General features: G+C 71.6%; 50 protein-coding genes (1 of these 50 cut by a window edge). 12 read left to right on the top strand and 38 right to left on the bottom strand.

All coding sequences use genetic code 11. The features are described from left to right. Positions 1-76 precede the first annotated feature (76 nt). Entirely contained in the window at positions 77-1531 is a 1455-nt protein-coding gene (locus tag ACZ45Z_RS14550) for a gamma-aminobutyraldehyde dehydrogenase (protein WP_468361563.1), read from the bottom strand. Between the two features lie 179 nt (positions 1532-1710). Between ACZ45Z_RS14550 and ACZ45Z_RS14545 the strand changes: the two genes are divergently transcribed. The 4 genes from ACZ45Z_RS14545 (at position 1711) to ACZ45Z_RS14530 (ending at position 5691) form a co-directional block, all read left to right on the top strand. Next, complete coding sequence (locus tag ACZ45Z_RS14545; protein ID WP_069571649.1) at positions 1711-2184, top strand: Lrp/AsnC family transcriptional regulator; 474 nt, start codon at positions 1711-1713, stop codon at positions 2182-2184. Positions 2185-2186: 2 nt separating this feature from the next. Beyond that, positions 2187-3548, top strand: a complete 1362-nt coding sequence (locus tag ACZ45Z_RS14540) for an aspartate aminotransferase family protein (protein ID WP_468361559.1) — start codon at positions 2187-2189, stop codon at positions 3546-3548. Positions 3549-3802: 254 nt separating this feature from the next. Then, positions 3803-4546: an ABC transporter ATP-binding protein gene (locus ACZ45Z_RS14535; RefSeq protein ID WP_468361556.1), complete on the top strand. Its 744-nt coding sequence runs from the start codon at positions 3803-3805 to the stop codon at positions 4544-4546. Next, the gene (locus tag ACZ45Z_RS14530) at positions 4528-5691 is read left to right on the top strand and encodes a hypothetical protein (protein WP_468361554.1); all 1164 of its coding nucleotides are present in this window, start codon (positions 4528-4530) and stop codon (positions 5689-5691) included. Before ACZ45Z_RS14535 ends, ACZ45Z_RS14530 begins: the two co-directional genes overlap by 19 nt. An 804-nt stretch (positions 5692-6495) precedes the next feature. Here the strand turns inward: ACZ45Z_RS14530 and ACZ45Z_RS14525 are convergent. Then, on the bottom strand, positions 6496-7011 hold the full coding sequence (locus ACZ45Z_RS14525; protein WP_468361552.1) for a RidA family protein: 516 nt from the start codon (positions 7009-7011) through the stop codon (positions 6496-6498). 119 nt (positions 7012-7130) lie between these two features. Here ACZ45Z_RS14525 and ACZ45Z_RS14520 point away from each other — a divergent pair, with 119 nt between their 5' ends. The 3 genes from ACZ45Z_RS14520 (at position 7131) to ACZ45Z_RS14510 (ending at position 9992) form a co-directional block, all read left to right on the top strand. Next, on the top strand, positions 7131-7538 hold the full coding sequence (locus ACZ45Z_RS14520; protein WP_468361548.1) for a MarR family winged helix-turn-helix transcriptional regulator: 408 nt from the start codon (positions 7131-7133) through the stop codon (positions 7536-7538). Positions 7539-7548: 10 nt separating this feature from the next. After that, complete coding sequence (locus tag ACZ45Z_RS14515; RefSeq protein WP_468361545.1) at positions 7549-8739, top strand: LOG family protein; 1191 nt, start codon at positions 7549-7551, stop codon at positions 8737-8739. Between the two features lie 227 nt (positions 8740-8966). After that, on the top strand, positions 8967-9992 hold the full coding sequence (locus tag ACZ45Z_RS14510) for a DMT family protein (RefSeq protein ID WP_468361542.1): 1026 nt from the start codon (positions 8967-8969) through the stop codon (positions 9990-9992). Between the two features lie 23 nt (positions 9993-10015). Here the strand turns inward: ACZ45Z_RS14510 and ACZ45Z_RS14505 are convergent, their stop codons facing one another. The 9 genes from ACZ45Z_RS14505 to rpsB form a co-directional block, all read right to left on the bottom strand. Further along, positions 10016-11119, bottom strand: coding sequence for an ABC transporter ATP-binding protein (locus ACZ45Z_RS14505; protein ID WP_468361539.1), 1104 nt, complete (start codon positions 11117-11119; stop codon positions 10016-10018). Beyond that, on the bottom strand, positions 11120-12778 hold the full coding sequence (locus ACZ45Z_RS14500) for an ABC transporter permease (RefSeq protein WP_468361661.1): 1659 nt from the start codon (positions 12776-12778) through the stop codon (positions 11120-11122). Between the two features lie 53 nt (positions 12779-12831). After that, positions 12832-13908 (bottom strand): thiamine ABC transporter substrate-binding protein, encoded by a 1077-nt coding sequence (locus ACZ45Z_RS14495; protein ID WP_468361536.1) that lies wholly within the window; start codon positions 13906-13908, stop codon positions 12832-12834. 267 nt (positions 13909-14175) lie between these two features. Further along, entirely contained in the window at positions 14176-15288 is a 1113-nt protein-coding gene (gene rlmN / locus ACZ45Z_RS14490; protein ID WP_468361533.1) for a dual-specificity RNA methyltransferase RlmN, read from the bottom strand. Positions 15289-15458: 170 nt separating this feature from the next. Next, on the bottom strand, positions 15459-16637 hold the full coding sequence (locus ACZ45Z_RS14485) for a phosphatidate cytidylyltransferase (protein ID WP_468361530.1): 1179 nt from the start codon (positions 16635-16637) through the stop codon (positions 15459-15461). Further along, positions 16637-17194 carry a ribosome recycling factor gene (gene frr / locus ACZ45Z_RS14480; RefSeq protein ID WP_468361527.1) on the bottom strand — a complete coding sequence of 186 codons (558 nt, stop codon included), beginning with the start codon at positions 17192-17194 and terminating at the stop codon, positions 16637-16639. The genes ACZ45Z_RS14485 and frr overlap by 1 nt, the downstream gene beginning before the upstream one ends. Positions 17195-17369: 175 nt before the next feature. Next, on the bottom strand, positions 17370-18140 hold the full coding sequence (pyrH, locus tag ACZ45Z_RS14475; RefSeq protein WP_468361524.1) for a UMP kinase: 771 nt from the start codon (positions 18138-18140) through the stop codon (positions 17370-17372). Between the two features lie 162 nt (positions 18141-18302). Then, on the bottom strand, positions 18303-19139 hold the full coding sequence (tsf, locus tag ACZ45Z_RS14470) for a translation elongation factor Ts (protein WP_468361521.1): 837 nt from the start codon (positions 19137-19139) through the stop codon (positions 18303-18305). A 107-nt stretch (positions 19140-19246) separates the two neighbouring features. Then, positions 19247-20167, bottom strand: a complete 921-nt coding sequence (gene rpsB, locus ACZ45Z_RS14465) for a 30S ribosomal protein S2 (RefSeq protein ID WP_468361518.1) — start codon at positions 20165-20167, stop codon at positions 19247-19249. 507 nt (positions 20168-20674) lie between these two features. Between rpsB and ACZ45Z_RS14460 the strand changes: the two genes are divergently transcribed. Then, positions 20675-21502: a murein hydrolase activator EnvC family protein gene (locus ACZ45Z_RS14460; RefSeq protein WP_468361658.1), complete on the top strand. Its 828-nt coding sequence runs from the start codon at positions 20675-20677 to the stop codon at positions 21500-21502. A 105-nt stretch (positions 21503-21607) separates the two neighbouring features. Here ACZ45Z_RS14460 and ACZ45Z_RS14455 read toward each other — a convergent pair whose 3' ends face one another. The 17 genes from ACZ45Z_RS14455 to ACZ45Z_RS14375 all read right to left on the bottom strand — a co-directional run bounded on the left by ACZ45Z_RS14455 (position 21608) and on the right by ACZ45Z_RS14375 (position 35605). Continuing rightward, positions 21608-22147, bottom strand: a complete 540-nt coding sequence (locus tag ACZ45Z_RS14455; RefSeq protein WP_468361655.1) for a TetR/AcrR family transcriptional regulator — start codon at positions 22145-22147, stop codon at positions 21608-21610. A 105-nt stretch (positions 22148-22252) separates the two neighbouring features. Continuing rightward, complete coding sequence (gene whiG, locus ACZ45Z_RS14450; protein ID WP_468361515.1) at positions 22253-23086, bottom strand: RNA polymerase sigma factor WhiG; 834 nt, start codon at positions 23084-23086, stop codon at positions 22253-22255. Positions 23087-23445: 359 nt separating this feature from the next. After that, entirely contained in the window at positions 23446-24708 is a 1263-nt protein-coding gene (gene dprA, locus ACZ45Z_RS14445) for a DNA-processing protein DprA (protein WP_468361512.1), read from the bottom strand. Between the two features lie 295 nt (positions 24709-25003). Continuing rightward, positions 25004-26812 carry a YifB family Mg chelatase-like AAA ATPase gene (locus tag ACZ45Z_RS14440; protein ID WP_468361509.1) on the bottom strand — a complete coding sequence of 603 codons (1809 nt, stop codon included), beginning with the start codon at positions 26810-26812 and terminating at the stop codon, positions 25004-25006. Then, complete coding sequence (locus ACZ45Z_RS14435; RefSeq protein WP_468361506.1) at positions 26812-27231, bottom strand: YraN family protein; 420 nt, start codon at positions 27229-27231, stop codon at positions 26812-26814. Before ACZ45Z_RS14435 ends, ACZ45Z_RS14440 begins: the two co-directional genes overlap by 1 nt. Before the next feature lie 514 nt (positions 27232-27745). Next, the gene (locus ACZ45Z_RS14430) at positions 27746-28054 is read right to left on the bottom strand and encodes a DUF2469 domain-containing protein (protein ID WP_003980220.1); all 309 of its coding nucleotides are present in this window, start codon (positions 28052-28054) and stop codon (positions 27746-27748) included. 38 nt (positions 28055-28092) lie between these two features. Continuing rightward, the gene (locus ACZ45Z_RS14425) at positions 28093-28623 is read right to left on the bottom strand and encodes an NUDIX hydrolase (protein WP_468361503.1); all 531 of its coding nucleotides are present in this window, start codon (positions 28621-28623) and stop codon (positions 28093-28095) included. Further along, positions 28616-29344 carry a signal peptidase I gene (gene lepB, locus ACZ45Z_RS14420; protein WP_468361501.1) on the bottom strand — a complete coding sequence of 243 codons (729 nt, stop codon included), beginning with the start codon at positions 29342-29344 and terminating at the stop codon, positions 28616-28618. Before lepB (ACZ45Z_RS14420) ends, ACZ45Z_RS14425 begins: the two co-directional genes overlap by 8 nt. Before the next feature lie 54 nt (positions 29345-29398). Next, on the bottom strand, positions 29399-30172 hold the full coding sequence (gene lepB, locus ACZ45Z_RS14415; RefSeq protein ID WP_468361498.1) for a signal peptidase I: 774 nt from the start codon (positions 30170-30172) through the stop codon (positions 29399-29401). Between the two features lie 91 nt (positions 30173-30263). Next, complete coding sequence (lepB, locus tag ACZ45Z_RS14410) at positions 30264-31328, bottom strand: signal peptidase I (protein WP_468361495.1); 1065 nt, start codon at positions 31326-31328, stop codon at positions 30264-30266. Beyond that, on the bottom strand, positions 31321-32085 hold the full coding sequence (gene lepB / locus ACZ45Z_RS14405) for a signal peptidase I (RefSeq protein ID WP_468361493.1): 765 nt from the start codon (positions 32083-32085) through the stop codon (positions 31321-31323). Before lepB (ACZ45Z_RS14405) ends, lepB (ACZ45Z_RS14410) begins: the two co-directional genes overlap by 8 nt. Before the next feature lie 96 nt (positions 32086-32181). Beyond that, positions 32182-32529: a 50S ribosomal protein L19 gene (gene rplS / locus ACZ45Z_RS14400; protein ID WP_468361490.1), complete on the bottom strand. Its 348-nt coding sequence runs from the start codon at positions 32527-32529 to the stop codon at positions 32182-32184. A gap of 132 nt (positions 32530-32661) precedes the next feature. Beyond that, on the bottom strand, positions 32662-33471 hold the full coding sequence (trmD, locus tag ACZ45Z_RS14395) for a tRNA (guanosine(37)-N1)-methyltransferase TrmD (RefSeq protein WP_468361487.1): 810 nt from the start codon (positions 33469-33471) through the stop codon (positions 32662-32664). After that, positions 33471-34016 (bottom strand): ribosome maturation factor RimM, encoded by a 546-nt coding sequence (gene rimM, locus ACZ45Z_RS14390; RefSeq protein WP_468361484.1) that lies wholly within the window; start codon positions 34014-34016, stop codon positions 33471-33473. Before rimM ends, trmD begins: the two co-directional genes overlap by 1 nt. 159 nt (positions 34017-34175) lie before the next feature. Beyond that, on the bottom strand, positions 34176-34415 hold the full coding sequence (locus ACZ45Z_RS14385; protein WP_003980229.1) for an RNA-binding protein: 240 nt from the start codon (positions 34413-34415) through the stop codon (positions 34176-34178). Positions 34416-34417: 2 nt separating this feature from the next. Beyond that, positions 34418-34858: a 30S ribosomal protein S16 gene (gene rpsP / locus ACZ45Z_RS14380; protein WP_030080385.1), complete on the bottom strand. Its 441-nt coding sequence runs from the start codon at positions 34856-34858 to the stop codon at positions 34418-34420. A gap of 156 nt (positions 34859-35014) precedes the next feature. After that, a complete protein-coding gene (locus tag ACZ45Z_RS14375) occupies positions 35015-35605 on the bottom strand; it encodes a hypothetical protein (protein ID WP_468361479.1) in 591 nt (196 codons plus the stop codon). Positions 35606-36182: 577 nt separating this feature from the next. On the opposite strand from ACZ45Z_RS14375, the gene ACZ45Z_RS14370 reads away from it, so the two are divergent. Then, entirely contained in the window at positions 36183-37037 is an 855-nt protein-coding gene (locus ACZ45Z_RS14370; RefSeq protein ID WP_468361476.1) for a methyltransferase domain-containing protein, read from the top strand. 127 nt (positions 37038-37164) lie between these two features. Here the strand turns inward: ACZ45Z_RS14370 and ffh are convergent, their stop codons facing one another. From ffh to nsdA, 5 genes are all read right to left on the bottom strand, one after another. Beyond that, the gene (ffh, locus tag ACZ45Z_RS14365) at positions 37165-38715 is read right to left on the bottom strand and encodes a signal recognition particle protein (protein WP_468361473.1); all 1551 of its coding nucleotides are present in this window, start codon (positions 38713-38715) and stop codon (positions 37165-37167) included. Positions 38716-38831: 116 nt separating this feature from the next. Continuing rightward, positions 38832-41342: a [protein-PII] uridylyltransferase gene (locus ACZ45Z_RS14360; protein WP_468361470.1), complete on the bottom strand. Its 2511-nt coding sequence runs from the start codon at positions 41340-41342 to the stop codon at positions 38832-38834. 209 nt (positions 41343-41551) lie between these two features. Continuing rightward, complete coding sequence (locus ACZ45Z_RS14355; RefSeq protein WP_468361467.1) at positions 41552-41890, bottom strand: P-II family nitrogen regulator; 339 nt, start codon at positions 41888-41890, stop codon at positions 41552-41554. Beyond that, complete coding sequence (locus ACZ45Z_RS14350) at positions 41887-43239, bottom strand: ammonium transporter (RefSeq protein WP_468361464.1); 1353 nt, start codon at positions 43237-43239, stop codon at positions 41887-41889. The genes ACZ45Z_RS14355 and ACZ45Z_RS14350 overlap by 4 nt, the downstream gene beginning before the upstream one ends. 311 nt (positions 43240-43550) lie before the next feature. After that, positions 43551-45062, bottom strand: coding sequence for a transcriptional repressor NsdA (gene nsdA / locus ACZ45Z_RS14345; protein WP_468361461.1), 1512 nt, complete (start codon positions 45060-45062; stop codon positions 43551-43553). A gap of 466 nt (positions 45063-45528) precedes the next feature. Here nsdA and ACZ45Z_RS14340 point away from each other — a divergent pair, with 466 nt between their 5' ends. After that, on the top strand, positions 45529-46197 hold the full coding sequence (locus ACZ45Z_RS14340; RefSeq protein ID WP_468361458.1) for a bifunctional DNA primase/polymerase: 669 nt from the start codon (positions 45529-45531) through the stop codon (positions 46195-46197). Positions 46198-46409: 212 nt separating this feature from the next. Here the strand turns inward: ACZ45Z_RS14340 and ftsY are convergent, their stop codons facing one another. Then, positions 46410-47636, bottom strand: coding sequence for a signal recognition particle-docking protein FtsY (gene ftsY / locus ACZ45Z_RS14335; protein ID WP_468361455.1), 1227 nt, complete (start codon positions 47634-47636; stop codon positions 46410-46412). Between the two features lie 412 nt (positions 47637-48048). Here ftsY and ACZ45Z_RS14330 point away from each other — a divergent pair, with 412 nt between their 5' ends. Beyond that, entirely contained in the window at positions 48049-49518 is a 1470-nt protein-coding gene (locus tag ACZ45Z_RS14330) for a purine-cytosine permease family protein (RefSeq protein WP_468361452.1), read from the top strand. A gap of 118 nt (positions 49519-49636) precedes the next feature. After that, entirely contained in the window at positions 49637-50626 is a 990-nt protein-coding gene (locus tag ACZ45Z_RS14325; RefSeq protein ID WP_468361449.1) for an LLM class flavin-dependent oxidoreductase, read from the top strand. Between the two features lie 83 nt (positions 50627-50709). On the opposite strand, the gene ACZ45Z_RS14320 is transcribed toward ACZ45Z_RS14325, so the two are convergent. The 4 genes from ACZ45Z_RS14320 to ACZ45Z_RS14305 form a co-directional block, all read right to left on the bottom strand. Then, the gene (locus ACZ45Z_RS14320) at positions 50710-52128 is read right to left on the bottom strand and encodes a sugar porter family MFS transporter (RefSeq protein WP_468361446.1); all 1419 of its coding nucleotides are present in this window, start codon (positions 52126-52128) and stop codon (positions 50710-50712) included. Between the two features lie 245 nt (positions 52129-52373). Further along, on the bottom strand, positions 52374-56636 hold the full coding sequence (locus ACZ45Z_RS14315) for an AAA family ATPase (protein ID WP_468361443.1): 4263 nt from the start codon (positions 56634-56636) through the stop codon (positions 52374-52376). A gap of 324 nt (positions 56637-56960) precedes the next feature. Continuing rightward, entirely contained in the window at positions 56961-57164 is a 204-nt protein-coding gene (locus ACZ45Z_RS14310; protein ID WP_468361440.1) for a hypothetical protein, read from the bottom strand. 379 nt (positions 57165-57543) lie between these two features. After that, a protein-coding gene (locus ACZ45Z_RS14305) for an acylphosphatase (RefSeq protein WP_468361437.1) crosses the window boundary here: on the bottom strand, positions 57544-57671 show its 3' end. 154 nt of this gene lie beyond the right edge of the window; only the last 128 of its 282 coding nucleotides appear in the window; its start codon lies beyond the right edge, outside the window; its stop codon occupies positions 57544-57546.

Raw genomic sequence — 57671 nt, 5'->3', positions numbered from 1 at the left:
GATCGTCAATTGCCGGGCCTCCGCCCGCGACGGTGTGTCGAGCGGTCCGCGCCGCCCGGTGAGGGCCGGTGCCGGCTCAGCCGCCCAGCGAGGTCATCACGTGCTTGATGCGGGTGTAGTCGTCGAAGCCGTAGGCCGAGAGGTCCTTGCCGTAACCGGACTTCTTGAACCCGCCGTGCGGCATCTCGGCGACCAGCGGGATGTGGGTGTTGATCCACACACAGCCGAAGTCCAGGCTCTTGGACATCCGCATCGCCCGGGCGTGGTCCTTGGTCCACACCGAGGACGCCAGCGCGTACTCGACGCCGTTGGCCCACTCCAGCGCCTGCGCCTCGTCGCGGAAGGACTGGACGGTGATGACCGGACCGAAGACCTCCTGCTGGATGATCTCGTCGTCCTGCTTCAGGCCCGAGACGACGGTCGGGGCGAAGAAGTAGCCCTTGTCGCCGACCTGGTGGCCGCCGGCCTCGATCTTGGCGTGCGCGGGCAGCCGGTCGATGAAGCCCTTGACCTGGACGAGCTGGTTGGCGTTGTTCAGCGGGCCGTACAGCACGTCCTCGTCGTCGACCGCGCCGGTCTTGGTCTCCGCGGCGGCCTTGGCCAGCGCGGCGACGAACTCGTCGTGGATGGAGTCCTGGACGAGCACCCGGGTGGCGGCGGTGCAGTCCTGGCCGGCGTTGAAGTAGCCGGCGACGGTGATGTCCTCGACGGCCTTGGGGATGTCGGTGTCCTCGAAGACGACGACCGGTGCCTTGCCGCCCAGCTCCAGGTGGACCCGCTTGAGGTCCTTGGAGGCCGATTCGGCGACCTGCATGCCGGCGCGGACCGAGCCGGTGATCGAGGCCATGGCGGGGACCTTGTGCTCGACCATCAGGCGGCCGGTCTCGCGGTCACCGCAGATGACGTTGAACACGCCTCGCGGGTGGCCCAGTTCGTCCAGCACGCTGCCGATGATGTCGGCGATCAGCACCGTCGAGGCGGGTGTGGTGTCGGAGGGCTTGATGACGACGGTGTTGCCCGCGGCCAGCGCCGGGGCGAACTTCCATACGGCCATCATCATCGGGTAGTTCCACGGCGCGACCTGGGCGCAGACGCCGACCGGCTCGCGCCGGATGATGGAGGTGAAGCCCTCCATGTACTCGCCGGCCGAGCGGCCTTCCAGCATCCGGGCGGCACCCGCGAAGAAGCGGATCTGGTCCACCATCGGCGGGATTTCCTCGGAGCGTACGAGCGCGACGGGCTTGCCGCAGTTCTCGGACTCGGCGGCGATCAGCTCCTCCGCCCGCTCCTCGAAGCGGTCGGCGATCTTCAGGAGCACCTTCTGGCGCTCGGCCGGGATGAGGTCACGCCAGGTGGGGAAGGCCGCCTCGGCGGCCGCCATGGCCGCGTCCACGTCCGCGGCGGCGGACAGAGGGGCGGTGGCGTACGCGTCACCCGTCGCCGGGTTGACCACCTCCGTGGTCCGCCCGTCGGCGGCGTCCCGGAACTCCCCGTCGATGTAGTTGCGCAGACGACGCAGTGCGGTGGTCACTGTGCGCCCCCTTCAGTCAGATGTCCGGTGGTTGAGACACCCACCCTAGCCATGGATGCGACGTTTTCAACACACCCGCCACCCCAGAACAACGAAATCAGTGAAATTCAGATCGGGGCACAACTGATTTCATCGGTTTGGGGTTGCCATACAGACGAGGCTCGTGCACAGTGAGGGATGTGGCCACTCGTGACAGAAACGGCACTCCGTCGATCGACTCCGTCTCCCTGGCGATCATCGAGCAGCTCCAGGAGGACGGGCGCCGTCCGTACGCCGCGATCGGCAAGGCCGTGGGCCTGTCCGAGGCGGCGGTACGCCAGCGCGTACAGAAACTGCTCGACCAAGGCGTGATGCAGATCGTCGCCGTCACCGACCCCCTCACGGTCGGCTTCCGACGGCAGGCAATGGTCGGCATCAACGTCGAGGGCGACCTCGACCCCGTGGCCGACGCCCTGACCACCATGGAGGAGGTCGAGTACGTCGTCATGACCGCAGGCTCCTTCGATCTCATCATCGAGATCGTCTGCGAGGACGACGACCACCTCCTGGAAATGATCAACAAGCGGATCCGCACGCTGCCCGGCGTACGGACCACCGAGAGCTTCGTTTACCTCAAGCTCCGGAAGCAGACCTACACCTGGGGAACGAGATAGCAATGAGCGGCGACCTCTCCAAGACGGCATACGACCACCTGTGGATGCACTTCACCCGCATGTCGTCGTACGAGAATGCCCCCGTGCCCACGATCGTGCGCGGCGAGGGCACCAACATCTACGACGACAAGGGCAAGCGCTACATCGACGGCCTCGCGGGCCTCTTCGTGGTCAACGCCGGCCACGGCCGGGTGGAGCTCGCCGAGACCGCCTACAAGCAGGCGCAGGAACTGGCCTTCTTCCCCGTGTGGTCCTACGCCCACCCCAAGGCCGTCGAGCTCGCCGAGCGCCTGGCCCACCACGCCCCCGGCGACCTGAACAAGGTCTTCTTCACCACCGGCGGCGGTGAGGCGGTCGAGACCGCCTGGAAGCTGGCCAAGCAGTACTTCAAGCTCACCGGCAAGCCCACCAAGTACAAGGTGATATCCCGCGCGGTGGCCTACCACGGCACCCCGCAGGGCGCCCTGTCCATCACCGGCCTGCCGGCCCTGAAGGCCCCCTTCGAGCCGCTGGTCCCCGGCGCGCACAAGGTGCCGAACACCAACATCTACCGCGCCCCGATCTTCGGTGACGACCCCGAGGCGTTCGGCCGCTGGTGCGCCGACCAGATCGAGCAGCAGATCCTCTTCGAGGGCCCCGAGACCGTCGCGGCGGTCTTCCTGGAGCCCGTCCAGAACGCCGGCGGCTGCTTCCCGCCGCCCCCCGGCTACTTCCAGCGGGTGCGCGAGATCTGCGACCAGTACGACGTGCTGCTCGTCTCCGACGAGGTCATCTGCGCCTTCGGCCGCCTGGGCACCATGTTCGCCTGTGACAAGTTCAACTACGTCCCGGACATGATCACCTGCGCCAAGGGCATGACCTCGGGCTACTCCCCCATCGGCGCCTGCATCATCTCCGACCGCCTGGCCGAGCCGTTCTACAAGGGCGACAACACCTTCCTGCACGGCTACACCTTCGGCGGCCACCCGGTCTCCGCGGCCGTCGGCGTCGCCAACCTCGACATCTTCGAGCGCGAGGGCCTCAACCAGCACGTCCTGGACAACGAGGGCAACTTCCTCAGCACCCTCCAGAAGCTGCACGACCTGCCGATCGTCGGCGACGTCCGCGGCAACGGCTTCTTCTACGGCATCGAGCTCGTCAAGGACAAGGTCACCAAGGAGTCCTTCACGGACGAGGAGACCGAGCGCGTCCTGTACGGCTTCCTGTCCAAGGCGCTGTACGACAACGGCCTGTACTGCCGTGCCGACGACCGCGGCGACCCGGTGATCCAGCTCGCCCCGCCGCTGATCGCCGACCAGCCGGTCTTCGACGAGATCGAGCAGATCCTGCGCTCCGTCCTCACCGAGGCGTGGACCAAGCTCTGACCTCCACGGCGGCCTCCACGGCCTCCGGCCCACCCCCTGGTCCGGACGGCGGTATCCGGTAGGAACAACTTCATATCCATCCAGCGGCTCAGATTCACTCAGTTCAAGCCATACGAGTGAATCTGAGCCGTTGTGCGTGCCGAGCGACGATTGGTGGGGGTCACCACTCCTTACCGTGCCAGTGACCGATACCCTCCATGGTCGTTCACCCGGTCAGGGGAACGAGTCGACGCGATCGAGCAAGAGGTGCGCAGATGGTGGCCCCGCCTGACAACGACGTGCTCTGGGCCCGCGGCCTGCACCACACCTACGGCGGCACCATCGCCCTCGCCGGAGTCTCCCTCGGCGTCCGCGAAGGCGAAATCCTCGCCGTCACAGGCCCGCGCGGCAGCGGCAAGACCACTCTCCTCAAATGTCTCTCCGGCCAACTCGCCCCCGCCGAGGGCGAAGTGTGGTTCAACGAAAACCCCGTCAACACGCTGTCCTCCCTGAGCCGCGAACGGCTGCGTCGTGACCGGTTCGGCTGGATCGACACCGAACCGCATCTCGTACCCGAACTCACCGCGTGGGAGAACGCCGCCCTCCCGATGCTGCTGCGCGGCGCCGGCCGCCGCGCCGCCAAGCACGCCGCGATGGAGTGGCTGGACCGCCTCGACGTCGGCATGTGCGCCCGCCGCCGCCCCGCCCGGCTCGACCAGTCACAGCGCCAGCGCGTCGCCGTCGCCCGCGCCCTGACCACCACGCCCGACGTGCTGTTCGCCGACGAGCCGACCGCCACGCTCCACCACGCCGACGGCACCCAGGTGCTGCGCACCGTCACCGCGGCGGCCCGCTCGCACCAGATCACCGTGGTGCTCGCCATCCACGATTCCGATGGGGCCACGCTCGCCGACCGGACCATCGCCCTCCTCGACGGCCGCCGGACCGGCGACGCACCCGCCGCCACCCCGGACTCCGCCGACGCGGAAGGCAGGGCAGCGTGCTCGCTCTCCGTCTGACCCGCGGTTCCCGCCCCCTCGTCCAGCTCCGCCGGCTCTTCGTCGCCGCCGCCGCGTCCGGCACCGGCTTCCTCCTCCTGTCGACCCTCGGCTACGCCGCCGGCCACCCGTCCACGGCCCGCGATTCCCTGGTACGGCTGCTGTGGTGCGCGGCCCCCCTCGCGGCCACCACCCAGCTCGCGGTGTCGGTGGCCCGCACGGACCCCGCCGCCCGCCTCCAGCGGGGCATGGCCGCCGCCGGGCTGGGACCCGTCCGGCTCACCCTGATCGCCGCCGCCTCCACCACGCTCTCCTGCGTCGTCGGCGTCCTCCTCTCCCTGTTCGCGTTCTTCCGCCTGCGCGGTGAACTCGGCGGCCCCTCCCCCCTGGCCCTCGATGCCGACCTACTCGGCGCCGGCCACCCGGTGCCGCTCGCCGGCGCGCTGCTCCTCCTGTCCACCGTGCCGCTGACCGCCGCCACCGCGACCGCGATCTCCCTACGCCCCCGCTCCGAGGCCGCCACCCGGGAGGCCGACGCCCGCGCCGAGACGGCCATGCCCGCCGGACTGCCGTGGGGCCTGGCGATGACGGCGGCCGGACTGGCCATCCAGGCATACGCCAGCCGCGGCACCGGCACCCCCGGCAACCTGCTGCCCCTCCCCGGCCGGCTGATCGGCAGCCCCCCGGGCGTGCTCGCCGGCTGGGCCCTGACCACCATCGGCCTCGTCCTGGCCGGCCCCGGCCTGGTGCACCTGTGCGGCTGGCTCCTGTCCGCCGGCCGGCCCGGCGCGCTGCGGCTGCTGTCCGGCCGCGTACTCCAGGAGGAGGCCCACCGCATCGGCCGCCCCCTCGGCGTCCTGTGCGCCGTGGCGTCCGCCGCCTACGCCGCGATGAAGGTGTACGAAGCCTCTCCCTCCCGTCCCTTCGGGCCCCTCACCGCCATCGGCGCGGCCGTCGTCCTCGCCTGTGCCACCGCCAGCGCCCTCACCGCCGCCGTGGAATCCCGCTCCGCCCGCGCCCACACCAGGGCCGCCCTCCGCCGCCTCGGCGCCTCCCCCTTCCTCCTCCACCGCGCCACCCTCCTGCGCGCCACGACCCTCGTGGTCGTCCTGGCCCCCCTGACCTGGACCGTCGCTGAAATGGCGACACTTCCGCTCGTGCATTGAGCTGGGACTTGTGCGTTGAGCTGGGACCTGTTGGGTTGAGCTGGGCCTGTGGGGTTGAGCTGGGGCCTGTGGGTTGAGCTGAGACCTGTCGGTTGAGCTGAGACCTGTCGGTTGAGCTGGGACCTGTGCGTGCGAGTCGGGGGTGGGGCGCGCCCTGGCGGTGACCGCATCACGGCGACGCGGCATCGCGATACGCCCCCGCGATGCGTCATGACGCCATGCCGCGGAGAGTGAGTCAGTCGGGGTGAGCTTGGGCGGCCGTGAGGGTCGGGGCCGTCTGGGGTCGTGAGGGTTCGGCCCAGGTCGGGGCGGTGGGGCGCCGAGGCGTGGCGCAGGGGGGCTGCGGCGCCCCTCGGGCGCTCTGTGCGCTGAAGGTCCTCCCGGGGTGGCGTATGGGCTGCTGGCGGGGGACTGCGATCCCGTCCGGGTCGCGGGCACGGGCGGGGTGCTGGCGGTCCCGACCCCGGGGTGGGGTACAGGCTTGTGGACAGCGTCGAGCGGTCCCGTCCCAGGCGGTGGGTGCGGGCCTGTGGAGGTGGTCCGGCGCAGGCGTGCCGAGGGTGGGTCTGGGGCGGTGACGCGGTTCGCGCAGTCCTGGTGGCCGGCCGCGGCGAGGTGGCAGGGCTCGGGGCTCTCTGGCAGCGAGCCGTGGGGGGACAGCAGCGCTTCCTCGTGGGCGGGCGACTGCCACGCCCTTACGGATGTCGTGCCTGGTCGGTCTTCTGTCGCTGGATGTCGGAGCGCGGGCTGCGGGGAACGACAAGCGGCCCCGGCAACTGGGCCGCCGGCACCGGGAGTTGCCGCTCAGCGGGCGACGGCGGTGGCTTCCACCTCTATTCGCCACTCCGGCTGGGCCAGCGCCGAGACCTCCAGCAAGGTGTCGGCGGGATAGGGCTCGGACAGGAACTCCTCGCGCAACGCGATGACATGGTCGAGGTCGGCGGCCATGTCCGTGACGAAGATGCCGATCTTCACCACATCCGCGAGGGAGGCGCCCGCCGCGGCAAGGACCCTCTCGACGTTCGCGAACGCCTGGCGGCCCTGTGTCAGGAAGTCGTCAGAGACAGTCCGGCCCCGCTCATCGATTCCCGCCTGACCGGACACATGGATCAGACCGCCGGCCCTGATGGCCTGAGAGATCTTGTACGGCTCGTACCAATCCGGCGTGGTGGCGATCCGCTCGATCTCCCGCGCCCCCGGCGCCTCCCCGGCACCGGCACCGACACCGGCCGACTCAGGATCCGAGCCAAGATCCGGGCCGACACCCGAGCCGACACCCGACGCGAGATCCAGCGCGAGCTCCGACGCGACGTGCGACATAACAACCCCCCAGTTCCATGTACCTGCATTTCTTGCATGCACATACACAAGTTTCAGGTGCATGTACGCTGATGTCAAGAGCCCAGCGGCAGAAGCCCGAAGAAAGTGGACGGAAGACGATGGACGCGGAGCACTGGGACCGGTTCGGAGCACTGCACACGCGCGTTGAGCAGGAGCTCGCGAAGGCCCTGCAGCAGCACCACAGGATCGGACTCTCCGAGTACCGCGCACTGGCCCGGCTGGCCGAGGCGGACGACGGTGAACTGCGCATGCAGGAGCTCGCCGACCTCATCGGCCTCAACCAGAGCTCGGTGAGCCGACTGGCCTCGCGCCTGGAGACGTCCGGCCTTGCGCGCCGCGACCTGTGCCCCAAGGACCGCCGCGGCGTCTACAGCGTCATCACCGAAGAGGGCCGCGAGGTGCAGAGCAAGGCGCGCCCCACGTACGACCACGCCTTGCGCGCCGCACTCGACGCGGCTGCCGAAGACGGCCACCTCGCCCCCCTCGTGGAATCGCTGCGCCCCTAACATGACGGGGGTGCAGCCGAATTCAGAGCCTCCAGCGCCCCACACGCCCGCCGTATCGCCTGACCGCTCACGGGCCCGCGACAACGAGATCGAGTCCCTCGAAGAGTTCGACCGTGCCGTCAACTCCGGCAGCCTCGCCGGATTCCGCGTCCAGTCCCTCGACCTGACGGCCCGTACGTTCGCGCTGCTCAGCACGGACACCACCGAATGCGTCTTCCTCGGTTGCGTCATGGAGCCCGACGCCGCCGCCAAGGCGCGCGCCGGGGGCGCGCTGGTCTTCCCGCCCATACCGGGCCTGCCGTTCGACCCGTACCGCGGCAGCCTCTACAGACCGGACGAACTCTTCGACGGACTTGTCGACGCGGGCTACGAAGCCACCTCCGACGCCCGCGCCTACCACTGGTACCAGGAGACCCGCTCCGACGGCGACGTCTTCTCCTCGATGCTGCGCAGCATCCACGACGACGCGATCTCCGACGCCCTGCACGAGCACCTCGACGGCGCCCGCGTGGTGGGCATCATGGGCGGGCACGCGCTCGAACGCGGCTCCTCGGCGTACGCGGGCGCGGCCCGGCTCGGCCGCCACCTCACCCGCGCCGGCCTGACCGTGGCGACCGGCGGCGGCCCCGGCGCGATGGAGGCCGCCAACCTCGGGGCGTACGCCGCGCCCTTCGAGGACGCCATGCTCGACTCGGCGCTCGAACTCCTCGCCGCGGCGCCGTCCTTCGTGCCGTCGGTCACCACCTGGGCGCGGGCCGCCTTCGACGTGCGCCGGACCTGGCCGGGCGGCGGCGCCTCGGTGGGCATCCCCACCTGGTTCTACGGTCATGAGCCGCCGAACGCCTTCGCGTCGCACATCGCGAAGTACTTCGTGAACGCCGTACGCGAGGACGGCCTGCTGGCGCACTCCAACGCCGGCGTGGTGTTCCTGCCCGGCGCCGCCGGGACCGTACAGGAGATCTTCGACAACGCGACGCCGAACTACTACGGGTCGCGCGGCGAGCCGACGCCGATGGTGCTGGTCAACCGCTCCCACTGGACCGAGCGGCTGCCCGCCTGGCCCCTGCTCCAGTCGCTCGCGGCGGGCCGCCCCATGGCGTCCCGGATCGCTCTCGTCGACTCGGTGGACGAAGCGCCGGACGCGCTGGCCCGGCTGACGTCAGGAGTGTCCAAGGGGAGGGAAGTGGAGGCGCAGGCGTAGACGGAGACGTAGACGCGAAGTGCGCGTAGCCGCCGACGTACGCACGCATAGACAGACCCATGAACAGACCCACGCATAGACAGACATACGCGCACACAGACATCCGCGAGCCGATACCGTCCCGCGAGATCTCTTCGCCGGCCGAGGCAACTCCCGCCCCCGAATGCGCGTCTGCCAAGCAAAGGTAATGAACAGGTAATGCAGGCAGTGCGCGAACGGAGCTCTTGGTGATCATCGGCCTTCTGACGGCCGTGGCGGCGTCAGCCTGCTACGGCACGGGTTCGGTCCTACAGGCGGTGGGCTCCCGTAAGGCCGCCCGCCAGGAGGCGGCCGACGCGTCCGCCACCGGGGTCACCCAGCACGGCGGCCCCAGCCTGTCCTCCACCGCGAAAGCCGCCGTGACGTGGGAGTTCATGGTCGGCACGGTACTGGACTTCATAGGGTTCGGGCTCGGCGCGCTGGCCGCCCGGCTGCTGCCGCTGTTCCTGTCCCAGACCGTGATCAGCGCCAACCTGGTCATCACGGCCGTCCTGAGCATCAAGCTGCTCGGCATCCGGCTCAACCGGCCCGAGTGGGCGTCCATCGCCGTGGTCTGTTCGGCGCTCGTCCTCCTGGCCACGGCCGCGGGCCCCGAGGGCGGCGGCGATACGGCGATGGCCACCCACTGGTGGCTGCTGGCCGCCTCCCTCGTACTCATCGGCGGCGGCACCCTGGTCGTGCGCCTGATGGGCGGACGGGCCGCGATCCTCGCCGGCCTGCTCTCGGGCCTCGGCTTCGGCGCGCTGGGCGTCGGCGTCCGGGTGCTCAACGGCGTGGCCCCGTTCGACCTGCTCACCCTCCTCGCCGACCCCGCCCTCTACGCCATTCTCGTCGCGGGCATCGGCGGGATGTATCTGCACACCGTGGCCCTGCAGATCGGTTCGGTGAACGGCGCGACGGCGGCGCTGGTCGTCGGCGAGACGGTCGTCCCGGGCATCCTGGGCGTGCTGTGGCTGGGCGACGCCTCGCGCCCCGGCTTCGCCTGGGTCGCGATCCTCGGGTTCGTGCTGGCCGTGGCGGGGGCCGTCGCCGTCGCCTGGTTCGGTGAGCCGGAGGAGGAGCCGGGCGCGGCGCCGGAAGCCGGCACACCCCGGCCGTCGGCGACCGGGAACGACGCCAGGAGCGGCACCGGAAACGGCACCGGGCCCGACGCCCGCCCCGGTGATCGGCCCGCCCACTCCCTGACGACCGGCGGCTCCACCGGATCGTCGTAGCGACGCGGCCGCCCGGAGAGGTGTCAGGGGGCCGGGGGGCAGTGCACCTCTCCGCCCAGCACCACCACGTCCTCCGCCGCGAAGGCGATCCCCACCCGCTCGCCGTTCTCCGGCGCGTCCCGCAGCGCGCAGGCCGCCTCCAGCCGGGGCCCGCCGGTCGGCTGGAGCAGCAGCGCGACATGCGTACCGCGGAACGTCCGGGACACGACCGTGCACGGCAGCCCCTCAGCGGCGGACGTCAGGCGTACGCCCGCCGGACGGACGAGCAGACGGCACGTCCCGTCAGCGGTGTCCTGGGGAACGGGCACCTTGCCCCAGGGGGTGACGGCGGTGTCGCCCTGCACCGTCGCCTCGACGACATTGTCGAAGCCGAGGAAGCGGGCGACGAACTCGTCGGCGGGCCGCTGCCAGACCTCCAGCGGGGTGCCGGTCTGCGCGATACGTCCGTCCCGCATCACCACGACCCGGTCGGCGAGCGCGAACGCCTCACCCTGGTCGTGCGTGACGGCGAGCACGGTCGTCCCCAAGTCGTGGAAGAGCCGCCGCAGTTCGGCCACGAGCCGCTCGCGCAGGCTGCGGTCGAGCTGGCCGAGCGGCTCGTCCAGCATCAGCAGCCGGGGGCTGGGGGCCAGCGCGCGGGCCAGCGCGACCCGCTGCTGCTCGCCACCGGAGAGCGAGGCCACGGCGCGCCGCTGCGCGCCCGGCAGCCCGACGAGGTCGAGGAGTTCGGCGACCCGGCGCCGCTGTTCGGCGCGCGCGGTCCGCCGCATCCGCAGCCCGAAGGCGACGTTCCCCGCGACGTCCCGCTGCGGGAAGAGCTGGTGGTCCTGGAACATCAGGCCCAGCCCGCGCCGGTGCGGAGGAACTCCCGTCAGCTCCCGCCCCTCCAGCAACACCCGCCCCGCCTCGGCCTGTTGGAGCCCGGCCACGACCCGCAGCAGCGTGGACTTGCCGCTGCCGCTCGGCCCCAGCACACACACGATCTCGTGGGCGGCGACCTCCAGATCCACCGCGTCGAGCGCGGGCCGCTCCCCGCGCTTGCCGAAGTGGACGGTCACCCCCGACAGCCGCAGCATCTCGTGCGCGGCCGGGCCGGCCGGCGTGCCGGTGTCGGCGTGTGCCGTCATCTAGAACTCCCCGGAGTGGTCGGTGCGGATGCGCTCCAGGGCCAGCAGGGCGCCGGCGCACACCACCATCAAGATGGTCGACAGGGCCATCGCCTGGCCGTAGTTCAGCTCCCCGGCGCGCCCCAGCAGCCGGGCGACGGCCACCGGGAGCGTCGGCTGGTCCGGTCGCGCGATGAAGACCGTCGCACCGAATTCGCCGAGCGAGACGGCGAAGGCGAAGCCCGCCGCGATCAGCAGCGCGCGCCGGACCATCGGGAGGTCCACCTCGCGCCACACCCGCCACGGGGACGCGCCTAGGACCGCGGCCGCCTCACGCAGCCGGCCGTCCACGGCGCGCAGCACGGGCAACATCGTGCGCACGACGAACGGCACGCCCACCAGGGCCTGGGCGAGCGGGACCAGCCACCACGAGGAGCGCAGGTCCAGCGGTGGCGTGTCGAGGGTGATCAGAAAACCGAAGCCGACGGTCACCGCGGAGACCCCGAGCGGAAGCATCAGCAGCGCGTCGAAGCCGCGGACGAGCCGGCCCGCTCCGGAGCCCCGGCCGGTCGTCCCCGAGGTGCCGCTCCGGGACTGCGGCACGGTCAGCGCGGCGGCCGCCAGCCCGCCGATCACCAGCGCGATGACCGTGGCCACCGCCCCGTAGGCGAGGGAGTTCCCCAGCGCTTCGAGGGGCGCCACGGCGAAGGTGCTGTCGGCGCCCCCGGCCGAGCGCAGCGTGTCGTAGAAGACCAGGCCGTAGCCGCCGGGCCCGGCGAACGACCGCTCCACGAGGACCGCCAGGGGCGTGAGGAGCAGGACGGCGATGACGGCGAGCGTGCCCCACAGCAGGGCCCACTGGCCGCGGCCGGCGGGCCGGCGGGCGGTCTGCGCGGCGTCGACGAGCCGCAGGGCGGTTTCGCGCCGGCGCACGGTCCAGGCGTGCAGGGCCAGCAGCGCCAGCACCGCCGCGAACTGGATCATGGTCAGGACGGCGGCGGTCGGCAGGTCCAGCAGGTCGGCGGTCTGCCGGTAGATCTCCACCTCCAGCGTCGAGAAGGTGGGCCCACCCAGGATCTGCACCACTCCGAAGGAGGTGAACGTGAACAGGAACACCATCAGCGCGGCGGCCGCGACGGCCGGCCCCAGCGCGGGCAGCGTCACCCGCCGCCAGGCCGCGAACCGGCCCGCGCCCAGCACCCGCGCCGCCTCTTCCTGCCGCGGGTCGAGCTGCCCCCACAGCCCGCCGACGGTCCGTACGACCACGGCGTAGTTGAAGAAGACGTGCGCCAGCAAGATCGCCCAGACGGACGTGTCCAGCCGCAGTCCCCACAGCCCGTCCAGCAGCCCGCCCCGCCCGACCAGCGCCAGGAACGCCGAGCCGACGACCACCGTGGGCAGCACGAACGGCACCATCACCACCGCACGCAGCAGCCGCTTGCCGGGAAAGTCCAGGCGCGCGAAGACGTACGCGCCGGGCAACGCGATCAGCAGCGTCAGCGCCGTCGAGGCGGCCGCCTGCCAGAGCGTGAACCACAGGACATGCGCGACATCCGGGTCACCGAGGACCTCGGCGACCCGGCCGAACTGCCAGCGCCCGCCGTCCTTGACGCCCCGCCCCACGATCGAGACGACCGGATAGGCGAAGAACAGCGCGAAGAAGGCGAGCGGCAGGGCCATCAGGCCCAGCCGCACCACCGTCGCCCGCGAGGGCCTCCCGGCCCGGGCGGGGGTTACTTCAGAACGAGCGAGGACCACTGCTTGATCCACCGTTCGCGGTTCTCGGTGATCGCCTCGGGGGCCACCGTCAGCGGCTTGTCGATGGTCGCGCCGTACTTGGTGAACAGCGCCGGCACCTTGGCGTCCGCACGCGCGGGGTGGACGAACATCCGCAGCGGCACGTCCTCCTGGAACTTCCGGCTCAGCAGGAAGTCCAGCAGCGCCTTGCCGCCCTTCTCGTTCTTCGCGCCCTTGAGCAGGCCGCCGAACTCGATCTGGCGGAAGCAGGTGCCGGTCGCGACACCGGTCGGCGCCTGCTTCGGCGCCGGCTTCTTGCCGAGCACCTCGGCGGGCGGGCTGGAGGCGTAGGAGACCACCAGCGGCTTGTCGCCCTTGCCGCGGCCGGCCGCGGAGCCGGAGAACCGCTCGGAGTAGGCCTGCTCCCAGCCGTCGACGACCTCGACGCCGTTGTCCTTGAGCTTCTTCCAGTAGCCCTGCCAGCCCTTCTCGCCGTACTTGGCGACGGTGGCGAGCTGGAAGGCGAGCCCCGGCGAGGACGTCGCGGAGTTCTCCGTGACGAGCAGTCCCTTGTAGGCGGGCTTGGTCAGGTCGTCGAGCGTCTGCGGCGGGGCGATCTTGTGCTTGGTGAAGTACGCCCGGTCGTAGTTGACGCAGATGTCGCCGTAGTCGAGCGGCGTGACGCGGTTGCGCTTCTTGTCGAGCTGCAACCCGGCCGGGACGCTGTCGAGGCCCTTGGCCTTGTAGGGGCTGAAGATGCCCTCGTTCAGACCGCGCGAGAGCAGGGTGTTGTCGATACCGAAGAACACATCGCCCTGCGGATTGCCCTTGGAGAGGATCGCCTGGTTGACGGCCTTGCCGGCGTCGCCGCCCAGGACCTTCTTGACCTTGTAGCCGCTCTCCTTCTCGAAGGCGGCGAGCACCGACTTGGAGACGGCGAACGAGTCGTGGCTGACGAGTGTGACCGTCTTGGCGTCGGCGCTGTCGCCGCCGGAGCCGCCGCACGCGGCCAGCACGGTCATACCGACCGCGGCGGCGAGCGCGGTCGCGGTGATCTTGCGGGTGGTGCTCACTGATTTCCTCCTGGCTGGCCAGGAAGAGACGCGGCCCCGCCCGGGGACCACCGCCGCCGACGTCACGGGACGTACGGCGGACGGATCCGGGCGGGGCGCAACAGCATGAGTGACGACCGAACTTCCTACCCGGAATGACCCGGGCGAGGTTCAAGGGTCTGCGGGCGCCGTGTGACCTGTGTGGCTACGACGTGTCCGCACTCTCAGCGCTGTGGCGCTCCCCTGTCGGAATGTGCATTTGTTCGATCACACAGTACCAGCGAGCGGTCAGCGTTCCGAGGCGGCGAGCTGCCCGCACGCCCCGTCGATCTCCTGGCCACGGGTGTCGCGGACGGTCACCGGCACGCCGTGCGCCTCGATGGCCTTGACGAACGCCCGCTCGTCCTCGGGCCGCGAGGCGGTCCACTTCGAGCCCGGCGTCGGGTTCAGCGGAATGAGGTTCACGTGGACGCGCTTGCCCTTCAGCAGCCGTCCCAGCAGGTCACCGCGCCACGCCTGATCGTTGATGTCCCGGATCAGGGCGTACTCGATGGAGATCCGGCGCCCGGACCGCTCCGCGTACTCCCACGCGGCGTCCAGCACCTCGCGGACCTTCCAGCGGGTGTTGACGGGAACGAGCGTGTCGCGCAGCTCGTCATCGGGCGCGTGCAGCGACACCGCGAGCCGGCACTTGAAACCCTCGTCCGCGAACCGCAGCATCGCCGGCACCAGGCCGACGGTGGAGACGGTGATCCCGCGCTGCGACAGGCCCAGGCCGTCCGGCTCGGGGTCGGTCAGCCGCCGGATGGCGCCGACGACCCGCTTGTAGTTCGCCAGCGGCTCGCCCATGCCCATGAAGACGATGTTGGACAGCCGCGCCGGCCCGCCCGGAACCTCACCGTCGCGCAGCGCGCGCATGCCGTCGACGATCTGGTGCACGATCTCGGCGGTCGAGAGGTTGCGGTCCAGCCCCGCCTGGCCCGTGGCGCAGAACGGGCAGTTCATGCCGCAGCCGGCCTGCGAGGAGATGCACATGGTGACCCGGTCCGGGTAGCGCATCAGCACCGACTCCACGAGCGTGCCGTCGTGCAGCTTCCACAGCGTCTTGCGGGTGGTGTCGTCGTCACACGAGATGTGCCGCACCACGTTCATCAGATCCGGCAGCAGCTCCGCCGCCAGCTTCTCGCGCGCCGCCGCCGGGATGTCGGTCCACTGCGCCGGTTCGTGCGCGTAGCGGGCGAAGTAGTGCTGCGAGAGCTGCTTGGCACGAAACGGCTTCTCACCGATCGCGGCGACCGCTTCACGGCGCTCGGCAGGACTGAGATCGGCAAGGTGCCGCGGCGGCTTCTTGGCGCCGCGGGGGGCGACGAACGTCAGCACACCAGGCTCGGGCGGTGCCATGGGCGAAACTCCTCAGTGCGGGGGGGGGCCGAACGATCTCCGCTGTCGCGGAGCCAACGGCAAGACGATGCCGGGACCTGGAGACCTCACGGGGTCATCCCCGCAGCCGCGGGGCCGGAAAAGGGCCCGCTGCCACAGGCAACGGGCCCTTCCAGAGTACCTGGGCCGATTCAGCCCGCTCCCACGAAGATCACAAACAGCAACCACACCACCGGCGCCGTCGGCAGGAGGGAGTCCAGACGGTCCATGATCCCGCCGTGGCCCGGCAGGAGGGTGCCCATGTCCTTGATGCCCAGATCACGCTTGATCATGGATTCGCCGAGGTCACCGAGAGTGGCACTGGCCGCTACGGCGAAGCCCAGGAGCAGGCCCTGCCACCAGGCGCCGTCGGTGATCAGGAATTCCATGCACAGGGCGCCGGCGGCCATCGCGAAGAGCAGCGCGCCGGCGAGCCCCTCGCGGGTTTTGCCGGGGCTGATGCGCGGGGCGAGCTTGTTCCTGCCGAAGCGCCAGCCGACCGCGTAGGCCCCGGTGTCGCTGACGACGGTCAGCAGCAGGAACGTCAGCACCCGCTGTGGCCCGTCGTCCTCGGCCGCGAGCATCAGGGCCACGAACGTCGCCAGGAACGGTACGTAGAACGCCGCGAAGACGCCGGCGGTGACATCGCGCAGGTAGTTGTCGGGTGCCTCGGTCATCCGCCAGACGAGGACGGCGAGCGCGGTGAGCGCCATCGCCACCCAGGCACCCTCGGCGCCGCGTACGTACCCGGCGACGACCATGGCGGTGCCGCCGACCGCGAGGGGGACCAGCGGCACGCGGATGTCCTTGCGCTCCGCGAGCCGGGAGGTCAGCTCCCACAGCCCCACCACGACGGCGATCGCGATCACGCCGATGAAGAGGGGCTTGTAGACGAAGAGCGAGGCGAGGATGACCGCGCCGAGCCCGACGCCGACCCCTATGGCGGCGCGAAGATTGCGTCCCGCGCTCTTCTTCGGCTTGGGGTCCTGCGAGCTGTTGGGCCCGGGAGAACCGGGGAAAGCGGTGGGCATGGGCTCCTGCGGCTTGTCGTCGCGGAACAGGGGGCCGCTCAGTCGAGCAGCCCCCCGGTCGTCCCGGTGATCCCGGTGGCCCCGGTCATCCCGGATGTCCCGGGGGTCCCGGTCGTCGTCCTGGTGTCCGCCGGCGTCGGGCACGATGGGCATGGGCCGAGTCTGCGCCGCGTCGCCCGCGTCGTGGACGGGACCCGCCGGGGCGGGGGGCGCCACCCCGCGGAGTGCGGAGGCCGGTCCCTGATCGGTCGGCCGCCATTGACCGGCGCCGGGCGGGGCCCCCCAGGATGACTCGTTCATCAGACCTCGAGGAGCTCGGATTCCTTGTGCTTGAGCAGCTCGTCCACCTGCGTGACGTACTTCGCGGTGGTGTCGTCGAGCTCCTTCTCCGCGCGGCGCACCTCGTCCTCGCCGGACTCCTTGTCCTTGACGAGCTTGTCGAGGGTTTCCTTGGCCTTGCGGCGCACGCTGCGGATCGAGATCTTCGCGTCCTCGCCCTTGGTCTTGGCGACCTTGATGTACTCCTTGCGGCGCTCCTCGGTCAGCTCCGGGAACGTCACTCGGATGATATTGCCGTCGTTGCTCGGGTTGACGCCGAGGTCGGAGTCGCGGATCGCCTGCTCGATGTTGCGCAGCGCGCTCTTGTCGAACGGGGTCACCACGGCCATCCGCGGCTCGGGCACCGAGAACGACGCCAGTTGGTTGATCGGCGTCATGGCCCCGTAGTAGTCCGCCACGATCTTGTTGAACATCGCCGGGTGCGCACGCCCGGTGCGGATCGCGGCGAAGTCCTCCTTGGCGACCACGACGGCCTTCTCCATCTTCTCCTCGGCCTCGAGGAGGATCTCTTCGATCACCACTTGCTCCTGGTCTTTTCGGTAAGAAGCAGAGCCTCGCCCCTGCCGCGCGTCTTTACCTGCACGGTGTCCGACCGGCAGGCGGTTGTCCATCCCCGTGCCGGGGTCTTCCCCCGGCCGGGAGCTGCCGTCCGTACGGGCCGATGCCCGCACGGAACCACGGCAGTTGGGGCCGTCAGGCCCGGGTGCCCTGATCGCTGACGAGCGTGCCGATCTTCTCACCCTTCACCGCACGCGCGATGTTGCCCTCGGCGAGCAGTTCGAAGACGAGGATCGGGAGCTTGTTGTCGCGGCACAGGGTGATGGCGGTGGCATCGGCGATCTTCAGGTCGCGGGTGATGACTTCGCCGTATTCGAGGGCGTCGAACTTGACCGCGTCCGGGTTCTTCTTGGGGTCGGAGTCGTAGACCCCGTCCACACCGTTCTTGCCCATCAGCATGGCCTCGGCGTCGATCTCCAGGGCACGCTGGGCGGCGGTGGTGTCGGTGGAGAAGTACGGCATGCCCATGCCGGCGCCGAAGATGACGACCCGGCCCTTCTCCAGATGACGCACGGCGCGCAGCGGAATGTACGGCTCCGCGACCTGGCCCATGGTGATGGCGGTCTGCACGCGGGAGTCGATGCCCTCCTTCTCCAGGAAGTCCTGGAGGGCGAGGCAGTTCATGACCGTGCCGAGCATGCCCATGTAGTCCGAGCGCGCGCGGTCCATGCCGCGCTGCTGGAGTTCGGCGCCGCGGAAGAAGTTGCCGCCGCCGATCACGATGGCGATCTCGTAACCGTCGCGCACCACGGCGGCGATCTCGCGAGCGATGGCGTGCACGACATCGGGGTCGACGCCGAGTCCGCCGCCGCCGGCGAACGCCTCGCCCGACAGCTTCAGCAGGAAACGCTGCCTGTCGCCTTTACCGGAAATGTCTGTGTCCGCGCCGTCGGCACCGTGATTCATTGAGCTCTCCTCGTGCACATACGAAGAAGGCCATTGCCGTGGGTCCTGATCAGATCCCTGTGCGGCAATGGCCTCCTCGTCACATCTGCGGCCGGCCGGTGAGCGGCCGACTGCGTACGACCCTAGCGGGGTCGCAGGTCATTCGCTGCCTTCGCGGCAGGCTCAGGCGCCGACGCGGATGCGCGTGAAGCGCTTCAGCGTGACACCGGCCTCGTCCAGAACCTTCTGGACGGTCTTCTTGTTGTCCTTGGCGAACGGCTGCGCCAGCAGCGTGTTCTCCTTGAAGAAGCCGTTGACGCGACCCTCGACGATCTTCGGAAGGGCGGCCTCGGGCTTGCCCTCCTCCTTCGCGGTGGCCTCGGCGACGCGGCGCTCGTTCTCGACGACGTCGGCCGGAACGTCCTCACGGGAGAGGTACTTCGGCGAGAACGCGGCGATGTGCTGCGCGACGTCCTTGGCGACGTCGGCGTTCTCCTTGTCCAGCTCGACCAGGACGCCGACCTGCGGCGGGAGGTCGGGCATGGTGCGGTGCATGTACGCCGCCACGAAACCGTCGGTGAACTGCGCGAAGCGGTCCAGGACGATCTTCTCGCCGAGGGTGGCGTTGGCCTCGTCCACGTACGCCTGGACGGTCTTGCCGGCCTCGATCTCGGAGGCGAGCAGGGCCTCCAGGTCGGCGGGCTTGGTCTTGGCGACGTGCGCGGCCAGCGCGTTGGCGACGGCCTGGAACTTGTCGCCCTTGGCGACGAAGTCCGTCTCGCACTTCAGCTCGAGCAGGACGCCCGCGGACTTGTCGTCGGCGATGAGGGAGACGACCGCACCGTTCTCGGCCGAACGGCTCTCGCGCTTGGCGACGCCCTTCTGACCCTTGACGCGCAGGATCTCCACGGCCTTGTCGACGTTGCCGTCGGCCTCGTCCAGGGCCTTCTTGCAGTCCATCATGCCGGCGCCGGTGAGCTCGCGGAGCTTCTTGACGTCAGCGGCGGTGTAGTTCGCCATGGTCTGTGAATCTCTTCTCGAAATCTCGAAAGTCGACAGATCTACGGGTGAACGGCGGGGGCGGCGCTTGTGGCGCCCGCCCCCGCCGTCAACAACCGGTCGTTAGGTCAGGCCTGCTCGGCGTCCGCGGCCGGCTTCTCGGCCTCGGCGGCCGGGGCGGCCTCGACGACGGGGGCGGCCTCGGCGGCGGGGGCCTCAGCGGCGGCGTCCTTAGCGGGCTTCTCGGCCGCGTCCTCGGAGTCGGCCTTCTTCTCGCCCTCGAGCAGGTCGCGCTCCCACTCGGCCAGCGGCTCGGCGGCAGCCTTGTCGCCGGGCTTCTGGTCGCCGGTGGCGGCACCGGAACGGGCGATGAGGCCCTCGGCGACGGCGTCGGCGATCACGCGGGTGAGCAGGGTGACGGAGCGGATCGCGTCGTCGTTGCCCGGGATCTTGTAGTCGACCTCGTCGGGGTCGCAGTTCGTGTCGAGGATCGCGACGACCGGGATGTTGAGCTTGCGCGCCTCACCGACGGCGATGTGCTCCTTCTTGGTGTCCACGATCCAGACGGCGCTGGGCACCTTCTGCATCTCGCGGATACCGCCGAGGGTCTTCTCCAGCTTGGCCTTCTCGCGGGAGAGGACGAGGAGCTCCTTCTTGGTGAGGCCGGAGGCGGCCACATCCTCGAAGTCGATCTGCTCGAGCTCCTTCAGGCGCTGCAGGCGCTTGTAGACGGTCGAGAAGTTGGTCAGCATGCCGCCGAGCCAGCGCTGGTTCACGTAGGGCATGCCCACGCGGGTCGCCTGCTCGGCAATGGCCTCCTGGGCCTGCTTCTTCGTGCCGACGAACATGACCGAGCCGCCGTGGGCGACGGTCTCCTTGACGAACTCGTAGGCGCGGTCGATGTACGACAGCGACTGGAGCAGGTCGATGATGTAGATGCCGTTGCGCTCGGTGAAGATGAAACGCTTCATCTTCGGGTTCCAGCGCCGGGTCTGGTGCCCGAAGTGGACGCCGCTCTCCAGCAGCTCCCGCATCGTGACGACGGCCATGGCCGTACTCCTTGTGTTTCTCGGTTCCACCCCGGCCGGTCGGCCGCGGTGCCTGACGCCCCGACGCGCCTGCCGAGGAAGGAACCTTGCGGAACCTTCCGAGGACCGAGGAGCGCGGCTACCGTGCTGCCCGAAAGGGACTGGTGCACTGATGGCGGGGCGTGCGAAGTCGACCCGGTGACCCGGATCGCCAAATGAAGTGTACGGGACGGCCGATGCCCTGGGCGACACGCACCTTTTCGCGCCCCGGACGAGTGACGCCGTTATCCACAGCCCGCCGGTTGCCCACAGCTCCGGACCAAGATCCCCACGCCGCGACGGAATACGCCACGGTCGTGACGTGCACGGACGACGCGCACGGAAGCGGAAGGCACGTGCACGCGTGTGGGCGGGTGTGTGCGTGTGCGGGAGAAGCGGAAATGGTGTCGGGGGCGGGGGTGCCGGGTGAGTGGGTGCGGGACGCGGGGGCGGGGACGCGGGCGGGTGGTCGCGTTGGTGGCCGGGTTGATGTTGACGTTGATGTTGATGGGGCCGCTGACGACGGCTCGGGCGCGGGACGCCGAGTCGCCAGCCGGTAGGCCGACGCCGCCGACGCCGCCGGGGCAGGCGGAGCGGGCCTGGCCGGTGGACGGCCCGGCGGGATTACGTCCGGCGGTATTACGCGGCTGGGAGCCGCCTCCTTCGCCATGGGCGGCAGGACATCGCGGCGTGGACCTGGCCGCTTCCGCCGGCGCTACGGTACGGGCGGCCGCACCCGGCCGGGTGACCTTCGCCGGGACCGTCGCCGGCCGGGGCGTGATCACCATCGAACTGGCGAGGTCGGGGCATCCACCGCTGCGCACCACCTACGAACCCGTGCGCCCCACGGCCCGCAAGGGCGACCGCGTCGCGGCGGGCCGGCCGGTGGCTGTGCTCCAGCGCGGCCCGTTCCACTGCCGCGCACCATGCCTCCACTGGGGACTGCGGCGCGGGAAGACGTATGTGGACCCGCTCACGCTCCTCCCCCCGTCCTTACTGGGCGGTGGTCCCTCACGCCTCCTTCCGGTCATCGGCATCCCGGTCCCTTCCGGCGGCCGGGGACCCGGCAGTGGTCAGGACCCGGCGAGTGGTTCGGACTCCTCCGGGACGCCAAGGTCACTCGTGAGGGTGGACGGACAACGCACGGGGACGACAGCCCACGAGACAGCCATCGCGCCGACGGGGGCCGCGATAGCCGCCGCGGTCGCGCTCGCCGCCGCCGCGCTGTGGGCGGTGGGCCGCCTTTCCCCGTCCCGTTCGGCGACGGGAGGTGAAAGGCACCGCCGGCGGCGGTCGCCTGTGCGGGGAGGAGGCTGAGGCAGGGGCGCGGCAAGGGGGCGGGCGCGGCAGGGGCGCGGGACGGGGAAGCAGGGGGGCGGAGGGGGCGGGGAGGGGGCGGGGGGCCGGGGGGGAGCCCCCAGGTCAGCCGCTGACGCCGCGGAGGGCCATGCCCACCGCCGCCTCCGTGATCTGGTCCGGGTCCTCGGCAGCACCGATCTCGATACGGCGCACCGCCGCGTCCACAACACCCTGGAGCAGCATCGCCGCGAGCCTGGGTTGTTCGTGGCCCAGGGCCGCGAGGGCCTCGACGATCATGGCGATGAGCCCGCCGTGCGCCGCGCGGATCTTTTCGCGCGCGCCCGCGTCCAGCTCCCCGGCCGAGATGGCGACGACGGCGCGGTGGCGCCGGTCTCCGACCAGGGCCAGTTGCCGGCGCACGTACGCCTCGATCTTCTCCTCGGGCGTGTCCACGCACCGCATCGCCGTCTCGACCTCGGCGGCCCATACGGGGAAGTCGACGGCGCACAGCTCTTCGACGACGGCCGCGCGGGAGCGGAAGTATTCGTAGACGGAGGAGCGCGCGAGTCCCGTGCGCTCGGCGAGGGCGGGGAAGGTCAGCGCTTCCGTTCCGCCTTCGGACAGCAGGGAGCGGGCGGCGTCCAGGAGGGCGCCGCGCTGCATCGTCCGGTGCTCGGCCACAGAGGCCGCTCGAATCCTTGGCACGGCACCACTCTACGGATGGCGCGCCCGTCGCGGCACTCCGCGTCTCGACCGGTGGAGAGTCGGTCAGCGCCCCACGTCGGCGAGTTTGGCTCTGAGCTGCAGGACGGACTTGGTGTGGATCTGGCTCACCCGGCTCTCCGTGACGCCGAGGACGTTGCCGATCTCGGCGAGCGTGAGGCCCTCGTAGTAGTAGAGGGTGACGACGGTCTTCTCACGGTCGGGGAGCGTGTTGATGGCGCGCGCGAGCAGGCGCCGCAGTTCGCGGTCCTCGGCGATCTCGACGGGGTTGTCGGCGGCCGTGTCCTCAAGGGTGTCCATCAGGCTCAGGCGTTCGCCCTCGCCGCCGGCGTGCAGGAGTTCCTCCAGCGCGACGACGTTCGCCAGGGAGAGCTGGCTGAACACACCGTGGAGTTCCTCCAGCGCGATGCCCATCTCGTTGGCGACCTCGGCCTCGGTCGGGGTGCGGCGCAGTTGCGCTTCGAGGGTCGCGTAGGCGCGTTCGACGGCGCGCGCTTTCTGCCGTACGGAGCGCGGGATCCAGTCCAGTGCGCGCAGCTCGTCGATCATGGCGCCGCGGATGCGGGTGATCGCGTACGTCTCGAACTTGATGGAGCGTTCGGGTTCGAACTTCTCGATGGCGTCGATCAGGCCGAAGACGCCGGAGGAGACGAAGTCGGCCTGCTCGACGTTGGGTGGCAGGCCGACGCTGACCCGGCCGGCGACGTATTTGACGAGCGGCGAGTAGTGCAGGATCAACTGTTCCCGCAGCCGCCCGTCACCCGACGCCTTGTAGGAGCGCCACAGCTCTTCGAGTGAGGAGGGCGCGGCGGGGCGCACGCTGCCGCGCGCGGCGGGTGGTACTGCCGCACGGTCAGACCCGGAAGTGTGCTGGGGCATTCGTCGCCTTGAGCCGTTCTGCCGAAACACTGGTGGGATGGGTGAAAAGCGGATTGGTCGTGAGCGTAGCGTGACTGCGACGTTGCGGTGCGCGAGGAACCGGCGTTACGGCGTGCGCAGATACGTTCCGCTGCCCGCACCTCAGGGTTACTCGTACGGCGTGGCGACAACCGGACGTCGAGCCGGACACGCGTTCCCGGCGGAAGGGGCGGGCCGACGCGGTGACGCGGCGGGCGGGGCTTCGTTACGCCCGTGGTGCCGCGTCGGCTATGCACCAGCGGGTCGGCGCCGCATGCCGAAGCAAGGCAAACCTGGATTCTGCGGTCATTCCCCTCACCCTTTCACCCGTTCGCCCCAGGTCAAGTACCGCCTCGCCGGGAAGCATCGGTGGCCTCGGCGCGTCGCGCCAACTCCCAGCCGGCCCCGCACCTTTGAACGAATCCGAGGGATTGCAGCTCGAAGAGCTTGCCTTGCGTGACCTGGCGGGGGGTGCCGGATTCCCTCGCCAGGTGGGCGGCGTCCGCGCCGCCGCGTGCCGGCAGCGCCTCCAGTACGCGCGCCGCTACGGGGTCCAGCAGGTCGCGGGCGACGGTCGGCCCGGATCGCTCGGGCGCGAGGTCGCCGATGCTGCCGACGAGCTCGATGACCTCGTCCGCGTCGGTGACCACCGCCGCCTCGTCGCGGAGGAGTTGATGGACACCGGCGGACAGTCCGCTGGTGACGGGTCCTGGCATGCCCATGGTGTAGCGGCCGAGGGCGAGGGCTCGCCGGGCGGTGACGAGCGAGCCGCTGCGGAGTTCGGCCTCCACGACGACGGTTCCCCGCGCGAGGGCGGCGATGACGCGGTTGCGTTGGACGAACCGGCTACGGGTGGGGTGGTCGCCCGGCGGTAACTCGGCGACCACGAGGCCCTGTTCGGCGATGCGACCGATCAGCTCGGTGTGACCGCGGGGATAGGCGTAGTCGACGCCGGAGGCCAGTACGGCGATGGTGGCGCCGTCCGCGGCCAGGGCTCCGCGATGGGCCGCGCCGTCGACGCCGTACGCGGCTCCGGAGGTGACCGTCCAGCCGCGGTCGGCGAGGCCGGCGCCGAGGGCGGCGGCGAGGTGGGCGCCGTATTCGGTGCAGGCCCGCGCGCCGACGACGGCGACCGAGCGCAGGGCCCAGAGGCGGAGGTTTCCGATGCCCCGGACCCACAGGCCGATGGGACGGCCGTCACCGAGGTCGTCGAGCTGGCCGGGCCATTCTTCGTCTCCCGGGCAGATGAACCGGCCGCCGAGCGCGGTGACGGCGGCGAGGTCCGCCGCGGGGTTCGCCCGTTCGGCGCGCAGCCGGAGTCCGGCGATCTTGTCGCGGCCGGCTCCCCGGGGCGGTTCCGCGTCGTCGTCGGCCAGGGCGTGCCACAGGGCGAGGGGGCCCATCTCGCGCAGCCAGCGACCGGCGGTTTCGTCACCGGGTTCGAGGATGCGGGTGAGCGCCGCACGCGCGGCGCGCTCCGGCTCGATGCCCTCGCGGTGTGGGGCCCCTTCGTCGTCCGCCGCCGGGCTCGTGGCGCTCCGGTCGGTGGCACCGCCGGCTGCCGCCTCGCCCTTGGCGAAGCCCCATGCGTCCGTTCCGTTCATTGTTCGTCCCCCAGTTATCGGTCGGTTGCTCTTGTCCGGGTGGTGGGCCGGGGCCGTAGGGCTGCGGCTCGGGGTTCCTTGTGCGGGTGGGGGGCAGATGGCGGGGGAGGTTGCGGTGGGGGGCGGATGGTGCGGCGGGCGGTGGGCAGGGCGCGTCGTACGTGCCTCGGCCTCGACGTTCGTTCGGGGCCCTCCCCCTCCCCTCCCCCACCCCCGCCGCGCCCGCCTCCGCCCCGAGCCCCCACCGCCGCCACCGCCGCCAGCGCCGCCACCGCCGCCAGCGCCGCCAGCGCCGCTACGGTCTGCGGGCACCCATCGGTGGCGTCACCGTCTCCGGTGGCGTGGTTTTCGGCGGTGGGGTCGTCGCCGGCGGTGGCGTCCTCGATTCCGGTGGCGGCAACGTTGCTGAGGGCGTCATCGGCCTCGGCATGGCCGTCGCTGCCGTCGTGGGCTTCCTGGCATCCCGTTCCCTCGCTGGCGGGCGCTTTGGTCCTGGCCCTGACGGCCGCGTCGCCGTCGTTCCTCGGCGGACGCCGGTGCGTAGTTCCAGGGCCCAGTTGACGTCGTCTCGTGTGGGGCGGTCTCGGCCGGCCAGGTCGGCGGAGGTCCAGGCGACGCGTAGGACGCGGTCGAGGCCGCGGGCCGTCAGCAGACCGCACTCCAGGTCGCGTTCGGCTTGGGCCAGTGCGCCGGGCTGGACCTGCCAGCGGGTTCTCAGTTCGTGGCCGGGCACCTCGCTGTTGGTGCGCCATGGCGTGCCGGCGTAGCGCGCCACGGCGCGGTCGCGGGCGGCCCGTACCCGTTCGGCCACGGCCGCGGTGGGTTCGGCGCCGCTGCCCAGGGCGGCGAGTTCGGAGCGGGCTACCGGCTCGACAGCGATGCGCAGGTCCACGCGGTCCATGAGGGGGCCGGACAGGCGGGCCCGGTAGCGGCGGATCGAGGAGGGGCGGCATTCGCAGCCGCCGCCGATCGTGCCGTGGCGTCCGCAGGGGCAGGGGTTGGCCGCGAGGGCGAGGAGGAAGCGTGCGGGCATGCGCATCATGCCGGCGGCGCGGGCGACGACGACGTGGCCGGATTCGAGGGGCTGACGCAGCGCGTCCAGGACGCGTGCGCTGCATTCGGCGGCCTCGTCCACGAACAGCACGCCGTTGTGGGCGAGGGACACGGCCCCGGGGCGGGGTAACCCGCTGCCGCCGCCCACGAGGGAGGCCATGGTGGCGGAGTGGTGCGGGGCGCAGTAGGGCGGGCGGTCGACGAGTGGCTGGCCCGGTGGGAGGGTGCCCGCGACCGAGTGGACGGCGGTGACCTCCAGCGATTCCTTGGGTGAGAGGGGCGGGAGGAGGCCGGGGAGCCGTTCGGCGAGCATGGTTTTCCCGGCGCCGGGCGGGCCTTTGAAGAAGATGTGGTGGCGTCCGGCGGCGGCCACCTCCAGGGCGCGTCGGGCGTTGTGCTGGCCGGCGACATCCGACAGGTCGAGGGGGCGGTCGCCGGACGGCAGGCCCGTACCGATGCCTGTGCCGGGGACGACGAGGCCGGCGAGCAGGGGGTCGGGGCGGCCTCCTTCGAGGGTGTCCTCCTCTTCGGGCACGGGTTCGTCGGTGAGGACGGCGATGAGCTGGCGCAGGCTGCGGACGCCGAGGACGGAGATGCCGGGGACGAGTGAGGCTTCGGCGACGGTGCGTTCCGGGACGACGACCTGGCGGTAGCCGGCGTCGGCTGCGGCCAGGACCGCGGGCAGGACACCACGTACGGGGCGGACGCGGCCGTCGAGCCCGAGTTCGCCGATCATCATGAGGTCGGTGAGTTCGCGGGGGTCGAGGCGTTCGGCGGCGCCGAGGACGGCGCAGGCCACGGCCAGGTCGAAGCCGCTGCCGCCTTTGGGGACGGAGGCTGGGCTGAGGCCGACGGTGAGCTTTTTCTGTGGCCATTCGGCGCCGGAGTTCACCACGGCGGCGCGCACCCGGTCCTTGGATTCGAGCAGGCTCTTGTCGGGCAGTCCGACGAGGGTGAAGGCGGCGACGCCCGGTTCGAGGTCGGCCTGGACTTCTACGACGACGCCTTCTACGCCGACGAGGGCGACGGAGCAGGTTCGGGCGAATCCCATTACGCCACCCCGCGTACGTGTTCGACGACGGGGGCGCCGCGGGCCGGTAGCAGGACGCCGATGACGTCGATGCGTACGCCGCCGGGCGGGGGGCCTCCGTGGCGCTCAAGCCAGCGTTCGGCGAGGAGTCGCAGCCGCTGGGTTTTTTCGGCGCGGACGGCGGCCATGGGGTGCTCGTACCAGCCCGCGCGGCGGGTTTTCACCTCGCAGATGACCAGGGCGTCGTGGTCGGTGGCGATGATGTCGATCTCGCCGTCGCGGCATCGCCAGTTGCGGTCGAGGATCCGCATTCCGGCCTCGATGAGGCGCCGGGCGGCCAGGTCCTCGCCGTAGCGTCCGAGGGCGCGCCGGGAGTCCGGCGGCTTGGGGACCTTGGCAGCTTTGGTGGCCTTGGTGGCCTTGGCAGGCTCGGTGGCCATGGCGGGTGCTGTGGTCTTGGCGGCTGTCCGGGTTCGGCGCTTCGGCGAGCTCTTGCCCGTGGTGCGTTCCGCGCCGTCCGTGCCCGGGGGCGCACCCCCGCCCGGCGCTCGGCGCTCGGCGCCGGGGCCAGAGCGCCGGCCCGGCTCCGCGGCCCGCTCCGTCGTGGTCGGGCCTGTGCCCGTGGTGGACGCTGTTCCCGTGGTCGGCGCTGTGCCCGGCGTTCGTGCTGGGCGTGTGGTCCGTGCGAGGGCCGTAGTTCGTGTGAGGGCCGTGGTTCCTGTGGGGTCCATGGCCTGTCGGCCGGTTTGCATTGCGTTCATGCGGCACCACCTCCGGCACCGACAGTGACGCTTCCGCGCGAACCTATTGGATCTTGGTGGATAACCGATCAGTTGTGGATAACCACGTCACCCGCGGCGATCAGCCATGGGTGCGCCCCAAGGTCGGCCATCCCCAGCCGCCACCCGCGACCGCGACCACGACCACGACCACGACCACGAAGCGTTACCGAACTCAGCTCCCCGGAAGATCCAGATCGCTCTTGTTGAGCTCCTCGATGTTCACGTCCTTGAACGTCAAGACCCGCACCTGCTTCACGAAGCGAGCGGGGCGGTACATGTCCCATACCCAGGCGTCGGCCATCGAGACCTCGAAGAAGACCTCGCCCTGGACGGAGTGCACCTGCATCTCGTAGTCGTTGGTGAGGTAGAAACGTCGCTCGGTCTCGATCACGTATTTGAACAGCCCGACGACGTCGCGGTACTCCCGGTAGAGCTTCAGCTCCATCTCGGTCTCGTACTTCTCGAGGTCCTCGGCGCTCATGGCAGATCCCCTTCAGCCGTGCGTCCCCCTATTGTGCGTCAGGCTCGCTCGGTCTCCAGGAGGACCGGCGCACTTGGGGGCCCTTCGTCGAGCAGCCTGCGCAGCAGCTCGACGAGTCTGGTCGGATACACCGTCTCATGCGCGGCGGACAGTTCCTCCAAAGTCCACCACCTCAGTCCCGAGACGCTGCGCCGTTCCAGGTCCGTGTGCCCGGCGGTGTGGGTCGCAGTCCGGTCCGTCCGGCCCAGGTAGTACCACTCGTCCTGCTCCCAGCGCCGCCCGTCGAAGGGAAAGGAGCAGCGGCGTTTCCACAGGACGGGGCCGAGGACGGCGTCGGTGAGACCGGTTTCCTCGACGAGTTCGCGGCGGGCCGCCGCTTCGCGGGTCTCGGTGCCTTCGAGGCCGCCGCCGGGGGTGAACCACCAGGTCTCGGAGGGGCGGCCGGGTTCGAAGCCGTGGAGGAGAAGGATCCGGTCGTCGGGGTCGAGCAGCACCACGCGAGCCACCTGGCGCACCTCGACCGGCCCGTCGGCGACGTCCGCCGAGCCCTCTCCCGTCACGTCACCCACGCCTCCGCCCCACCCGCCGGGCGAGCGGCCCGTAAGCGGCGCCCCCCAGGACGAGGACGGCGCCGGCCGCGACGGCGAAGGTGATGGGGCGGATCGGGCCGGGCTGGGAGGTGCCGCCGGGCAGGGCGGCGAAGGCGGCGGGGCGGTGCATCATGCCGACGCTGCCCAGTGGCCAGGCGCGGGCGTCCACGCGGGCCTGGACGGCGGTGCGCGGTACGGCGCCGTGGTCGCCGTCGGTGAGGTGGACGCGGGAGTCGAGGGAGTCGCCTCGGTGGTCGCCCAGGAGGAAGAGCTGGCCGGTGGGGACGGTGGCTTTGAAGCCGGTCGGCGAGGCCGGGCCGTCGCTGCGCAGATACGGTTCCTCGACGGGGGTTCCGTTGATGGTCAGGCGGCCTTCCTTGGTACAGCAGGCGACCTTGTCGCCGCCGACGCCGACGACGCGCTTGACCATGGGCAGGGTGCCCCAGACGGCGTCCTCGAAGACGACGACGTCGCCGCGGCGTATCTGGGAGCCGTCGACCCTCTCGGCCAGGACCCGGGCTCCGGCTTCGATGGTCGGGGCCATCGAGTCGGTGGGGACCGTGTACGGGCGGTAGATCAGTGCTCCCCACACGAAGCCGCCCAGGAACAGTGCACAGCCGACGGCCACGGCCAGACCGGACAGCACACTGCCCGTGGTCCGGCCGCGGCCGTCGGTCCTGCGTCGCGTCGTGCTGCTCATCCCAGCGCTCCCACCCCGCGGGCCCGGCCCGCGTCGAAGATCTGGGACGGCACCCTACCTGGGGGTACGTTCCGCGGTCAGCCTCCGGCGGCGCCACAGCACGATCGGCACCGCGCCGGCCAGGCCCAGGGCGGCCGGCGCGGCCGCCGTCGCCTGGTTGATGCCGGGCTGGTCGAAGGTGTCGGGCACCGGCAGGGTGGCCCAGCGGTTGAGCGGCCAGGCGACGGTGAAGGCGCGGCCGACGACCTTTTCGACCGAGACGGTGCCGTTGCCCTTGAGGTTTTGGTGGTAGCGGGAGTCGAGGGAGTCGTCGCGGTGGTCGCCCATGACCCAGATGCGGTCCTTCGGCACGTGGATGGGTCCGAACGGCCGGTCACCGCAGGGCGTGGCGCCGGGGAAGACGTAGGAGTCCTCCTTGAGGGCCTTGCCGTTGACCTTGACCGGGCCGGTGCCCTGGCATTCGACCGTGTCGCCGCCGACCGCGATGACCCGCTTGATCAGGTCCTTCTCCTCGGACGAGGGCATCAGGCCGATGAAGCTGAGGACGTTTTGGATGACGTTGGGCTCGGGGGTGGGCGTCTCGTTGAGCCAGCCGCCCGGGTCGTGGAAGACGACGACCTCGCCGCGCTCGGGTGTCGACCCGAACCACGGTGTCAGTTTGTCGACCAGGACCCGGTCCCCGCGCTGCAGGGTGTCCTGCATGGAGTCGGACGGGATGGAGAACGCCTGCACCAGGAACGTCTTGATCAGCAGGGCGAGGAGGAGCGCGATGCCGATGAGGATCGGCAGCTCTTTCCAGAAGGCGCGCGGCTTCTTGCCCTGCTTCACGCTGCCGCTGCCCTCCTCGTCCGCTGCCGTTTCCGGCTGTGTTGGCCGCTGCGCCTGCGGCTGGTGCACGGAACTCGCCGCGGGCTGGGCGTCACCGTGTCCCGCCGGCTCTTCGGGCTCTTCCGTTCCGGACCGCGCGCCGACCGCCAAGTCCCCCACATCCGCTCCTCACTCCACGCTTTCGCCCACCCGTCAGTCGGTGCAGGCCCACCACTCCCATAACGAGCGGGAGTTCCGCAGGGGTCGGGAGTACGGTCAAACTCTCGGAGGACACCCTATGCGGGGCCGCGGCGCCGGACGCCTTGGCGCCCGGCGCGTCGCGCACGGTTGCGAAGGTGTCGGGCTCGTCGAGGTGGCGCCAGTGGCTGAACGGCCAGGCGATCACCACGGCCCGGCCGACGACGTTTTCCTCCGAGACGGTGCCACGGTACGGCTCGTCCAGGTGGAAGCGCGAATCGGCGGAGTCCGAGCGGTGGTCGCCCATGACGAAGATCCGTCCGGTGGGGACGTTGACGGTGAACTTGAGCTGGGAGGGCGGGTTGCCCGGGTGGACGTACGGCTCGGTGAGCGGTACGCCGTTGACGGTGACGCGGCCCTGCTTGTCGCAGCATTTGACGGTGTCGCCGCCGACGCCGACCACCCGTTTGATGAGGTCCTGTTCGTCGGCCGAGGGCAGCAGGCCGATGAAGGTCATGAATTCCTTGAACTGTTTGACGCCCGCCGGGTCCTGCGCCGGGCGTTCGCCGGGGGGCAGCCATTTCCCGGGGTCCTTGAAGACGACGACGTCCCCGCGTTCGGGTGTGGAACCGAACCAGGGGGTGAGTTTGTCGACGAGCACCCGGTCGCCGATCTTGATCGTCTGCTCCATGGAGCCGGACGGGATCACGAACGCCTGCACCAGGAACGTCTTCAGCACCAGGGCGATGGCCAGGGCCACGCCTATGAGGATGGGGATTTCCTTGATGTAGGAGCGGCGCCTGCGGCGTTTGATGCGCCGGGCCTGGCGTCGTCGCTCGGCGCGCCCGCCGGTCGCCGGGCGGCGGGGCCGTGCGCCCGTGGTGTCGTCGCCCGGCTCCCCGGGGGCGCCGGTGTCGGGGCGGGGCGGTGGCGCGGTGGCGGTGCGCTGCCCGTGGCGGGGCCGTCCTCGGTTACCCATGGGTCCCTGCCGGGGCGGGTATGCCGTCGAAGGAGCGCGGCCGGTCCAGGGTGGTCCAGCGGCTGACCGGCCAGGTGATCCAGTCGGCGCGGCCGATGACCTTGTCGACGGGCACGGTTCCGCCGCCCGCTTCCCCGAGGTGGTCGCGCGAGTCGCGGGATCTGGCACGGTGGTCGCCCATCACCCACAGCTTTCCCTCGGGGACCTCGATGTCGAACTCGACGGCGGACGGCGCGTCGCCCGGGTGGAGATAGCCCTCGGTCACGGGTTCACCGTTCACTTCGATCCGCCCCCGTTTGTCGCAGCAGGTCACACGGTCGCCGCCGATGCCGACGACGCGCTTGACGAAGTCGGTCTCGGCGGGCCGGGCCAGTCCCAGCGCCGCGCCGGCCCCGCGCAGCAGGGCCGTGACGGGATTCTCCCCCGGCTCGCTGTGAACGAACGACCCGGTGCCGTCGAAGACCACGATGTCGCCTCTGCGGGGCGCGTCGCCGAAGCGGTAGGCCAGCTTGTTGACCAGTACCCGGTCGTCGATCCGCAGGGTGTTCTCCATGGAGGAGCTGGGGATCAGGAAGGGCTGCGCGACGAAGGCGCTGAGCAGCAGTGCGAAGGCCAGGCAGAGGGCGAGGAGCGTGAGGGGGCGGCGCGGGGTCAGGGCCGGGCGGCCGGGGAAACGCGCGGAGCGCGACCTCTGCTCCGGCCCCTGTGCGGGGGCGGGAGAGTGGTCGCGCTCCGAGTGCTGTGCGTCGTTGTCCATCGGGCCCTGAGCCTAGCGGGCCGGGTCCGGGCGCCGGACGCGCGCGTGGCTTTGCGTTGCCCGGGCGCTAAAAATCGCGGTCCGGGCGGGCGCGGCTTACTTGTCGCGCTTCTCCTTGATCTTCGCGGCCTTGCCGCGGAGGTCACGGAGGAAGTACAGCTTGGCGCGGCGGACGTCACCGCGGGTCACGACCTCGATCTTCTCGACGATCGGGGTGTGCACCGGGAAGGTGCGCTCCACGCCGACGGAGAAGCTGACCTTGCGGACCGTGAAGGTCTCGCGGACGCCGGCGCCCTGGCGGCGGATGACAACGCCCTTGAACTGCTGCACACGGGAGCGGTTGCCCTCGATGACGCGGACGTGGACGTTGATGGTGTCACCCGGGCGGAAGGCCGGGATGTCGCTGCGCAGCGATGCGGAGTCGACGGTGTCGAGAAGGTGCATGACCTACTGCTTTCTTCGCTGATGCCACAGGTCATCAACGGGATGTCGGAATGATGTCTCGGATGCCGTTCCGTCGGGCGGGCGTCGTTCCCCCTGTGGCAGGGGCGCGCGCCGGACGCACACAGCAGCGGCCTATTCTTCCACGTCCGCGGTGCTGCGCCCAAATCGGCCGTCGGGGCCGGCGGACCAGCCCAGTGCGGCGAGGATCGCGCGGTCGTGTTTGTCGAAGGCGGCGGGGTCGGCGCGTTCGATGAGGTCGGGGCGCAGGCGGGCGGTGCGGCGGAAGGCTTCGTCGCGGCGCCAGCGGGCGATCTTGCCGTGGTGGCCGCTGAGCAGGACGTCGGGGATGGTGCGGCCGCGCCACTCGGGGGGCTTGGTGTAGACGGGGCCTTCGAGGAGGTCGGCCATCGCGCCGGGGGCGAAGGAGTCGTCCTGGTGGGAGGCGGCGTTGCCGAGGACGCCGGGCAGCAGCCGGGCGATGGCCTCGACCATGACCAGGACGGGGGCTTCGCCGCCGGCCAGGACGTAGTCGCCGATGGAGACCTCGCGCACGTCGAGGCGTTCGGCGTAGTCGTCGATGACGCGGCGGTCGATGCCTTCGTAGCGGGCGGGGGTGAACACCAGCCAGGGCTTGGCGGAGAGTTCGACGGCGAGTTGCTGGGTGAAGGGCTCGCCGCTGGGGGTGGGGACGATGATCACCGGCTCGCCGTCGCCGGAGGCGAGGGCGTCGTCGAGCGCCTCGCCCCACGGTTCGGGTTTCATGACCATGCCGGGGCCGCCGCCGTAGGGCGTGTCGTCGACGGTGTTGTGCTTGTCGTGTGCCCAGTCCCGCAGGTCGTGGATGCGGACGTCGAGCTGTCCGCGGGCGCGTGCCTTGCCGACGAGGGAGACGTTCAGCGGTTCGAGGTATTCGGGGAAGATCGTGACGACGTCGAGGCGCATCAGGTGTCCTCGCGCTGGGAGGCGACCTCGGCCTGGCTGTCGTCGAGGAGGCCGGGGGGCGGTTCGATGACCGCGCGCTGCTCTTCGAGGTCGATCTCGGGGACGATCTCGGCGACGAAGGGGATCATGACGTCGCTGCCGTCGGGCCGCTTGACGATGAGCAGGTCCTGGTAGGGCAGGTGGGAGACCTCGGCGATCCGGCCGACGGGGGTGCCGTCGCGGGTGACGACGTCGAGGTCGATGAGCTGGTGGTCGTAGAACTCCTCGGGGTCCTCGGGGACATCCTCGGGGTCGACCTCGGCGATCAGGAGGGTGTTGCGCAGGGCTTCGGCGGCCGTGCGGTCCTTGACGCCTTCGAAGCGCAGCAGCAGGCGGCCGCTGTGGACTCGGCCGGTCTCGATGGTCAGCGGTCCGGCGGAGGACGGCTCGGTGGTGAGGACGGCTCCGGGGGCGAGCCGCAGTTCGGGCTCGTCGGTGCGTACCTCTACGGTGACCTCGCCCTTGATGCCATGGGCGCGGCCGATCCGCGCGACTACGAGCTGCACGCTTGGCTCCTCTTCGCGGCTGGGCCGCCGCCGCTTTCGGTGGTGAAGACGTTCGTGGGTCGGTGATCGGGGACGGGGGATCGTCGGGGGTGATCACAGACGAGCTCGGGCCGGGGACGACCCGTGGGCCCTCCCCGGCCCGAGCCGGTGTTCAACTGCTCAGCGGACCTGGTCCACGTCGACGAGGTCGACGCGGATGCCCCGTCCGCCGATGGCGCCCACGACGGTCCGCAGGGCGCGGGCGGTGCGGCCGTTGCGGCCGATCACCTTGCCGAGGTCGTCGGGGTGGACCCGGACCTCCAGCACGCGCCCGCGGCGCAGGGTGCGCGAGGCTACCTGCACGTCGTCGGGGTTGTCGACGATGCCCTTGACGAGGTGCTCGAGGGCTTCCTCGAGCATGCTCAGGCCTCGGTCGACTCGGAGGTGGACTCGGCCGCAGCCTCGTCCGCCTTCTTGTCAGCCTTCTTCGCCTTCGGGGTGATGGCCTCACCCTTCGGCTCGTTGCCGGAGTCCTTGGCCGCGGCCTCGAAGAGGGCGCGCTTGTCGGCCTTGGGCTCGGCGACCTTCATGGGCGCCGGGGCCGGCAGACCCTTGAACTTCTGCCAGTCGCCGGTGACCTTGAGGATGGCCATGACGGGCTCGGTCGGCTGCGCGCCGACGCCGAGCCAGTACTGGACACGCTCGGAGTCGACCTCGATGCGCGAGGGGTTCTGCACCGGGTGGTACAGGCCGATCTCCTCGATGGCCCGGCCGTCACGGCGGGTACGGGAGTCGGCGATGACGATGCGGTAGTGAGGCGCGCGGATCTTGCCCAGACGCTTCAGCTTGATCTTGACTGCCACGGAAGTGGTGTCTCCTGGTCTTGACGTGGTTGGGCACAACGGGATGCCACGTGGGGTTGCGGTACTCGGGGTGCCCGATGGACGCGTCAGCCGGAGGAGAGAGGGGTCCTATGCGACTGTCGAGTACAGCTAGCCATTGTGCCACACGCCGTGCGGTCAACCGACCGCGGCTACTTCGGGGATGCGGAAGGGTTTGCCACAGCCCCCGCAGACGATCGGCGCCTGGGCCAGGACCGAGGGGACGACGCGGACGTTGCGTCCGCAGTCGCAGACGGCCTTGACGCGGACGCCGCCTCCGGAGGAGCCGTGCCGGGCGGCCGGGCCGCGGAAGCTGCGGGCGGTGTCGGTGGCGGTGGCGGCGGTGTGGGCCTTGAGTGCTCTGGCGAGCCGTTCGATGGTGGGGCGGTAGCGCCTTCTGGCTTCGGGGTTGAGCGTGACCAGGGAGAAACCGCTGCTGGGATGCGGCTCGTCGGTGTGGTCCAGGCCCAGTTCCTCGGCGATCGCCAGGAATCGGCGGTTGTGGTAGCGGCCTGCCCGGGAGGTGTCACGGATGCCGCGGGCGGCGGCGATGCCGTGGACGGCCTCGTGGAGCAGCCGTTCGAAGGAGAGCTCGGCGCCACAGGCGGACGAGGACTCTCCGATCAGGGACTCGGGCGCGGCCAGGTCCGGCAGCTCGGGGTGGTGCCGTTGAATATCGGCCCACGCGAGCGCCAGCTCGGCGGCGAGAACAGGCGGTGTCGTGCTCACGTCGTGACAACGAGCCGGGGCGTCCCCGTGTTCCGATTCCGGGGCATCTCAAATAATTTGCACGTACCAGTCAGTTTCCGGTCATGAGTTATGGCGGGGGCGCGGTGCGCCGATCTGCGCAGAAGGCGCCCAGCGGCCCGCAAGCCGGTACGTATGCCCGCGTACGCCGCACGGCGTAGCGCGGTCGTATACGGCGTAATGATCTTCGCGGTGATGTTACCGCCGGTATCCGGGGTCTCCGGGCCGGGACCCGGCCTCCGGGGAAGGCCCTCGACCCGCGCCGCGTCGTTGCGGACCACCCCCGCATACCCACCGTAGGCTCCCCGGACACCGGCGGCCGTGCGGCAGCGGCAGTGGCGGGGCTGGCGTGGCGGATCCGCGCGAGCCGGGGCACCCTGGAACGGCGATCCAGGGAGCGGCCCCGGCGCACACGGGGGCGCGCGGGAGACAACCCCGGCGCAACCCCTGGACGCCCGGACAGATGCGCAGTTGTGTGGAACGGGGCGCACAACGCGCCGATACGGGGGCGATCGGCACTGAACAGCTTCGGGTTCTTCGGCGAAAAGGGGCGCTTTCGATGTCACCCACGCTCGTACGGCACCACCTTCCGAACTCCGGACCCATGGGTTCCGAGGACCTTTCCGCCGCGGCCGGCGCCAGGGCCCGCGCTCGTGACTGGGCCGAGATCCAGGAGCGCATGCTGGTGCCGCTCTACGAGGCGGCTTACGACCGTTTGGGTGTCGGTGTCGGCACCCGGCTGCTGGGATTGGGCTGCGGCTCGGGGCTGGCGCTGTTGCTCGCCGCGGCGCGGGGCGCTCAGGTCAGCGGTGTGGACGCGGACGAGTGCCGGCTGGAGCTGGCCCGGGAGCGGCTGACGCCGGACGGCCGGCCGGAGGTCACCCGGATGGTCAGCGGCGGGCTGGAGGAGGCGGCGGCCGAGGGCGCGCCGTTCACCGTGGTCACCGCGTTCCATCCGGTGGGCTGTGTGAGCACCGTGGAGGGGCTGACGGCGTCGCTGACGGCGGCGGCCGGCCTGTCCGAGCGGGGCAGCGCGGTGGTGCTGGGGGGCTGGGGCCCGGTGGAGCGCTGCGCGACGGCCGGGGTGCTGCGGGTGGCGCAGCGGCTCGCGGATCCGCTGCGGACGGCGGGTGGCTGGCGGCCCAGTGGGCGCGACGACCTGGAGGAGCTGGCGGACCGGGCCGGGTTGCGGCCGGACGGTTCGGGGCGGGTGGCGTGCCCGTTCGGGTACGCGGATGTGGCGAGCGCGGTGCGCGGGCTGCTGTCGACGGGGTTGTTCGACGCGGCGCTGGAGGTGGCCGAGCGGCGGCAGGTGGAGAAGGAGCTCGGTGAGGCGCTGCATCCGCATCAGCGGGCGGACGGGACGGTGTGGATGCCGAACGTGTTCCGGTATCTGATCGCCCGCACCCAGTAGCGGTGGGCGTGGTGGCCGTGGCGGGGTAGGTGTGGGTGGCGCCCTGTCCGGCGGCGTGGCGCCGGTGTGAACGACAGCGAGCCCCCGGCCGTGCGTGGCCGGGGGCTCGCTGTCGTGTTGCCGGGGGTCAGCCCATGAACTTCTTGAACTCTTCGGGGAGTTCGAAGTTCTGCGGCTCCTGGCCGGGCTGGGGCAGGCCGAGCGGGTTGGCGCCCTGGCCGGCCTCGCGGCGGGCGGCCGCGGCCTCTTCCTCGGCCTTGCGCTTCATGGGGTTGCCGCTCTTGCGCTTGCCCTTGGCCTGCTTGACCTGCTTCTTCTTCTTGGCTCCGCCGCCACCCATGCCGGGCATCCCCGGCATGCCGGGCATGCCGCCGCCCTGGGCCATCTTCGACATCATCTTGCGGGCCTCGAAGAACCGCTCGACGAGGTTCTTGACGGTGCTGACGTCGACGCCGGAGCCCTTGGCGATGCGGGCGCGGCGCGAGCCGTTGATGATCGTCGGTTCGTGGCGCTCGGCCGGTGTCATCGACTTGATGATGGCGGCGGTGCGGTCGACCTCGCGCTCGTCGAGGTTGTTGATCTGGTCCTTCATCTGGCCCATGCCGGGCAGCATGCCGAGCAGCTTGGAGATGGAGCCCATCTTGCGGACCTGCTCCATCTGGGCGAGGAAGTCGTCGAGCGTGAATTCCTTGGGGCCCTTTTGGAGCTTGGCCGCCATCTTCTCGGCCTCGGCCTGGCTGAAGGTCTGCTCGGCCTTCTCGATGAGCGAGAGCATGTCGCCCATGCCGAGGATGCGGGACGCCATGCGGTCCGGGTGGAACGCGTCGAAGTCGTCCAGCTTCTCGCCGTTGGAGGCGAACATGATCTGCTTGCCGGTGACGTGCGCGATGGACAGCGCGGCGCCACCGCGGGCGTCACCGTCGAGCTTGGAGAGGACCACGCCGTCGAAGCCGACGCCGTCGCGGAAGGCCTCGGCGGTGTTGACCGCGTCCTGGCCGATCATCGCGTCGACGACGAAGAGGACCTCGTCGGGGCTGACGGCGTCGCGGATGTCCGCGGCCTGCCGCATCAGTTCCTGGTCGATGCCCAGGCGGCCGGCGGTGTCGACGATGACGACGTCGTGCTGCTTGCCGCGGGCGAATTCGAGGGAGTCCTTGGCGACCTTGACGGGGTCGCCGACGCCGTTGCCGGGCTCGGGCGCGTAGATGGCGACGCCGGCGCGCTCGGCGACGACGGAGAGCTGGTTGACGGCGTTGGGGCGCTGGAGGTCGCAGGCGACGAGCAGCGGGGTGTGGCCCTGCCCCTTGAGCCAGCGGCCGAGCTTTCCGGCGAGGGTGGTCTTGCCCGCGCCCTGGAGGCCGGCGAGCATGATGACGGTCGGCGGGGTCTTGGCGAAGCGCAGGCGGCGGGTCTCGCCGCCGAGGATGCCGACGAGCTCCTCGTTGACGATCTTGATGACCTGCTGGGCGGGGTTCAGCGCCTGGGAGACCTCGGAGCCGGTGGCGCGCTCCTTGACCTGCTTGATGAAGGCGCGCACCACGGGGAGTGCGACGTCGGCCTCGAGCAGGGCGATACGGATTTCGCGCGCCGTGGCGTCGATGTCCGCCTCGGAGAGGCGGCCCTTGCCCCGGAGGTTTTTGAAGGTACTCGCCAGGCGGTCGGAAAGCGTATCGAACACGGCGGTCGTCGATCCTCGGGGTCGGGGGCGGAGACAATCGCCTCCTAGGGTATCCGGCCGGGCAAGCGTGCCACCGCTGCCCGCCGGTACGGGGGCAGCGGGCGGGGTGGGCGCGGTTATTCCAGGGTGGTCTGGACCCGGCGGGCGACGGCGGCGGCCCGGTCGCCGGGCAGGGGGTTTCCCTGGGTGTCGGTGACGTAGAAGGCGTCGACCGCGTCGGCTCCCAGGGTGCTGATATGGGCGCTGCGGACGGTGACGCCGCAGTCCTCCAGGGCGCGGCCGATGCGGTGGAGCAGGCCGTGGGCGTCGTGGGCGCGGACCTCGATGACGGTGGCGGTGCGGGAGGTGCCGGGGGCGACGCTGACGCGGGGCGGCGGGGCGAGGGCGGCGCGGGAGCGGCGGGCGTAGGCGCGTTCACGTTCGGCGAGGCGGGCGGGGACGTCGAGGGTGCCGTCGAGGGCGCGCAGGAGGTCGGCGCGCAGGCGTACGGCCTGGGGCAGTGAGCCGTATTCGGCGGCCACCCGCCAGCTCAGGAGGAGGACCGGGCCGTCGCCGAGGGGGTCGAGGGCGCGCAGGTCGGCGGCGCGGACGGTGAGGCGGTGCAGGGCGAGGACGCCGGCCGCGGCGGCGAGGACGCCCGGCTGGTCGGGGACGGCGATGAGGAGTTCGACGCCGACCGGTTCGGGGCCGGCGCCCGGGCCGTCGGTGTCGGCGGGGGCTTCGGGCCGGGGGGTGGCTTCGGGGCGGGTGTGCAGGGCGAGGACGGGGCCGCCGGTGCGGCGGGCCTCGATGGCCAGCCGTTCTTCCTCGGCGGTGGGCTGTTCGCTGTCGCGGGGGTCGGGGGCGGCTTCTCCGGCGAGCTGGGCCGCGACGCGTTTGACGAGGTCGGTGACGAGGGAGTCGCGCCAGGCGCTCCAGGCGGCGGGGCCGGTGGCGAGGGCGTCGGCTTCGGTCAGGGCGTGCAGGAGTTCGAGGGTGCCGGCGCTGCCGACGGCTTCGGCGACGGCGGCGACGGTGGCCGGGTCGTCCAGGTCGCGGCGGGTGGCGGTTTCGATGAGCAGCAGGTGGTGGCGGACCAGGGTGGCGATCACGGCGGTGTCGCGGGCGTCGAAGCCGAGCCGGGTGGCGAGGTCGCGGGCGATGGTCTCGCCGGCGACGCTGTGGTCGCCGGGCCAGCCTTTGCCCAGGTCGTGCAGGAGGGCGGCGATCAGCAGCAGGTCGGGGCGGTGGACGCGGCGGGTGAGGGCGGAGGCCCGGACGGCGGTTTCGACGAGGTGCCGGTCGACGGTCCAGGTGTGGACGGCGTTGCGCTGGGGGCGGCAGCGCACCCGTTCCCAGTCGGGCAGCAGCCGCGTGATGAGCCCTTCGGCTTCCAGGGATTCCCAGACCGGCACGGTGGAGGGGCCGGCGCCCAGGAGGGTGAGGAGTTGTTCGCGGGCCTCGGCGGGCCAGGGCACGGGCAGCGGCGGGGCGGCGGCGGCCAGGCGGCGGACGGCGTGCGGGGACAGGGGCAGGGCGGACTGGGCGGCCGCGGCGGCGGCGCGCAGGACCAGGACGGGGTCGCGTTCGGGGCGGGCGGTGCGCGCGAGGACGGCTTCGCCGTCGTGTTCGACGACGCCTTCGGCGAGCGGTGTGCGTTCCCCCTTGCCGGCGGTGCGGCCGTGCAGCAGGCCGCGCAGGCCGGCTTTGGCGGAGCGGGCGCGCAGGACCCGGCCCACTTCGCGCCAGGTGGTGTCGGCGGCGTAGGAGAGGGTGCGGGCGGCTTCGTAGACCTGGCGCAGCAGGGCGTCGGCGTCGAGGAGGCCGAGGGCGTCGGCCACCTGGTCCTGTTCCTGGAGGGCGAGCCGGTCGGTGGCGCGGCCGGTGACGAGGTGGAGGGCGTCGCGGGTGTCCAGGAGGCGGGTGCGGGCGGCTTCGAGGCCGCCGCGGGGGGCGTCAGCGAGCCAGGAGGCGGCGATGGCGCGCAGGGCGGTGGCGTCGCGCAGGCCGCCGCGGGCTTCCTTGAGGTCGGGTTCGAGGAGGTATTGCAGTTCGCCGTGCCGGTCGGCGCGGTCCTGGCACAGGGCGTGGAGTTCGGGCAGCCGTTGGGGGGCGCTTTCGCGCCAGTCGGCGTAGGCGGCGGTGCGCAGGGCGGCGGTCAGGTCCGGGTCGCCGGCCAGGTGGCGGGCGTCGAGGAGGCCGAGTTGCACCTTGAGGTCGTCGCGGGCGGCCTGGCGGGCCTCGGGGAGGGTGCGTACGGAGTGGTCGAGGTCCAGGCCGAGGTCCCACAGGGGGTACCAGAGGTGGTCGGCGAGGGCGGCGACGGCTTTGGCGGGGGCGCGTCCGTCGTGCAGGAGGAGCAGGTCGAGGTCGCTGCGGGGGGAGAGTTCGCCGCGGCCGTAGCCGCCGACGGCGACGAGTGCGGCGCCCGGCAGGCGGGGGGCGGCGCCGGCGAGGAGGGTGGCGAGCCAGTCGTCGGTCAGCCGGGCGAGGGCGGCGCGGCGTTCGGGGCCGGCGGGCGCGTCGTCCTGGAGGAGCCGCAGCCGGGCGGCGGCGTAGCCGCTGTGGGGGGTGGGGTCGCTCTCCGGGGCGGGGTGCGGGGCGGGCGCGGGGGCCTGACCCGTGGTGTCCTCGACGCTCTCCGTCAACGCGGGCGCTCCTTGGTCGTGTCGTCCCCCGCCGTCGCCGTCGCCCCTGCCGTCACCGTTGTCCCTGGTGTCAGTGTGGGCCGCCGCGGGGTGGGCGGCCATGCGGCGCGGGGGCGGCGGGTGGCCGGTGGGGCCGGTCCGGCCGCGGCGCGGGTGCGGAGGTGCCGCACGCGGGTCGCGGCCGGACCGGCCGCCGGTGAGTCAGCGCGTCACAGGGCGTCCGGGCCCCGTTCGCCGGTGCGGACGCGGACCGCCTCGTCGACGGGGACGCTCCACACCTTTCCGTCGCCGATCTTGCCGGTGCGGGCCGCCTTGACGACGACCTCCACGACCTCTTCGGCGTCGGCGTCCTCGACGAGGACCTCGATGCGGACCTTGGGCACCAGGTCGACGGTGTACTCGGCGCCGCGGTAGACCTCGGTGTGCCCGCGCTGCCGGCCGTAGCCGCTGGCCTCGGTGACGGTCAGGCCGTGTACGCCGGTCGCCTGGAGTGCGTCTTTGACCTCGTCCAGCCGGTGCGGCTTGATTACTGCCGTGATGAGCTTCACGCGTCCACCTTCTTTGTCAGTGCCTCGCCCAGTGCCGGGCCCTTGCGGGCGACGGTGCCGCCGCCCGCGCCGGTGAAGTCGTACGCCGTCTCGGCGTGCGCGGCCTGGTCGACGCCGGCCATTTCCTCGTCCTCGCTGACCCGGAAGCCCATCACCAGGTCGATGACCTTGGCAAGGACGAAGGAGACGATCAGGGAGTAGGCCAGGACCGCGCCCACGCCGATGGCCTGCTTGCCGAGCTGTTCGAGGCCGCCGCCGTAGAAGAGGCCCTTGGCCTCGCTCTGGACGCCGCCGGTGGCGAACAGGCCGATCAGCAGCGATCCGGCGACGCCGCCGACGAGGTGGACGCCGACGACGTCGAGGGAGTCGTCGTAGCCGAGCTTGTACTTCAGGCCGACGGCCATGGCGCACAGGACACCGGCGATGGCGCCGACCGCGATGGCGCCGAGGGGGCTGACCGCGCCGCAGGCCGGGGTGATCGCGACGAGTCCGGCGACCGCGCCGGAGGCGGCGCCCAGGGTGGTGAAGGAGCCGTGGCGCAGCTTTTCGTAGGCGAGCCAGCCGAGCATGGCGGCGGCGGTGGCGACCTGGGTGTTGACGAAGGCGACGGCGCCGATGCCGTCGTCGTTGCCGAGCCAGGAGCCGGCGTTGAAGCCGAACCAGCCGAACCACAGCAGGCCGGCGCCGAGCATCACCAGCGGCAGGCTGTGCGGGCGCATCGGGTCCTTCTTGAAGCCGATGCGCTTGCCGACGACGAAGATCACGCCGAGGGCCGCGGCGCCGGCGTTGATGTGGACGGCGGTGCCGCCGGCGAAGTCGATGACGCCCAGGTCGAAGAGCCAGCCGCCCTCGGCCCACACCCAGTGGGCGACGGGGAAGTAGACGACGGTGACCCACAGGGCGATGAACAGGGCCCAGGCGGTGAATTTCACGCGGTCGGCGAGGGCGCCGCTGATCAGGGCGGGGGTGATGACCGCGAACATGAGCTGGAAGACCGCGAAGACGTACACCGGGATGGTGCTGGCGCCCCACAGTTCCGTCAGGCCGAGGCCGCTGAGTCCGGCGTAGTCGCCGCTCCAGCCGATGATGCCGCCGCTGTCGGTGCCGAAGGCCAGGCCGAAGCCGTAGAGGACCCACAGGATGGTCACGATGCCCAGGCTGATGAAGCTCATCATCAGCATGTTGAGCACGCTCTTGACCCGGACCATGCCGCCGTAGAAGAAGGCGAGTCCGGGGGTCATGACCATCACCAGGGCGGAGCAGATGAGCATGAATCCGGTGTTGGCGGGGCTGAGTGTCACTTTCTCAGCCGCGAGGCCGTCTGCAAGCGTCAGGATGCCTGGGGGCATCGGCGTCTCCTCGTCGTCGATGCGGCCCGTGCGGGCATGTTTCTCTGGGCCGACTTCGCCATGAGGTTGTCGCAGCGTGGTTTCGGCCAAACCTTGGCGGTGTTTCGCGGCAGTGACGAAGGCGGCCCGAGTGTTACGCCCCGGTGAACTGCCTGGAGGGGGTGGCGCGGGTCGTTCAACGGGCCGAAACCGTCCGCGGCGGGGCCCGAAACGGCCCGGCCACGGCTGCCACCCGCGTGACCTGGCGTGGGGAAGCCGAGTCGGGCTGTACGGGGTGGTGGCCGTGGCCGGGGTCTGGTGGGCGGCGCGGGTCAGCCGGCCGCTGCGGCGGTTTCGGGGAGCTGGCGGGAGAGCTCGTCGCTCAGTTGGATCACCTCGGCGACGCCTTCGAATTCGCGCGCCGCGGTGTCGACGGTCTTGCGCAGCCTGGTGTTGACCCGCTCGGAGCGGACCTGCCGGGCGAAGGGGATCGCCTTCTGCGCCATTTCCGCGCACGCCTCGGGCTCCTTCTGCAGGAGCCGGACGGTGGCCATGCCGATGAGGTTGAGGGCGTAGGACCGCTGGTGTTCGGGGTCCTTGCCGAAGAGTTCCACGGCGCGCTCCATGACGGGCTCGGCGAGGGAGGCGTACGTGGGGCTGCGGCCGGCGACGTAGGCGAGGTCGCGGTAGGAGTGGGCGTTCTCGGCGTTGAGCTCGGCTTCGGAGAAGAAGCGGATCCAGTCCGGTTCGGGCTCGCCGGGCATGGTGTCGGAGAAGGTGTCCTCGGCCATCCGCACGGCCCGCTTGACCTTGCTGGGCTGTCCCATCCCGGCGTAGGCGCGGGCTTCCATCGCATACAACATGGCCTGGGTGCGGGGGGTGGCGCTCTCGCGGCTGCCGTACTGGGCGAGGTGGATGAGTTCCAGCGCGTCGTCGGGCCGGCCGAGGTGGATCATCTGGCGGCTCATGCTGGAGAGGATGTAGGAGCCCAGGGGGCGGTCGCCGGCCTCCTTGGAGGCGTGCAGGGCCAGGACGAAGTATTTCTGGGCGGTCGGCTGGAGGCCGATGTCGTAGCTCATCCAGCCGGCCAGTTCGGCGAGCTCGGCGGCGACCTTGAACAGGCGCTTGGTGACGGCTTCGGGCTGGGGCTCCTGGAGGAGGTCGGTGACTTCGTGGAGCTGGCCGACGACCGCCTTGCGGCGCAGTCCGCCGCCGCACTGCGCGTCCCACTGCCGGAACATCGCGGTGGTGGACTCCAGCAGGTCCAGTTCCGGTTTGGACAGCCGGGCGGGCCGCCGGGAGCGGTCGGCCTGCGCGCGGTCGCTTCCCTGGGGGGCGGGCACCGGCACGAGCCAGCGCTGCATCGGTTCGATGAGGCTGGGGCCGGCGGCGAGCGCCAGGGAGGTGCCGAGGAAGCCGCGGCGGGCCAGCATCAGGTCGCTGCGGGAGAACTCGCTGATGAGGCCGACGGTTTGGGGGCCGGCCCAGGGCAGGTCGACGCCGGAGACGGACGGGGACTGGTGTGCGGTGCGCAGTCCCAGTTCCTCGACGCCGACGACGCAGCCGAAGCGTTCGGAGAACAGCTCCGACAGGATCCGCGGGATGGGCTCGCGCGGCTGCTCGCCGTCGAGCCAGCGGCGGACGCGGGAGGTGTCGGTGCTGATGTGGTGGGCGCCCATCTGCCGCGCCCGGCGGTTGACCTGCCGGGCCAGTTCGCCCTTGGACCAGCCGCTGCGCATGAACCACGAACCCAACTGCGCGTTGGGTCGTTTGACGGCGTCCGAGCCGCCTGTGCTGCCGGAACCGGCGGTAGCGCCGTTGCCGCCCACTGGATACGCCCCCATCCCTGTAGTCGCCTCGCTGCGAACCTCCCACAGGATGCCGCCTGTTGCGACGCCTGTCCGGGCTACATCTACCCGAGCACGGTTTCCGGCCACACCTGGCGGGCGGTCCGGGAAGGGTGAGTTGCCACCGGCATACCCGTGCGAGTGATGCCTCTCCGGGGTTCGTGCACCGAAAGTAATCCTACGATCACGCCCCTCGCGAGGCCGATCGCGGAAACGCCACCATTCGCCACCCCTACGAATGAACTCCCCGGCATCCTCTCGCGATTGACTTGACACCGGCCACCAAGGGCCGGGCGGAGCGGAGTGTGCGAGGGCGTGCGCAGGGCCTCGCACCACCCGGTGTGCCGCAAGACGCCGCCGGTGGGGCCGGCCGCCGCGCGGGTCGCCGAGTGTCGCCGCGGCGGCGTTCCCCGTCCGGCCGTCGGCTCGTAACCACACATACGCACCACCCGTTGGAGGGGGCATGGGCTTCACGATCGGCGGCATCCGGGAGATCCGGTCCGGTTCACGGCGCCGCGCCCGGACGGCCGAGAGCACGGTGGTGGCGGAGTACACCGGCCTGTGGGGCTGGGACGTCGTCCCCGGTGCCCGCGCGGTGCGGTCGGGCAGCGGCCGCGCCGTCTGCTCGTGCGGGACCGCCGACTGTCCCGCGCCCGGTGCCCACCCCCTGGATTTCGGCCGGGAACTGGCGGCCGGCGCGACGCTGGAGGAGGCCGCGGCGGCCTGGGCCCGGACTCCGGGGGCCGCCGTCCTCCTCCCCGTGGGGCGGTGCTTCGACCTTCTCGACGTGCCGGAGGCGGCGGGCCGGGTGGCGCTGGCGCGCCTTGAACGCATGGGGCTGCCGCTGGGGCCGGTCGCGCTGGCCCCGACCGGCCGCGCGCTGTTCTTCGTCGCACCCGGCGCGGCCAAGGGACTGCCGGATCTGCTGTACCGGATGGGCTGGGACGACGCCGGTCTGGATCTGCGCCCGCTGGGCGACGGGGACCACCTGACCGCTCCCCCGTCCGATCTCGGCGGCCTCGGCCCGATGCGCTGGCTGCGCCCGCCCACCCTGGACACGGCCATGCGCCCGCCGCAGGCCCGGCTGCTGCTCGGCACGCTGGCGTACGTCTGCCACCGCTCCGGCTGCTGAGCGGGGCCTCGGCACGGCGTCGGCGGGGCGTTTCCGCCCGGCCCCGCGCTCGTCGCCCGGCACGGGCGGGCACCCGTTGAGCCCCCTGGATGACTGCCCAGAAATGCCGCCGGCTCCCGGTGCCCGCAGCGAGCGGGTGCCGGGAGCCGGGGACGGCCGGGGCCGGGAGCGGCGCGCCGGGCAGGTGACGGCCGGGCGCGGGCGGCGGGCGGTCAGTCGCCGATCAGGGCGTCGACGAACGCCTCGGGCTCGAACGGTGCCAGGTCGTCGGGGCCCTCGCCCAGGCCCACGAGCTTGACCGGGACGCCCAGCTCGCGCTGGACGGCGACGATGATGCCGCCCTTGGCGGTGCCGTCGAGCTTGGTCAGCACCACGCCGGTGATGTCGACGACCTCGGCGAACACCCGCGCCTGGACCAGGCCGTTCTGGCCGGTGGTGGCGTCCAGGACCAGCAGCACCTCGCCGAGCGGGCCGTGCTTTTCGACGACGCGCTTGACCTTGCCCAGTTCGTCCATCAGGCCGGTCTTGGTGTGCAGCCGGCCCGCGGTGTCGATGAGGACGACGTCGGCGGCCTCGGCGATGCCTTCCTTGACCGCGTCGTAGGCGACCGAGGCCGGGTCGCCGGCCTCGGGTCCGCGGACGGTGCGGGCGCCGACCCGTTCGCCCCAGGTCTGGAGCTGGTCGGCGGCGGCGGCGCGGAAGGTGTCGGCCGCGCCGAGGACGACGGACTTGCCGTCGGCGACCAGGACGCGGGCGAGCTTGCCGGTGGTGGTGGTCTTACCGGTGCCGTTGACGCCGACGACCATGACGATGCCGGGGATCTCCTCGCCGGCGGCGGACAGGCCGTTGCCGGTGTGCACGGTCCGGTCGGCGTCGGTGCCGATGAGGGTCAGGAGTTCCTCGCGGAGCAGTTCGCGCAGGCCCTCGGGCGTACGGGTGCCGAGGACCCTGACGCGCTCGCGCAGCCGGTCGACCAGTTCCTGGGTGGGGGCGACGCCGACATCGGCGGTCAGCAGGGTGTCCTCGATCTCCTCCCAGGTGTCCTCGTCGAGGTGCTCGCGCGAGAGCAGGGTCAGCAGGCCCTTGCCCAGGGTGTTCTGCGAACGCGAGAGGCGGGCGCGCAGCCGGACCAGGCGTCCGGCGGTCGGCTCGGGGACCTCGATCGCCGGGGCGGGCGCGGCCTCCGGTTCGGCGACCGGCGCCTCCGCCTCGGCGGTGGGCAGGACGACTTCTTCGATGGTGCGACGGGCTTCGTCGCTGGGGGCCTCGGCCTCCTCGCCGACGTGGGGCTCGGCGGGGGGCGCGGTGACGGAGGGCGGAGCGGGGGCGGCCGGCGGGGACGGCGGCAGTTGCTTCTTCTTGCGGCCGCTGATGACGAGCCCGCTGATCGCGCCGAGCGCGACCACGGCGATGACTACAGCAAGGATGACGGTTTCCATAACCCCTCCAGTATCAGTCACACGCCGTCGGCGGGGACGGCACGCGCGGACTTCGGGCGGGCCCCTCGATGAGACGCGGGTCTGGCGGCGGCGAGAGGCGCCTCTCACGGCCGGCCGAGGGCGGCCGCGGGCGCCGGGGCGGGGCGGCCACCGGGCGGGCGGGGGTGCGCGGCTCACTCGCGTACCTGGTCAGCGGGGCGCGGATGGATCGTCGGACGAGGGCGGGGCAGGCGGGTCCTCGTTGGCGAATCCAAGGGGACACACGGGCAGAAGTTGGATCAAAGTACGATGGTCTCCGGCCGCGCAACGCGCGTAGAGTCCTGGCAATCAAGCTGGCCGGGCACCACAGCCGCTGCCTGCACCCCCTCCCCGGGGGTGCCCCCCAGACCCCGCGCACGGAGACACCTGCACCATGGTCACCACGTCCGCTCCCGAAACCGAAGGCGCCGTCGAGACCCGAGGCATCGAGCCCGTCCCCGACGGCGAACGCCAGGGCCGCGTCCGCGAACTCTTCCCCACCTGGGTCGCCGCCAACATCAGCGTGCTGCTGCTCACCATGGGCGCCTCGCTCGTCGTCAACAACGGGCTGAACTTCTGGCAGGTCCTGCTGGTCGCCGCGATCGCCTCGGCCGTCGCCTTCGGCATGGTCGGCGTGCTGTCGGTCTCGGGGAAGTGGGGCGGAGCGCCCGGCGCGATGCTCTCCCGGGCCGCGTTCGGCGTCCGCGGCAACTACTTCCCCGGCGCGATCTTGTGGGTCGCCCGCTTCGGCTGGGAGACGATCAACGCGGTCACCGGCGCGTACGCCGTGCTGACGGTGCTGAACCTGCTGTTCGGCGTCCAGGGCAACAACGTCCTCGTCGTCGTGACCCTGCTCGCGTTCGTGGCCTGCACGTTCCTGGTGAGCGGCATGGGACGCAAGGCGCTCAACGTCTGCAACAAGTACTCCACGTATCTGTTCGGCCTGTTCAGCGTCATGGTGCTGGTCTACCTGGTCGCCACGATGGACTGGCAGGCGGTCTTCTCCAAGAAGGCCGGAACCACCGCCATGGTGATCGCGGGCGTCGGCACGATCGCGGCCGGCGGCATAAGCTGGGTGCCCACCGGCCCCGACTTCGCGCGCTACCTCCCACACTCCGCCTCCGGCAAGAAGATCGTCGGCGCCACCGTGTCCGGCGCGGCCCTGGTGCTGCTGCCGATGGTGCTGATGGGCGGCGTGATGGCCGTCTCCAGCCCGAAGCTGGCCGGGCAGAACACCGACCCGATGTCGTTCCTGGGCAGCATCCTGCCGATCTGGCTCGCGGTGCCGTATCTGGTCACGGCCCTGGTCGGAATGGTGCTGATCAACAGCCTGTCGATGTACTCCGCGGGCTTCACCGCGCAGACGATGGGCGTCAAGCTGCCGCGCGCCATGGCGGTCAGCATCAACGCCGTCATCAGCCTGGTCGGCGGCCTGTTCATGATGCTGGTGGCCAAGGACTTCATCGGCCAGTTCATCGCGTTCCTGACGCTGCTGGCGGTGTCCTTCTCCGCCTGGATCGGCGTCTACGGCATCGACATGGCCCGCCGCCGCGGCAAGGCGGTCCGCTACGACGCCGAGGGCCTGATGGACACCGGCCGCACCAGCCGCTACTGGTACGTCGGCGGTTTCTGCTGGCAGGCCATGACGGCGTGGGCGGTCGCCCTGGGCGCCGGCCTGTGCTTCACCAAGGTCCAGTGGTTCACCGGCCCGCTGGCCACCACCTGGATCGGCGAGAACGGCCTGGGCTGGGCGGCCACGATCCTGATCGCCGCGGTGGTCTTCGCGGTCCTGCCGGCGCCGAAGGAGACCGGCCCTGCCCTCGCCCCGGCGGCCGAGGCCAAGGAGCCCGTCGAGGTCGGCTGACCGCCGCGCCGGCGGACGGGCCCGTCCCGTCACCGCCCTGCCGTCACCGCCCTGGTGAACTGACGCCACGTCAGCTAACGTCCCCTTCGCCCACCTCCCTGGCGAAGGGGACGTCGCCATGCCCGTCACGGTCCTGCGCTTCAACCTCGCCGACCCCGCGCCCACCCCCGCCACCACCTCCGCGCGCTACCGTGCCGCCGTCGAGATGGCCGTCTTCGCCGACGACCGCGGGATGAGCATGGTGCAGACCGAGGAGCACCACGCCACCACCGACGGCTGGATGCCCTCCCCGCTGACCTTCGCCGGCGCCGTCCTGGGCGCCACCCGCCGTATCGGCGTCACCGTCTCCGCGCTGATCACTCCGCTGCACGATCCGCTGCGGCTGGCCGAGGACCTCGCCACGCTCGACCTGCTGGGCGGCGGGCGCCTGGTGACCGTCGCCGGCATCGGCTACCGCCCCGAGGAGTACGCGGCGCACGGCAAGGACTGGCAGCGGCGCGGCGCCCTCCAGGACGAGGCGATCCGGACGCTGCTGGCCGCCTGGACGGGCGAGCCGTTCCGCTACCGGGACCGCACCGTCCGCGTCACCCCGCGCCCCTTCACCCAGCCGCATCCGCCGCTGCTGATCGGCGGCAGTTCCCGGGCGGCGGCCCGGCGCGCCGCCCGCTTCGGTCTTCCCCTCTTCCCCAGTGCCCATCTGCCGGAGCTGGAGGCGTACTACCACGAGCGGCGGGCCGCGTTCGGCACCGAGGGGTGGGTGCTGCTGCCGCCCGCGCGCACCTCGTTCGTCCACCTGTCCGAGGACCCGGACCGCACCTGGGCGCTGTACGGCGCGCATCTGCTGCACGAGGCGCGGATGTACGCCTCGTGGCAGTCCGCGGGCATCCGCTCGGCGGTCCGCTCCGCCGCCGCCGACACCGGAGAGCTGCGCGAGGAGGGCGTCTACCGGGTCCTGACCCCGGACGCGTGCCTGCGCCTGGCCGGGCGGGCGGACGCGGGCGGCTCGTTGATCCTGCATCCGCTGTGCGGCGGGATGCCCGTCGACGAGGGGTGGCGGTCGTTGCACCTCTTCGCCGAACGGGTCCTGCCGCGGCTGGGCGGGGCCTGAGGCGGCCGCGTACGCGCGACTGCCCCGGCTCTCGGAATGAGCCGGGGCAGTACACGGAACAGAGGAGAAGGACTGGCGGGGGGTTAGCCCATCTCCTCCAACGCCTTGCCCTTGGTCTCCTTGACGTACTTCAGCACGAAGGGGACCGAGAGCAGAGCGAAGATCATGTAGATCACGTAGGTGCCGGACAGGTTCCAGTCCGCCAGGCTCGGGAAGCTGGCCGTGATGGCCCAGTTGGCGATCCACTGCGCGCAGGCGGCGACGCCCAGGGCGGCGGCGCGGATGCGGTTGGGGAACATCTCGCCGAGGAAGACCCAGACCACGACGCCCCAGGACAGGGCGAAGAAGAGGACGAAGCCGTGGGCGGCGATCAGCGCCACGATGCCTTCGGTGTGCGGCAGGGTGCCGGCCGCGGTCTTGGCGGCGAACGCCCAGGCTTCCAGGCCGAGGGCGAGGGCCATGCCGACCGAGCCGATCAGCGCGAGCGGACGGCGGCCGATCCGGTCGACGAAGAGCATCGCGATGACGGTGCCGACGATGTTGATGATCGAGGTGGTGAAGCTGTAGAAGAACGAGCTGCTGGGGTCGACGCCCACCGACTGCCACAGCGTCGAGGAGTAGTAGAAGGCGACGTTGATGCCGACCAACTGCTGGAAGACCGACAGGCCGATGCCGACCCAGACGATGGGCAGGAAGCCCGCCCTGCCGCCGAGCAGGTCACGGAAGGTCGACTTGTGCTCGCGGCGCATCGCGTCCTGGATCTCGACGACCCGCGCGTCGAGGTCGACGGCCTGGCCCTCGACCTCGCGCAGCACCTGCCGGGCCCGGTCGACCTTGCCGACGGAGATCAGGAAGCGCGGCGACTCGGGGATCACGAAGGAGAGCAGGCCGTAGAGGACGGCCGGGACGACCATCACGCCGAGCATCCACTGCCAGGCCTCCAGGCCCGCCAGGGTGCCGCGCTGGTCGCCGTCGGCGAGGTTGAGGATGCCCCAGTTCACGAGCTGGGAGACGGCGATGCCGACGACGATCGCGGCCTGCTGGAACGAGCCGAGACGGCCGCGGTAGGCGGGCGGGGAGACCTCGGCGATGTAGGCCGGGCCGATCACCGAGGCCATGCCGATCGCGATGCCGCCCAGGACGCGCCACATGGCCAGGTCCCAGATGGCGAACGGCAGGGCCGAGCCGACGGCGCTGACGGTGAACAGCGCGGCGGCGATCTGCATCACGCGGATACGGCCGATGCGGTCCGCGATCCGGCCGGCCGTCGCGGCGCCGATGGCGCACCCGATCAGGGCGACGGCGATCACCTGGGCGAGGACGGCCGAACCGACGTCGTAGCGGCCCCGGATCGCCTCGACGGCTCCGTTGATCACGGAACTGTCGTAGCCGAAGAGGAAGCCGCCCATCGCGGCAGCCGCGGTGATGAAGATGACATGGCCGAGGTGGTCCGGATGGGCCTTGCGGCCTTCGGGGACCGTCGGCTGCGCGGTGCTGGTCAACGTGTACTCCAGTGGCCCGGCTGCGCTGCCGGGCGTCGGGGGCTGGCCCTTCAGTGGCGCACGGGTTCGGGATACCCACCACTTGAAGGTAAAAGCAACGTTGCCGAGACTATGCCTTCAAGTTTCGAAGTCAATAGGACGTAATGATTTTGTTTCCGGGGTAGCCGTGAGACATTTCGTTCAAGTTGTGAACAGACACACAGAGGGCGGCCACGCCTAGGGCATCCCCCCTGGCCAGAGTCGCCTCAGCGCAGGCGCTGGCTGATGACCTTGGATACGCCGTCCCCCTGCATCGCCACCCCGTACAGCGCGTCCGCGACCTCCATCGTCCGCTTCTGGTGCGTGATCACGATCAACTGGGAGCTCTCCTGGAGCTCTTCCATGATCCGGATCAGCCGCTGAAGGTTGGTGTCGTCCAGCGCGGCCTCCACCTCGTCCATCACATAGAACGGGCTGGGCCGCGCCTTGAAGATCGACACCAGCAGCGCCACGGCCGTCAGCGACCGCTCACCGCCCGACAGCAGCGACAGCCGCTTGACCTTCTTGCCCGGCGGACGGGCCTCGACGTCCACGCCGGTCGCCAGCATGTCGTCCGGGTCGGTCAGCACCAGCCGCCCCTCGCCGCCCGGAAAGAGCCGCGAGAACACGCCCTCGAACTCGCGGGCGGTGTCGCGGTAGGCCTCGGTGAAGACCTGCTCCACCCGCTCGTCGACCTCCTTGATCACCCGCATCAGGTCCGCCCGCGTCTTCTTCAGGTCTTCGAGCTGCTCGCTGAGGAACTGGTGGCGCTCCTCCAGCGCCGCGAACTCCTCCAGAGCCAGCGGGTTCACCTTCCCCAGTTGCTGGTACGCCCGCTCGGCGGCCCGCAGCCGCTTCTCCTGATCGGCCCGTACGTAGGCCACCGGCTGGTTGCGCGGATGCTCCGGGTCCTCCGGCAGGACCTCGCCCTCGGCGGGCGGCGACGGCGGCACCGGCTGGTCGGGGCCGTACTCGGCCACCAGCGCGGCCGGCTCCACCCCCAGCTCCTCCAGCGCCCTGGTCTCCAGTTGCTCGATCCGCAGCCGCTTCTCCGCGCCCAGCACCTCACCGCGGTGCACCGAGTCCGTCAGCTTGTCGAGCGCGGACTTCAGCTCCCGGGCCCGCCCGCGCTCGGCCACCAGGGTCTCCTCCCGCGCCGCCGTGGCCCGCTCGGCGGCGGCCCGCTCCTCCTCGGCCCGTACGACGGACACCTCGACGTGCGCCAGTAGCTGCCGGGCACCGGAGGCCACCGCCGCGGCCACCGCCGCCTCGTGGCGCAGCCGGGCGCGCCGCCGCTCGGCCCGCGCCCGCGCCTCGCGCTCGGCCCGCGCCCCCCGGTCCAGCGCGTCCGCCCGCCCGGCCAGCGCCTTGACCCGCTCCTCGTGCGTACGCGCCTGGAGCCGGGCCTCCATCTCGGTCTGCCGCGCGTTGGCCCCGTCGGCGGCCAGCCGGTCGCGGACGGAGGTGTCCGGTTCCTCCTCGCCGGCGCCCGGGTCCTCCTGGGCGACCGCCAGCCGCTCGGCCAGTTCCTCGGCCTCCTCGGTGGCCCGCAGCAGCGCCTCCTCGGCCTTGGCCGCCGCCTGGCCGGCCCGCTCGGCCTCGCCGGCCGCCGCGCGCGCCTGCCCGCCGAGCCGCCCGAGGTCCCCCGCCGTCCTGGACTTCTCCCGGTCCGCCGCCCGGCGCCGCTCCCCCAGCTCCTCGACCAGCTCGGCCGCCTCCGTACGCCGCTGGGCCGCCACCCGCTGCGCCGCGGCCAGCTCCTCGCAGCGGGCCGCCAGCTCCGCCAGCTCGGCCGCCGCCTCGTCGACGGCCGCCCGCACCTCCAGCAGACTCGGCACCCCGGCGGACCCGCCCTGCGCGAAATGCGCGCCGAGCACATCGCCCTCGGCGGTCACCGCCGTCAGGTCCGGACGCGCGGCGACGAGATCCTCGGCATCCTCCAACGTCCCGACCACGACGACGTCCCGCAACAGCCGCGCCACGGCGGCCCTCAACTCCCGCGGCCCGCGCACCAGTTCCGCGGCCCACACCGGCTCGAACACCCCGGCCCCCGTGGCCCCCGGCTCCACCGACGCCGACTCGCCCCGCACCCCCTCCCCCCGGGCCTCGGGCACCCCCCGCGCCCCGGTCACAGGAAGCTCCCACGCCCCGGGCCCCCCGCCCGTCACTCCGCCCGCACCGGAATCCCGCGCACCGGTCGCCGCCCTCACGGTTCCCCCACCCGACTCCTCCGGCCGCGTCCCAGAACCCGACCCCACCGACGCCGCGCTCCTCGCGTCCGGTACGCCCGGCATGTCCGCCACCTGGCTCGCGTCCGTCGCTTCGGCCACGCCCGCCAAGCGCTGAGCTTCCGACGCGTCCGCAACACTCGCCCCGCTGGTCCCGTCGGCCGCCACTGCCGCACCTGACACGTGCGCCTCACCCGGCCCGGGAACCGTGTCCGCCGCGTCCCCGGCCTCAGCCGCCGCGCCGCCCACCGCATCGGCCACGCCTGTCGCCCCCGTCGCCCCCGACACACCTGACGCCTCCGCCGACCGCGCGGGAGCGGGCACCCGGCCCTCCCGGCCCTCCGTGCCCCGCGCGGTGCCCGGCGAGCCGGACTCGGGTGAGTCGGAGCCCAGGGAGCCAGAGGCCGGGGAGCCGGAGGCCGGGGAGCCGGAGTCCCGGGAGCCGGTCGCCGGCCGTCCCGCCGCCGGCAGCCCCGCATCCTGCCGTCCCGCCTCCGGCCGTGCCGGGCCGGTGGCGAGTACGGCAGCGCGTTCGGCGGGGCTCACGGCTCCGAGGAGCATCGCCGCGCGGCCCGCGTCCTGTTTGCGCAGGAGGCGGAGGGCGTCGGCGGCGGTGGCGGGGTCGGTGACGGCGAGGGCGTCGGCGGCGGTGCCGAGGGCGGAGGCGACCGGGATCTCGTAGCCGGGGGTCACCGTCAGCAGGTCCGCGGCGGGGCCGAGCAGGCCGGTCAGGCGGTCGGCGGCGGCCAGCAGCGCGCCGGTGCCGTCCTTGCGGCGCAGGCCCAGGGCCAGCGCGTCGTGCCGGGCGGCGGTCGCGGCGCGTTCGCGTTCGGCCGCGGTCAGCGCCTCGCGGGCGGTGGCGAGGGCGTTCTCCGCGTCCGCCAGCTCGCGCCGGGCCGCGTCGTGCCGCGTCGCGATCTCCTCGTCGTCCGCGTCGAGCCCGTCGACCTCGGCCCTGAGCCGCTCGTACGCCTCCTCGGCCGCGGCCGCCCGCTGCCGGGCGTCGTCCCGGGCCCGCACCAGCCGGCCGATCTCGGCCTGCGCCGAGGCGGCCCGGCCGCGGGCTGCGGTCACCTGTCCGCTCAGCCGGGCCAGGCCCTCCCGCCGGTCGGCGATCGCGCGGGCGACGTCGCGCAGCCGCCGCTCCTCGTCCGCCAACTGCCGCTCCAGCGCGGCACGGTGCTCGACGGTGTCCTCCAGCGCCCGGCTCGCCGCCTCCAGCGCGGCCTGGAGCTCCGCCTCCTGCTCGCGGATGCGGGCCGCCTCGCGTTCCATGTCCTCCGGGTCGCGGCCGGGCCGCTCCTCCGGCGGGGCAGCCGAGGCGCTCTTGACCCGCGCGTCGGCCAGGGAGATGGTGCCGCGCACCCGCTCCGCGAACTGCGAGAGCGCGTGCCAGGTCTCCTGCGCGCGCCGCACCCGCGGGGTGAGCGTGCGGACCTCCTCCTCCAGCGCCGCCTCGCGCTGCTGGGCGGCGCGCAACTGGGCCTCGGCGGCTTCCTTGCGTTCCTTCAGGGCCGCTTCGTCAGCGATCTCGGCGGCCAACGCCTGCCGCAGGGTGACGAGGTCGTCGGCGAGCAACCGCAGCCGGGCGTCGCGCAGGTCGGCCTGGATGACGGCGGCCCGCCGGGCGACCGCGGCCTGGCGGCCCAGCGGCTTGAGCCGGCGCCGCAGCTCGTCGGTCAGATCCTGTACGCGGGCGAGGTTGGCCCGCATCGCGTCCAGCTTCCGCAGCGCCTTCTCCTTGCGCCTGCGGTGCTTGAGGACGCCGGCCGCCTCCTCGATGAACGCCCGGCGCCCCATCGGGTCGGCGTGCAGGACGGAGTCGAGCTGGCCCTGGCCGACGATGACGTGCATCTCGCGGCCGATGCCGGAGTCCGACAGCAGTTCCTGGATGTCCAGCAGCCGGCAGGTGTCCCCGTTGATCTGGTATTCGCTGCCGCCGTTGCGGAACATGATCCGGGTGAGGGTGACCTCGGCGTACTCGATCGGCAGAGCGCCGTCGGAGTTGTCGATGGTCAGCGAGACCTCGGCGCGCCCCAGCGGCAGCCGGCCGGTCGTCCCGGCGAAGATCACGTCTTCCATCTTGCCGCCGCGCAGCGACTTCGCGCCCTGCTCGCCCATGACCCACGACAGCGCGTCCACGACGTTGGACTTACCGGAGCCGTTGGGGCCCACCACGCAGGTGATGCCGGGCTCGAACCGCAGCGTCGTGGCGGAGGCGAAGGACTTGAAGCCTCGCAGGGTCAGACTCTTGAGGTGCACGCCTTTGGACTCTACCGGGCACCGGCCGGGCGGTCCCGCTCAAACATCCGGCGCCGCGGACGGCTCTCGCGGGGCCCGGCCGGGGCGGCGCGATACGGGCCCCGGGTACAGGCGCGGCGTACGTTTCGGTTTCACCTACGAAGGCGCAGGGCACATCATGCGGTAAGGCCGAAGTGGCCACTGGCGCAAGCGCATCCGACGTCGGCGCGAACGGACGGGGAAACGTCGGGGCGAAGGACGGGAAACGAAAAGGGACGCCGAAGCGTCCCTTGCAATACGTGAACAGAGCGGTGCCTGAAGCGGCTGGCCGGCCCTGGGTCGGGGTCAGGTGAGCGCGGGCTCCGCCTGGGATACGCCGATGTCGAGCATCGAGTCGTCGCGACGTGCGGCGGCCGACAGCATGTCGTTCTCGGCCTGCATCCGAATGAGCTCGGACTCCAGGTCCTGAACGCGCTGCTGTAGCCGTCGCATCTCGGAGAGGACTCGGGGGTCAGAACCGCCGACGTAACCGAGAAGCGCCTTTGCCATGATGGATGGTCCTCCACAATGAGTGACCGACCGAAGCGGTGTGGGTCGTGAGGGATTCGCACCCGCGGTGCTTGCCATTACTGGTGCTCTCAATGCCAAACAGCTAAGGTGCGCGGGGATTCCAGAGTCTCACCAAAAGGTTTGAGGGTCAACACGATCACAGCCCGTATCCTCGGGCGCCTGAGAGTGCGCGGCCGTTGAGGCTCTGCGCCGACTCTCCAGAAAGGGCCCGCGGGGCGTGGAGATCATCCGTACAGCGGCAGCCTTGCACGGGTCGGCCGAGTTGGCAACCACCTGGGCTTATCTCCTGTAAGCAGGTGACAAAGGCATAGCCACGAGATCGCCGGGAACGGCCCTGGGGCCGGTTCGCGAGAGGGCCTCAGCGGATCGCGAAGCCGTCGTAACCACCGCGGGGCGTGTCCCAGATCTCAGTGACGCCGTCGACCCGCCCGGGCGTGTCTCCCGTCCGCAGCCACCGGAGCAGCTCCTCGCAGCGGTCCTTCGGCC

The organism is Streptomyces sp. NPDC031210 (genome assembly GCF_055570395.1).
This window is presented reverse-complemented; position numbering and strand designations above follow the sequence as displayed.

Bases quoted from the DNA above. Each gene is read 5' to 3' on its own strand.
- ACZ45Z_RS14540 (WP_468361559.1), top strand. From the start codon at position 2,187: ATGAGCGGCGACCTCTCCAAGACGGCATACGACCACCTGTGGATGCAC.
- ACZ45Z_RS14535 (WP_468361556.1), top strand. From the start codon at position 3,803: ATGGTGGCCCCGCCTGACAACGACGTGCTCTGGGCCCGCGGCCTGCAC.
- ACZ45Z_RS14525 (WP_468361552.1), bottom strand. From the start codon at position 7,011: ATGTCGCACGTCGCGTCGGAGCTCGCGCTGGATCTCGCGTCGGGTGTC.
- ACZ45Z_RS14520 (WP_468361548.1), top strand. From the start codon at position 7,131: ATGGACGCGGAGCACTGGGACCGGTTCGGAGCACTGCACACGCGCGTT.
- ACZ45Z_RS14505 (WP_468361539.1), bottom strand. From the start codon at position 11,119: ATGACGGCACACGCCGACACCGGCACGCCGGCCGGCCCGGCCGCGCAC.
- ACZ45Z_RS14500 (WP_468361661.1), bottom strand. From the start codon at position 12,778: ATGGCCCTGCCGCTCGCCTTCTTCGCGCTGTTCTTCGCCTATCCGGTC.
- rlmN (WP_468361533.1), bottom strand. From the start codon at position 15,288: ATGGCACCGCCCGAGCCTGGTGTGCTGACGTTCGTCGCCCCCCGCGGC.
- ACZ45Z_RS14485 (WP_468361530.1), bottom strand. From the start codon at position 16,637: ATGAACGAGTCATCCTGGGGGGCCCCGCCCGGCGCCGGTCAATGGCGG.
- pyrH (WP_468361524.1), bottom strand. From the start codon at position 18,140: ATGAATCACGGTGCCGACGGCGCGGACACAGACATTTCCGGTAAAGGC.
- tsf (WP_468361521.1), bottom strand. From the start codon at position 19,139: ATGGCGAACTACACCGCCGCTGACGTCAAGAAGCTCCGCGAGCTCACC.
- rpsB (WP_468361518.1), bottom strand. From the start codon at position 20,167: ATGGCCGTCGTCACGATGCGGGAGCTGCTGGAGAGCGGCGTCCACTTC.
- ACZ45Z_RS14460 (WP_468361658.1), top strand. From the start codon at position 20,675: ATGTTGACGTTGATGTTGATGGGGCCGCTGACGACGGCTCGGGCGCGG.
- ACZ45Z_RS14455 (WP_468361655.1), bottom strand. From the start codon at position 22,147: ATGCAGCGCGGCGCCCTCCTGGACGCCGCCCGCTCCCTGCTGTCCGAA.
- whiG (WP_468361515.1), bottom strand. From the start codon at position 23,086: ATGCCCCAGCACACTTCCGGGTCTGACCGTGCGGCAGTACCACCCGCC.
- dprA (WP_468361512.1), bottom strand. From the start codon at position 24,708: ATGAACGGAACGGACGCATGGGGCTTCGCCAAGGGCGAGGCGGCAGCC.
- ACZ45Z_RS14440 (WP_468361509.1), bottom strand. From the start codon at position 26,812: ATGGGATTCGCCCGAACCTGCTCCGTCGCCCTCGTCGGCGTAGAAGGC.
- ACZ45Z_RS14435 (WP_468361506.1), bottom strand. From the start codon at position 27,231: ATGGCCACCGAGCCTGCCAAGGCCACCAAGGCCACCAAAGCTGCCAAG.
- ACZ45Z_RS14430 (WP_003980220.1), bottom strand. From the start codon at position 28,054: ATGAGCGCCGAGGACCTCGAGAAGTACGAGACCGAGATGGAGCTGAAG.
- lepB (WP_468361501.1), bottom strand. From the start codon at position 29,344: ATGAGCAGCACGACGCGACGCAGGACCGACGGCCGCGGCCGGACCACG.
- lepB (WP_468361495.1), bottom strand. From the start codon at position 31,328: ATGGGTAACCGAGGACGGCCCCGCCACGGGCAGCGCACCGCCACCGCG.
- lepB (WP_468361493.1), bottom strand. From the start codon at position 32,085: ATGGACAACGACGCACAGCACTCGGAGCGCGACCACTCTCCCGCCCCC.
- rplS (WP_468361490.1), bottom strand. From the start codon at position 32,529: ATGCACCTTCTCGACACCGTCGACTCCGCATCGCTGCGCAGCGACATC.
- trmD (WP_468361487.1), bottom strand. From the start codon at position 33,471: ATGCGCCTCGACGTCGTCACGATCTTCCCCGAATACCTCGAACCGCTG.
- ACZ45Z_RS14385 (WP_003980229.1), bottom strand. From the start codon at position 34,415: ATGCTCGAGGAAGCCCTCGAGCACCTCGTCAAGGGCATCGTCGACAAC.
- ACZ45Z_RS14370 (WP_468361476.1), top strand. From the start codon at position 36,183: ATGTCACCCACGCTCGTACGGCACCACCTTCCGAACTCCGGACCCATG.
- ACZ45Z_RS14350 (WP_468361464.1), bottom strand. From the start codon at position 43,239: ATGCCCCCAGGCATCCTGACGCTTGCAGACGGCCTCGCGGCTGAGAAA.
- nsdA (WP_468361461.1), bottom strand. From the start codon at position 45,062: ATGGGGGCGTATCCAGTGGGCGGCAACGGCGCTACCGCCGGTTCCGGC.
- ACZ45Z_RS14340 (WP_468361458.1), top strand. From the start codon at position 45,529: ATGGGCTTCACGATCGGCGGCATCCGGGAGATCCGGTCCGGTTCACGG.
- ftsY (WP_468361455.1), bottom strand. From the start codon at position 47,636: ATGGAAACCGTCATCCTTGCTGTAGTCATCGCCGTGGTCGCGCTCGGC.
- ACZ45Z_RS14330 (WP_468361452.1), top strand. From the start codon at position 48,049: ATGGTCACCACGTCCGCTCCCGAAACCGAAGGCGCCGTCGAGACCCGA.
- ACZ45Z_RS14325 (WP_468361449.1), top strand. From the start codon at position 49,637: ATGCCCGTCACGGTCCTGCGCTTCAACCTCGCCGACCCCGCGCCCACC.
- ACZ45Z_RS14310 (WP_468361440.1), bottom strand. From the start codon at position 57,164: ATGGCAAAGGCGCTTCTCGGTTACGTCGGCGGTTCTGACCCCCGAGTC.